The sequence below is a fragment of the Gluconacetobacter aggeris genome, assembly GCF_014174395.1.
Classification (GTDB): domain Bacteria; phylum Pseudomonadota; class Alphaproteobacteria; order Acetobacterales; family Acetobacteraceae; genus Gluconacetobacter; species Gluconacetobacter aggeris.
The window spans coordinates 1-51,761 of record NZ_JABEQD010000019.1 but is presented as its reverse complement, the minus strand read 5'-3'; the positions used below and the strand labels follow the sequence as shown (position 1 = coordinate 51,761).

Sequence of the window (51,761 nt, the reverse complement as noted above, 5' to 3'; positions counted from 1 at the left end):
CCCGATGACGCTGCCGGATCGCTTCATCGACCACAACACCCAGGACGCCCAGTATCGCGAGGCCGGGCTCGACGCCACCGCCATCGCAGCCACCGCCATGCACGCTCTGGGTGTGGCGTCGTCACAGCAGACGGCCTGATCCGGCGACAGGTCATGGCCAAGCAGCGCGCGGACCAGATGCTGGTCGACCGGGGCATGGTGGAAAGCCGTGCCCGCGCCCAGGCGCTGATCCTGGCCGGGGTGGTCTATTCGGGCGATCGGCGCGTGGCCAAGGCCGGCGAGCAATTGCCCGAGGACGCCCCGCTGCTGCTGAAGGGGCAGGATCATCCCTGGGTCTCGCGCGGCGGCGTCAAGCTGGCCCACGCGCTGGAGCATTTCGGCCTGGACCCGGCAGGCGCCGTGGCGCTGGATGTCGGGGCTTCGACCGGCGGCTTTACCGACGTGTTGCTGACGCACGGTGCCACACGGGTGTTCGCCGTCGATGTCGGGCATGGGCAACTGGCGTGGAAGCTGCGCAGCGACCCGCGCGTGGTGGTGCTGGAGAAATGCAACGCCCGCACGCTCGATGCCACGACCATCCCCGATCCGATCGATGTACTGGTCTGTGACGCCAGCTTCATCGGCCTGCGCACCGTCCTGCCCGCCGGGTTGGCATTGTGCCGGCCGGGTGCCTGGGCCGTTGCCCTGATCAAGCCGCAGTTCGAGGCCGGGCGCGAGGCCGTGGGCGCCAAAGGCGTGGTGCGCGACCCGGCGGTGCATGAGTCGGTCTGCGCCATGATCCGGGAATGGTGGTCCGCCCTGCCCGGCTGGACCGTACTCGGGGTCGAGCCCAGCCCGATCACCGGCCCCGAGGGCAACCGCGAATTCCTGATCGCCGCGCGGCGGGATGCAGAGTAATTCCCCTTTTTCCGTCTGGATGTGGTAGGCAGCGCGGATTCAGCCCATTCGCGCCGCGATAATACGTGGTGCCTGCCCGATGAGTAGCCGTTCATGACCGCCGTTTCCGCTCACGCGCCCCAGATCCCCGCAGAGACCGGCCTGGCCGCCTCGCTCACCGAGGTCGAGCGCCAGCGCATCCTGGCGAAATCGGCCCTGTTCGCCCCGCCGACCGGCATGCTGCCGGACGGGCGGCGTGACCTGGTCGGCCTGTCGCGCGAGGAACTGACCGAGGCGCTGGTGGAAATCGGCGAGAAGCCGTTCCGTACCAAGCAGCTCTGGCACTGGCTCTATCATCAGGGCGTGACCGATTTCTCGCGCATGAGTTCGATCGCCAAGCCGTTGCAGGCGAAGCTGGCCGAACGCTTCGTCATCGGCCGGCCGGAAGCCACCACGGTCCAGACTTCGAACGACGAGACCCGCAAGTTCCTGTTCCGTTTCCGCGACGGGCAGGAGGCCGAGACCGTCTATATCCCCGACCGGCGTGAGGATCGCGGCGCGGTCTGCATCTCGTCGCAGGTCGGCTGCACGCTGTCCTGCACCTTCTGCCATACCGGTACGCAGAAGCTGGTGCGCAACCTGGGCGCGGCCGAGATCGTCGGCCAGTTCATGGCGGCGCGCGACAGCTATGGCGAATGGCCCAGCCCCAGGGGCGAGACCCCGCGCCTGCTGTCGACCATCGTGCTGATGGGCATGGGCGAGCCGCTGTATAATTACGAAAATGTCGCCAAGGCGATGAAGATCATCATGGATGGCGAGGGCATCGGCCTGTCGCGCCGCCGTATCACGCTCTCCACCTCGGGCGTGGTGCCGATGATGGACCAGTGCGGGTCGGAACTGGGGATCAACCTCGCGATCTCGCTGCATGCCGTGCGCAACGACCTGCGCGACGAGATCGTGCCGCTGAACCGCAAATATCCGATCGAGGAACTGATCGCCGCCTGCCGCCGCTACCCCGCGGCCAGCAACGCCCGGCGCATCACGTTTGAATACATCATGCTACGCGGCGTGAATGACAGCGAAGCCGACGCCCGCGAACTGGTGCGGCTGATCGCCGGCATTCCGGCCAAGGTCAACCTCATCCCGTTCAACCCCTGGCCCGGCAGCGACTACCGGCCGTCGACGCGCGAGCAACTGGCCAAATTCGCTCAGATCGTGATGGATGCCGGCTTCGCCTCGCCCATCCGCATGCCACGCGGGCGCGACATCCTGGCCGCATGCGGGCAGTTGCGTACCGAAAGCCAGCGCGAACGGCGCAGCCTGCCGGCCTGATATCCAGCCGGGCGTGCCCCTGCATTTCAGGCGGCCCCCGCTGGCACCATCTTCCATCCGATGCTAGGAGGCGGGGATCAGGCGCCCCGCCGCCGGCACTCTTTCACCCTTTCAGATTCGACGACAGGAGATCCCGTTCCATGGCCGCAAAGGACGTCAAGAAGGTCGTGCTCGCCTATTCCGGCGGTCTCGATACGTCCGTCATTCTGCGCTGGCTGCAGACCACCTATGGCTGCGAGGTCGTGACCTTCACCGCCGACCTGGGCCAGGGCGAAGAGCTGGAGCCGGCGCGCAAGAAGGCCGAGATGTTCGGCGTGAAGGAGATCTTCGTCGAGGATCTGCGCGAGACCTTCGTGAAGGATTTCGTCTTTCCGATGTTCCGCGCCAACACGCTGTACGAGGGCCAGTATCTGCTGGGCACCTCGATCGCCCGCCCGCTGATCGCCCAGCGCCAGATCGAGATCGCCGAGGCGGTCGGCGCCGACGCCGTCGCCCATGGCGCGACCGGCAAGGGCAACGACCAGGTGCGCTTCGAGCTGGCCTATTACGCGCTGAAGCCCGACGTGACGGTGATCGCGCCCTGGCGCGAATGGGACCTGACCTCGCGCACCCGCCTGCTGGCCTTCGCCGAGGAACATCAGATCCCCATCGCCAAGGACAAGCGCGGCGAGGCCCCTTTCTCGGTCGATGCCAACCTCCTGCACTCCTCGTCGGAAGGCAAGCTGCTGGAAGACCCGGCCGAAGCGCCGGACGAGATCGTGTTCCAGCGCACCATCTCGCCTGAGGCCGCCCCGGATGTGGCGACCGAGATCGCGATCGATTTCGTCTCTGGCGATCCGGTGGCGCTGAACGGCGTGACCCTGTCGCCGGCCACGCTGCTGACGCGGCTGAACGAGCTGGGCAAGGCGAACGGTATCGGCCGCCTGGACCTGGTGGAGAACCGCTTCGTCGGCATGAAGTCGCGCGGCATCTACGAGACGCCGGGCGGCACCATCCTGCTGGCGGCGCATCGCAGCATGGAATCCATCACGCTGGACCGCGAGGCCGGGCACCTGAAGGACAGCCTGATGCCGCGTTATGCCGAGATCATCTATAACGGCTTCTGGTTCTCGCCCGAGCGCCGGATGCTCCAGGCCCTGATCGACGAGAGCCAGCATTCGGTAACCGGCCGCGTGCGGCTGAAGCTCTACAAGGGCAATGTGATCTGTGTGGGTCGCGAAAGCCCCAACAGCCTGTACGATACCCGCGTCGTCACCTTCGAGGATGACGAGGGCGCGTACAACCAGGCCGATGCCCAGGGCTTCATCAAGCTGAACGCGCTGCGCCTGCGCCTGGGGGCGCAGATCGGACGCCGGGGCGGCGCGCTGTAAGCGCGACGCCTCCTTCCCGCCCTTCCATTTCCGCCAAACCGAGGTGTCATGAAACGTCTGTCCCGCGTCACTTCCCTCCTCCTGGCTTCCGCGACCGCCCTGTCGCTGGCGGCGTGCGGCGCACGCCCCGAGGAATCCAAGCCGGACATGACGCCCGAGCAGTTCATGGCCAAGATCCGGGCCGAGCCCGGCGTGCAGAGCCTGCCCGACGGGCTGGCCTACAAGGTGCTGGAGAGCGGCCCCAAGGACGGACAGAGCCCCGCCCCCGGCGACGTGATGATGGTGATCTACGAAGGCCGCCTGCCCGAGGGCGGCATCTTCGACAGTTCCGACCAGCACGGCAAAGGCTCCTACATGCAGATGCCGCTGGATGGCGTCATCCAGGGCTGGATGGAGGCCCTGCCCAAGATGCATGTCGGCGATACCTGGATGCTGTATGTGCCGCCCGCGCTGGGCTACGGCCATCGGTCGATGGGCATCATCCCCGCCGACAGCCCGCTGATCTTCAAGATCCAGCTTCTGGGCGTCTCGAAGCAGTAAGCGTGGGAGCCGCGCTGGTGCGCAAAATCGCATGATATGGCGCGCGCGGTATTTCGCCCCCTTCGTCGCGGGCCTTCTGGGCCTGCTGGCGGTGGGGGGCTGTTCGCCGCATCGCAATCTCGGCCAGGCGCGCTACCGGACCAATTGCGGGATCTGCCATCACGGCGGCGAAGGCATGCTGGGGGAAATCCCGCCGCTGACCGGTCGCATCGACCAGATCGCCCGTACCCCGGAAGGGCGGCATTATCTGGTCGATGTGCTGCTGGGCGGACTGAATGGCCCGCTGGTCGCCAATGGCGGCCGGTATAATTTTTCCATGCCGTCGTTTCGCCGCCTTTCGGATATCGAGATCGCGGCAATCCTGACCTATCTGTCCGCCAGTGGCGGCCGGGCCGATCCGCCATCCTTCGCCGCGGGCGATGTCGCGGCACAGCGGGCCGCGTCTCTCGGTCCTTCCCGCGTGGCGGACGAACGGCAGGCGCTGGACCGCCTGCATCCCCTGCCCTGAAACCCGGATGTCGTGATCGACGACCGGCTTGACCGGATCGGGTCCGACGCCTGAAAAGAACCCTCATGCAACGCATATTCTCCGGCATTCAGCCGACCGGTATTCCGCAGTTGGGCAATTATCTGGGCGCGATCCGCAACTGGGTCGCGTTGCAGGCCGATCACGAGTGCATTTTCTGCCTCGTGGACCTGCATGCCATCACGGTGTGGCAGGAGCCGGAAGTCCTGCGCCAGCAGACTCTGGCCCAGACCGCCGTCCTGCTGGCTGCCGGCATCGACCCGAAGGCCCATATCCTGTTCAACCAGTCCGCCGTCAGCGCCCATGCGCGGATGGGCTGGATCTTCAACTGCGTGTCCCGCCTGGGTTGGCTGAACCGCATGACGCAGTTCAAGGACAAGGCGGGCAAGGACCGGGAGAACCATTCGGCGGGGCTGTACGTCTATCCCAACCTGATGGCCGCCGACATCCTGACATACAAGGCAACGCGGGTTCCGGTCGGTGACGACCAGCGCCAGCATCTGGAGCTGGCCAACGACATCGCCCAGAAATTCAACCATGATTACGGCGTCGAATTCTTCCCGGCGATCGAGGCGCTGATCCCGCCCGCCGCCGCGCGCATCATGAGCCTGCGCGACGGCACGAAGAAGATGTCCAAATCCGATCCCTCGGCCCAGAGCCGGATCGAGATGACCGACGACGCCGACACGATCGCGCTCAAGATCCGCCGCGCCAAGACCGACCCCGAGCCCCTGCCCACCGAACCGGCCGGCCTGCTGGACCGACCCGAGGCGCGCAATCTGGTCGATATCTATGCGGTACTGGCCGGCATTACGGCCGGCGAGGTGCTGGCACGCCATGGCGGCGAAGGGTTCGGACCGTTCAAGGCGGCGCTGACCGAGGTGCTGGTGCAGACGGTGGTCCCGATCGCCGACGAGACCAGGCGCCTGCTGAAAGCGCCGGACCATCTGCGCGCGGTGCTGCGTGACGGCGCCGGGCGGGCGGCGGAGATCGCCGAACCGATCGTCAGCGAGGCCGAACGCCTCGTCGGCTTTCTGAAATAGGAAAGGCGGCACCATGCGCCAGGCCCTGCATCGTCTCGACATCCCGACCCATGGCAAGGGGCTGGTGATATTTACCGATGCTGTCCGGCAATGGGTCGCGGATACCGGGATCGACACCGGGCTGCTGACGATCTGGTGCCGACATACCTCGGCATCGCTGACGGTGCAGGAGAACGCCGACCCGACGGTGCGTGAGGACATCAAACGCTTCTTCGAGGCACTGGTCCCCGAGGCGCCGGGCCGTTACGTCCATGACGATGAAGGGCCCGACGACATGCCCGCCCATCTGCGGAGCATGCTGACCCAGACCCAGCTTTCGATCCCGGTCGCCGACGGGCAACCGGTGCTGGGTATGTGGCAGGGGCTCTATCTGTTCGAGCACCGCCGCCAGCCCCACCGCCGGCAGCTTATCCTGCACCTGATCGGCGAATAATCCTCACCACGTCGGAACGAGGAAGCGCGCTGGGCAATTATCCTGCGCCTCTGGCGCGCGCATGAAGGCGCTGGCTCGTGGGAAGTCCGCCACCCGCTCGCGCCTCAGGGTGAACCATAGCTGGGTCAGCACGTCGTGGCCCGCATGGTCGTGCTCGCAGCGAAGCTGAAGCGCACGATCCGTTTCGGTATGGAACGCGACGTGGAACGCCTTCATCACCGCGTCTCTGGTGACGACCTGCCCCTGCCATGCCTGTAGGACGGTACCGAAATCGGACTGCGCGACCACGGTGCGCATTTCCAGCGCGGTATGGAAGAACGTCTCGGCCGGGATGCCGAAACATTGGACATGCTTGTGATATTCATGGTCGGGCAGGCTGTGCGTCAGATGCACCACGCTCTGGTCCAGAGCCAGCTTCGTCTCGGTGCTCACGGCCAGGGGGGCGGCAGGCTCCTGCCCGGGATAGATGTCGCACCCGGCAGCCCACCAGCGCTGCGGCGGCACACCTTCGGCAATGAGCGGCTGGGGCCGTGATGCCCACAGCCCATGCAGGCCGATCAGCGGCGCTTTAGGCTGGTCGGGCTGGCAGCCCGGCCCGCTCGCGCAGAAACCGGGTTGCCAGGTGAGCGCCAGCGTATAATGGCCGAAATCGCCATGCGCGGGCGGGCTGGTCACGCTGCCTGCAACCTGCATGGGCGGCGGCGAAACGGTGGTCGGCGCACAGGCGGCCATTCCGGCCGCCAATACAAGGCCCCCGAGCGCAAGGCGCGCGTGGCTTGCCACACGATAGGCCATCGTCATTCTATTCTTTTGCTTTATCGACACAGGATGGCCGCGTGGTGGGTCAGATGATCCTGGATGAAGGACTGGATGAACCAGTAGGAATGATCATAGCCGGGGTGACGGCGCAGGATCAGCTTCTGGCCGGCCGCCCTGGCGGCCTCTTCCAGATGCCAGGGCTGTAACTGCGCATCGAGGAACTGGTCCGCGTCGCCCTGGTCCACGAGGATGGTCGTCGGGTGGGTGTGGCCCGCGCGCAGCAGCAGGGTGGCATCATGGGCCGCCCATGTGGCGCGATCCGGCCCCAGATAGCCGGTAAAGGCCTTCTCTCCCCACGGCACCGCCGCCGGATGGACGATCGGCGCGAAGGCCGAGACCGATTTCCAGCGATCGGGTGCGCGCAGCGCATGCACCAGCGCGCCGTGGCCGCCCATCGAGTGCCCCATGATGCCACGCCGTGCGCCATCCACGGGAAAATGGGCCTCGGTCAGGGCGGGCAGTTCCTCGGCGATATAGGTGCCCATCCGGTAATGGGTGGACCATGGTGCCTGGGTTGCGTCCAGATAGAACCCGGCGCCGCTGCCGAAATCGTAGCTGTCATCCTCACCGGCCACGCCCGCCCCCCGGGGCGAGGTGTCCGTTGCGACCAGCGCAATCCGGTATTCAGCCGCAAAGCGCAGCGCATTGGCCTTGATCAGGAAGGTTTCCTCGGTGCAGGTCAGGCCGGCCAGCAGGTGGATGACCGGCACCGGCGCACCGGCCGAGGCGCCATCGGGCATGAAGACCGCGAAGCGCGCTTCCAACCCCAGGCTGTCGGACGGATGGCTGTAGAAACCCAGCGTGCCGCCGCAACAGGCATGGGTGGCGCGGGTGGTGATCGCCACGCTCAGAACTCGACGACCGTGCGGATGCTTTCACCTCGCGTCATCATGTCGAATCCCTCGTTGATCTTCTCCAGCGGCAGCGTGTGGGTGATCAGGCTATCGATGTCGATCTTGCCGTCCATGTACCAGTCGACGATCTTCGGCACGTCGGTCCGCCCGCGCGCTCCGCCGAAGGCCGAGCCGATCCAGCGGCGGCCGGTGACGAGCTGGAACGGGCGGGTGCTGATCTCCTGCCCCGCGCTGGCCACACCGATGATGGTCGAAACACCCCAACCGCGATGCGAACATTCCAGCGCCTGGCGCATCAGCGTCGGATTGCCCACGCATTCGAAGGAATAATCGGCGCCGCCCCCGGTCAGTTCGACCAGGTGGCCGACCACGTCGCCATCGGGGCCCAGATCCTTCGGGTTGACGAAATGGGTCATGCCGAACCTGCGCGCCATTTCCTCGCGGCCTGGGTTGATGTCCACCCCGACGATCATGTCGGCGCCCACCATCCGTGCCCCCTGGATGACGTTCAGCCCGATCCCGCCCAGGCCGAACACCACCACCGTCGATCCGGTCTCGACCTTGGCGGTGAACAGCACCGCGCCGATGCCTGTGGTGACGCCGCAGCCGATATAGCAGACCTTGTCGAACGGGGCGTCGGGGCGGATCTTCGCCAGCGCGATCTCGGGCAGCACCGTGTAGTTCGCGAAGGTGGAGCAGCCCATGTAATGATGGATCGGCCGCCCCTTGTAGGAGAAGCGGCTGGTCCCGTCCGGCATCAATCCCTTGCCCTGCGTCGCGCGGATGGCAGTGCAGAGGTTGGTCTTGCGCGACAGGCAGGATTTACATTCCCGGCATTCGGGCGTGTAGAGCGGGATCACATGGTCGCCGGGCTTCAGATGCTTCACGTCTGGCCCCACCTCGACGACCACGCCGGCGCCTTCATGCCCCAGGATGGCCGGAAACAGTCCCTCGGGATCGGCGCCGGAAAGCGTGTATTTGTCGGTATGGCACAATCCGGTGGCCTTGATCTCGACCAGCACCTCGCCCGCCTTCGGGCCTTCAAGCTGTACCGTCTCGATCTCGAGTGGCTTGCCAGCCTCGAACGCGACTGCCGCCCTTACGTCCATGATCGTGCCTCTCCAGAGTCGTGGATCGAAATTAACGGCATCATAAAGGGAGGCATCTCGGGAAGGGTCAATGCCGCCCGACGGATTTGCAACAGAGAATGTCGCGACTGTCACAAAATCCGTCTTTCCGTTCAGCCTGTTGTCTTTCCCCGGAGCGTTGTCAGTATGGCCGTCGGCTGCCCGGCGTCGCAGGCCCGCGACCGCATCCAGTCCAGATGGAGAAAGCATAGATGATCGTCGACCGGCGGATCGGATTATTCATCCTGATGCGCGAAAGCCTGCTGACATTGGCGCTCCTGGGAGCGTGGGACGTCTTTGTCGTCGTCATGTTCCAGGTCTTCCATCAGGACTGGATGGAGCAGCCGACCCTGCCGGTGTCCCTGCTGGGCTCGGCCGTCGCGCTGTTTCTGGGGGTGCGCAACAACGCCGCTTACGGGCGGTGGTGGGAAGCGCGGACGCTGTGGGGCGCGATCACGAACAATTGCCGTTCGTTCGGGCGGCAGGCCGGGTCGCTGCTGGGGGGGCGGCCGGACCTGGCCTATGCCATGGCAGCCTATCCTTACGCGCTGCGCGCCGCTTTGGGGCGGCTGGACGGTTCGGCCGATATCGCCCGGCTGCTGCCGCCCGAGATGCAGAGCGCGATCGCCGGCTGGAACAATCAGCCCAACGCCATCCTGTATCAGATCGGACTGGCGGTGAACGAGGAAGTGGCGCGGCAGCGGATCGACGGGGCCGTCCACGGCCAGATCGACCGCATCCTGTCTGACCTGGCCAATGCCCAAGGCGGGCTGGAGCGTATTCGCAATACGCCGCTGGCCATCCAGTTCTCGCTGATTCCCAGGCTCGTGGCCAATATGTTCTGCGTCGTCCTGCCGCTGTCGATGGTCCAGACGCTGGGGTGGATCACCCCGCTCGGGTCATCTCTGGTCGGGCTGCTGTTCGTCGCCCTGGACAAGATCGGCAGCGACCTGCAGAACCCGTTCGATAATTCCCCCCATGCCATGCCGATGCTGACCATGGCTCGGACGATCGAGATCGACCTGCTGCAGCCCGTCCGTATCCCGGTCGGCGGCCCGATCGCGGCGGTGCGCGGCGTGCAGTCCTGAGCGTTTCACGGGGCGGACACGATCCGACGATCGAGACAGAATAGGAAAAATGTGATATAACTACACAAATGAGCATGTTCAGAACGACCCCCAAGGGCGGTGTGACCGACGCAATGGCGCGCACTGCCGCTGCCACAACTGCCGCGCAGGCCAAGACCAAGGTCAAGGACGAAGATCCCTTTCGCGAGGGCGACGCCATCGTCTACGCCGCCCATGGTGTCGGACGGGTGGATCGCATCGGGATCGATGAGATCGCGGGCACCAAGCTGGAAATGATCCAGATCTCGTTCCCCGGCAACCAGATGACGCTGCGCATCCCGCTGGCCAAGGCGCGCAAGGCCGGCCTGCGCAAGATCGTCTCGCGCGAGATCGTGGACAAGGCCATGGCCATCATCAAGGGCAAGCCGCATGTCAGCCGTGGCATGTGGGCCCGCCGTGCCGTCGCCTATCAGGAAAAGATCAATTCCGGCGATCTGGTCCAGATCGCCGAAGTGCTGCGCGACCTGCGCCGCAATGTCGACAGCCTGGACGGCAGCTTCAGCGAGCGCAAGCTGTTCGAAGCCGCGCAGGAACGCTTCGTGGCTGAAGTCGCGGTGCTGGAAGGCAAGGAGCCGGCCGCAGTGCTGGAAGCCCTGACGGCGGCGATGAAAGCCGCCTGATTCCGCCCGGCCCTGCCTCGCAAGCATCCGGGGCCGGAGAGATCAGATGTTCATGCTCCGCCTGGCCCCGTGGCCGCCGGCGACCGGGTTTCGGCCCGCCGCCAGCGACGGGTCGCCAGGCGCCATGACAGACGCAGCCCCGCTGCCTGCTGTGCCAGCCATCCGCCGCTGACCAGCGCCGGCTCGGCCTTCGGGTCCCCGGTCTCCACGACATTGTGCGAGAAATTCGCCGTCCCCAGTATCATGTCCCACCAGGGAAAGACCGCGCCGTAATTGCACGAGCGCCGCCCGGCCGCGCGCAGGCCGTGATGCACGCGGTGGAAATGCGGCGAGACCAGAATACGCTCGCCCAACCAGCCGAACCCGACCCGCGTATTGGCATGCGACAGGCTTTCGACCAGCCGCAGGAACAGGATCAGCAGCGGGAATTGCAGCGGCGGCACGCCAATCAGCAACCCGACGACGATGGCCCAGACATAGGATGTGACATCGTCCAGCAGGTGGTTACGGTCATCTGACCAGAACGTCATCTGCGTCTGTGCATGGTGCAGGGCATGCAGCCCATACCACCAGCCGAACAGGTGCGACAGGCGATGCCGGACATATTCGGCGAAATCCAGGATCACGGCATACAGGAAGAATGTGGCGACCGGCCAATCCATCAGGGTGGGAAACACGCTCTCCAGCGTCGGCGGAATATAGCCATGGTCGGTCAGCACGCCGTTCAGCCAGGTCTGGATTTCGTAGAAACCGAAGAACGTCACGAGGGGAAACAGGCCGATGCGCGCGATCAGGGTATAGACAATGTCCATACTCACATTATCGCGGTTTTCCCACCGGCGCAGGGGCCAGAACCGCTCCAGCGGCATGCAGATCGCGAGGTTCAATACGACCTGCAACACGCCATAAATCGCGAACATCGCCCACAGGAAGGATGTGTCTTCCCACTCCATCCACCCGAAGCGGTAGAGGATCGGGATCAGCCAGTTTTCCTGAATCCACCCGGCAAGCCATGAAAATGGATCGATCATTCCTGCCATCCTGCTGTCATGCGCGCGGCGGCGCGCGAAGGCCCGTCACTCTTTTACGGGTTTAAGGGGAGAAACCCGCTTCCATCAAGACATCGCCGATCTTCTAGTAGTTGAACTGGTAGGAGAGGCCGATGCTGCTGCCCGGGTCGTTCTCGGGCGTGGTGAAGCCGGTGACGTTGCCGCCCGTCCCGACGGTGGTGTTCAGTTTCAGCCGGCGCGTCAGGTCGACCTGGACCTGCGCCTGCGTGCCTGATCCGCTGGTGGCCTGCTTTGCGCCGACATACACGCCGCGCATCACGTATTTGCCAGCCTCGACGCTGGTACCATTTCCTTTCCCCACCCCCGAGCCGCCTGTCAGTTGCAGCCGGTCCAGCCCCAGCGTGCTGCGCACCTTGCCCAGCGGGTCGAAGGCCGAGCCGCCGGTCAGGGTCGCCACCGCTGCCGCAATTTCGGCCATCTGGGTGGTCGACAGCGATTGGGCGTCGGTGCCGAACAGCAGCATCGCCATGATCTGGTCCTGCGACAGCGGCGGCGTGGACGAGAAGGTGATCTTGGGCGCGCTGGCATAACCGCCCACCAGCAGCCGCGCGGTGCCGGCACTGGTCGCGCGCTCGGCCTCGAAATCCAGCGTCGGGTCGATTGCCTGGGTCACGCCCGACCCGTTGAAGGCTACCTGACCCTTCGTGAATTCCAACGAAATGCCGGCCATGTTGAAATTGCCCCGCCGCATCGCGAACCCACCGGCGATGGCAGGGGCCTCGGCCGTTCCCCCGACATGCAGGCGGCCGCGCATTTCCGCGTCTAGCCCGTGTCCGCGGACAAACATCTGGCCCGGCGAAGACGCGGTGACATCCAGCCCGACCACGAATTTGCCCGCCCCGTCAGCGTCGGCTGCCGGGGGCTTGTCGCCCGGACGGATCACATCCAGGGTTGCGATCGACGGCGGCAGCGAGCTGGGAATATTGATCTCGGCATGCGGAATGACCACCTGCCCCGCCACGTCGATACGCGACGCAAGCGCGCCTCGCACGGTCATGTCGGCATTGATCTGCGCCGTCACCAGGTCGCTGGCCAGGGGACGGGCGTTCCTGGCCGTGATCCGCAGATCGATGGGCAGGCCCGGCTGAAAGGCCCCCAGCATACCGCTGACGGCAATACTGCCCGGCCCGGCCGTGGCCGACAGATTGTCGACCGTCAGCCGATCATCCTGCGCGATGATCGTGCCACGCATGTTCGAAAGCTGGATCCCCTGCGCATAATCATGCACCTGCCCCCCGGTCAGGGTTATGGTTCCCGAGGCTTTCGGCGCCGATAATGCGCCACGGAGCGCCAGCGACAGGCGGGCCAGCCCCTCGACCTGCCGCCCCTGGGCACCGAGATAGGCATTGGCCGCCGAGAGATCGACATGGCCGTCAGCCTGCAACCCCATGGAACCGGCCGAACCGGTCGGCACCGTGCCCCGCACCACAAGGTCGAGCAGCGATCCCGCATGGGCCGTTGCATCGACACGCGCCTGGGTGCCCGACAATTGGGCGGTCGCATCCATGTCCAGCGGCGGCAGCGCACCGCTGAAATCGCTGTGATAGGCCAGTCCCCTGGCCGTCACGGTCACCGTGCCCTGGGGATTGGCCGTCGTGCCGCGCAGGCTGGCCCGGGCACTGATCGTCCCGTCGGCCCGCAGCGACGGCATGAAGGGGCGGGCAATGGCGGGCGTCAGGTTGTCAACCGTCGCTGTCAGGCCCAGCGCGGGCTTGACCGTGCCGGCCACGTCGATCCTGGCTGGCGCCACGCCGGGGGGTGCCAGCGTCAGGCGCAGATGATCGACGCCGAGCGTCTTGCCGAAGCCGATACGGGCCGGCTCCGCCAGGCGGATCGTCTCGCCCCGCGCATTGGCCTCCAGAGACCGGATCGCCACCGACTGCGCCGGCGTATCGACGACCAGCGTGGTGGCCAGCGCCGCCGGAGCCCCGGCCAGCGCCTGGAATGCCGCATTGGCGCCAATCGCCATCGCGTCGCGCGGCCCACGCGCCGTCACGCGGATATCGCCTGCCACGCCGGGCGCCGACACGCCATCCAGGCGCAATGTCATGTCGGTCCGCGTGGTTCCCAGCGGATCGGTGACGGTGCCGGCCAGGGACAGGCTGCGCAGCCGCGCCCGCGCACTGGCCAGATTGCCGTCGACAGCCACCGTCACGATTGGCGGCTGGGCCGCCTGCCCCGCATCGGCGGCAGGGTCGGAGGTGGGATTGGCGGTGCGGATCGACGCCTTCAGCGAACCGGATATCGGCTGCCCCACAAGGCGCGACAGATCACCCAGCCGCTCCATCTGCACATCCAGCGTGCCCAGCGGGGTGACCCGATGCGGGTTCAGCACCAGATGCCCGCTGCCCGACAGGCTTTTCCAGTCCAGATGCGCCAGATCGATGGTCCGCCGCCCCTGCGGGTCCTGCTCCAGATCGGCGGCGATCGACAGGGGCGCCTCGTCCACCGTTCCCCTGGCCATGAGTGTGCCCTGAGGATGGCTGGGCAGGTGATGGAAGACGGCATCCAGCATGACCGGGCCGACCGGCATCTCCTTGGTACCCAATTGCCCGTCGAGATGCGCGGTGGCGGAGAAATCGGTCAGTGGCCCGTCAACCGCCAGCATCAGCCCCGCCTGCCCGCGTACGGCCGGCGAGGTCCGCTGCAGGTCGTCGAACGCCAGATGCGCGGTCGCATTCACTGCCGGGCCCGCCTTTCCCCCCGTCACGGGATCGGCAGCGGGGGCGCTCGTCCGAGTGCCCGATACCGCCAGATGCATGGCCTGCCCATCCAGCGCCAGCCGGTCGATGCGCAGGAGAGCGGGATGATCGCCCACTGCCTGCTGCATGGCCATCCGCAGCGCCAGCTTGCCGTCCGGACCGATCAGGGACACGGCCTGGCGCTGGCCGCCGGTAATCGACAGCGGGCCATCCAGCGCCAGCGTCGTCGCGTCACCGGGCCGCGCCGGCATCGCGAAGGCCCCGTGCAGGGCCAGCCGGCCCGTCAGGGCGGTCCCGCCCGCCTCTGCCAGCGGCGCGAGCGCCGGCACATCGAGGTCGAATGTTCCATGCGCCGGCGTGGCGGTCATCGCCTGCCCTGCGAGGTGCAGAAGCGTATGGTCCAGCCGGACATCCAGGGGCCAGCCCGCATCATCAGGATGCAGGAACAGATCCAGCGTCAGTGGCGCGGCGGCGAACAGGCCGGGATGGCTGCCGGGGATCGACAGCGCATCGATGGCGGCATGCAGGCGGGCGCCCGACGGCTGGCCGCCCGTAGCCTCGTGCCCCTCGAAATCGACCGCGATCCGGCCGGCGGCCACGCCCGCCCCCATCGGCTGGTCCAGCGTCAGGTGCCCCTCTCCGACCGGATGATGCACATCGCCCGACAGATGCGCATCCAGGATGAGATTCTGCCAGCCGATCCCGTCACGCACTGCCATATGGGGCGCGCGGGCCATGATGGACAATTGAGATTTTACATTGATAAAATCAACTATTCCGCTGATTTTGGAAGATATGTCTCCCGAATTCAATGTGAAGGCCAGATGGTTCGCATTCCGGGGGCCATCCAGGTCCAGCGCCAGATGCAACGGGTCCAGCGGTTCAAGCCCGGATGTACTGGCAAAGCCGCCCGGCCCTTCGTCGGCTATCAGGTGCAGCCCCAGGCGTCCCGGCACGATCTGCGTCCGCAGGTTCAGCGCCCCGACGCGATCCAGGCGCTTCAGGTTCAGGTCGATCGCAGCCGTGGGCAATGTCGCCACGCTGAGCCCGTCCAGCACCGGTGCGAGATGAGCAAGCCGCGCGCTGCCGTCGAGCGAGAACGCGGCCTCGGTGCCCGCAATTCCCGCACCGACTTCGATCCACCCTATATGGACGGCACGAAGGTCGATCCCCAGGTCGAAACTGCCGCCGTTCCTGTTGCTGGTGGAGGGTTTCGCACCGCTTTCCGCCTGCAGGCGCGGAATGGCGAGGCGGGTGATCGACAGCCGGTCGATGCGCGCCTGGCGGGCCAGCAGATGGGTCGGCCGCCAGTCCAGTTCCAGCCCGTCGATCGACAGCCACATCCCCTGGCGGTCATTGAGGCGAATATGGGCGATGCGCAATGCGTCGGGGAAACGGCCCGAAATCCCGTCCAGTGTGACCGCGCCGCCTGTCAGCTCGGCTGTCTGGCGTGCAATCGAATGGCGACCCCAGCCCGTATTGGCCACGATCAGGATCGCCACCACGCCCAGCACGACCACCGCCAGCGGCACGCCGGCCAGCAGGCCCACGGTCCAGGCGACAATCCGAGGCCAGCGCCGTGGGCGCCCGGCGGATGGGGGCGGAGTGTCCGGCGCCATCAGAAGGTTTCCCCCAGACCGAGATAGAGTTCCCACGTATCGCCGCGTTTCGGCCGGTTGAGCGGCACGGCGATATCCACGCGCACCGGGCCGATCGGCGTATAATACCGTACCCCGGCGCCTGCCCCGACCCGGAGCGTGCCCTGGAACGGCCGACTGCCGGTGCCCACCTGGCCGGCATCGGCAAACAGCGCCCCGCCGAAGCTGCGGAACAGCCTCTGGCGGAATTCGACCGATCCCGCATCCATCGAAGTCCCGCCGATGGCGTATTTGCTGCCGTCGAATTGCGGCCCCACCCCCTGGTAGCGGAAGCCGCGCACGGTCGCGCTGCCGCCGGCATACAGGCGCTGGTCGGGCGGGATATCGAAGGTCGAGGCCCCCTGCACGCTGCCCACGATGCCCCGCACCGCGATGACGCTGCGGCCGGGCCGCGAAATGCCGAGATGCGTCAGGTCGAAATAAGTCGAGGCGTTCGCCTGCATGATGGTGAAGAACGACATGCCGTTGATCAGCGATGCCGATGGCGTCACGCTGGCTGCCACGCGGACGCCATGGGTGGCCGGGTCGATCGGGTTGTCCAGGCCGGTGCTGTCATAGGTCGCCCCCAGGGGCAGCGAGACGATGGTATAATCCTTCGCCATCCCCATCTGGTCGATATGTTCCTGTTCGGCCTGCCCTTCGAACGAGGCGGTCCAGCGCTGTCCCAGCTTGCGCACCACGCCTGCCCGCACCAGCAGCGCCGTCTGCCGGTAGGAATAGAGAAGCTGGCGGATGCCTTCGACCCGCACACTGAGATTCTGGTCGCGGGACCCGAAATCCGGCTTCATCAGGTCGGCATACACATCATAGCCCAGCCCCTGCTGGGCCGACCCGCCAAGCCCGGTCACCAGGGCCGTCAGGCGCAGGCGTTCCGCATTGCCGAAGATGTTGCGATGGGTCCAGCTGACACCGGCCCGCCCGCCCAGGTCGGTCGAATACCCGCCCTGCACGGCCACCATCCGGACCTTGCCTTCCTTGAATGCCATCGACAGCGGCATCTGCCTGCCCGCCGTAAGGGGCGGCGCATCATTGACCTGCACATCGGAAAACACGCCCAGCCCGGCCAGATCCTGCCGGGCGGATTCGATCCGCGACGGCTGATACAGATCATTGGGGTGGATGGTCATCCGCCGGGCGATATAGGCGGGGTGGGTGCGCGTCATGCCGGACAGGCTGATCGCACCGATGGTCACCACCGGGCCGCTGCGCACCGTATATTCGACGTCGAGCGTATGGGTCGCCGGCCGCAGCCAGGCTTTCGGCGTACCGACCTGTGCCAGCGCGTGCCCTTCTTCCTTCAATTCGCTCTGCAGGTTCGCCCCCGCCGACAGTACGTCGGACGCGACGGCCGGCTGGCCAACCTTAACCCCCAGGGCCTTGCTTTCGAGCGCATTCAGGACCACCGGCCCGGTTCCGTCGCCCGATGCGCGCACCAATGTCACGCGGCCAAGCCGGAAGATCTCGCCCCGGGTCGGCGTGATCGTTACCTGCACGGCCTGTCCCTTGGGAATTGCCAGCAGCCACTCCGGCAGCCGGGGATCGGTCCCGTCCATCGAGGCGGCTAGCGCATTCTTCGCGCCCCGTAGCCGCACCGTGATGCGGATCGTCGGGGCATAATAGCCATAGCTTTCGAGCGCGGTCCGCAGCCGGTCGTAATCGTTGCGAATCCGGCCGGCCAGGGCGAATGGACTGACGGCATGGGTCTTCTGTAGGGACAGCAGGCTGGATGACGCACTGATCGCGGCATCCAGTTCGGCCTGGCCCGTCGGCGTGATGGTGGTGGTGTAGGTCTGGGGATCGGCGCCGAGAACCGTATCGGCCGGCCAGCACAGCGCGACCGCAAGAACGCCCCCGAGAACGGCAAGACCGCTCCGGCGCGCGGGGTCTCCATTCCATGCGGCCCAACCAGGACGGTCCGGCCGATCTCTCCTGTCCGCTCTTCGCCCCGAAAACACGCGACGTCGCCGCACCGCTGTCAATGTATCCCTGTCCCGTTCCTGTGCTTCATCCCGCTCACCGGTCCGGCCGGTCCATCGTTCACATGTCCGCTCGCCCGCACGCGCACATCCAACCCGTTTATAAGGCAATCGTTTGATGAGACGACAAAAAACAATCTCACCACGCCTGAAAGGGTTTTTACCGGGGACTCGGAAACTTGCCTTGACAAAAGGGTCCGTATTTTTACCTGATTAGGCAGGTAACGACGCCCGCCGCGTCCCGCCCTGCATGAGGGAGGTTTGCCGCACGATGACGCTGTCACGCCCCGAGCGCTTCGACTCGTGCCCTTGACCGGGCGCCCCGCGCATATGATGTGTTCCCGCGACCGCGCGGGATGGTCCGGCGGCGCGCCCAGGAAGTTTCAATCGTGACCCAGCATTCCGTCTGCCCCCCCATGGAGTCCGGCCGGGAGGTAAAGGGCCTCCATGTCATCACATGGGGCTGCCAGATGAATGTCTATGACAGCGCCCGCATGACCGACGTGCTGCGCCCCCTGGGCTATAAATCGGTCGAAACCCCCGACGCAGCCGACATGGTGATCCTGAACACCTGCCACATCCGCGACCGTGCGGCGGAAAAGGTCTTCTCGGAACTCGGCCGCCTGCGCCTGGTGAAGGATGCCCGTGCCGCCGAAGGGCAGCGCACCATCCTGGCCGTCGCCGGATGCGTGGCCCAGGCCGAGGGGGCGGAGATCCTGGCCCGTGCGCCTTACGTGGATATCGTGCTCGGCCCGCAGACCTATCACCGGCTGCCGGAGATGGTCGCCCGGGCGGCACGGGCGGGCGGCGCCGTCATCGACACGGATTTCCCCGCCGAGCAGAAATTCGATTTCCTGCCCGACGCCCAGGCCCCGCAGACGCCCGGCGGGATCACGGCCTTCCTGACCATTCAGGAAGGCTGCGACAAATTCTGCTCGTTCTGCGTGGTACCCTACACGCGGGGCGCCGAATCCAGCCGCCCGGTCGATTCGGTGCTGCGCGAGGCCCGCCGCCTGGTCGAATCGGGCGCGCGCGAAATCACGCTGCTGGGCCAGAACGTGAACGCCTATCACGGCGAAGGGCCGGACGGCCGCGTCTGGGGGCTGGCCCGGCTGGCCGAATCCCTGGCGGCGATCCCGGGGCTGGCACGCATCCGCTATACCACGTCGCATCCCCGCGACATGGAGGACGCGCTGATCGCCGGGCATCGCGACCTGCCGGCGCTGATGCCCTTCCTGCACCTGCCGGTGCAGTCGGGCTCGGATCGGGTCCTGGCGGCGATGAACCGGGGGCACACCGCCGCCGAATATCGCGACCTTGTCCTGCGCCTGCGCGACGCGCGGCCGGACATCGCGCTGTCATCGGATTTCATCGTCGGCCATCCCGGTGAAAGCGATGCGGATTTCGAGGCGACGATGCAGCTGATCCGCGATGTCGGGTTCGCGCAGGCGTTCTCGTTCAAATATTCCCCCCGTCCGGGCACCCCGGCCGCCGGCGCGCCGATGCAGGTGCCCGAGGACGTGAAGGACGCACGGCTCCAGGCATTGCAGGCGCTGCTGCGCACGCAGCAGGATGCGTTCAATGCCGCGACGGTGGGGCGCGTGGTACCCGTGCTGTTTACCGGGCACGGGCGCAAGCCGGGGCAGTTGTCCGGCCGGTCACCCTATCTGCAACCCGTGCATGTCGATGGGCCCGACACGTTGATCGGGCAGATCGCACAGGTCGAGATCCGGGAGCGTTACACCAACTCACTGAGTGGAACCCTCATACAGGAGAGAGCCTTCGCTTGAGAGAACAGACGGTATCAGCGATCCTGCCCGGCCGGCGCCCCGCCCGGACGCGCGATCATCAAGCCCCGTCCGACATCGCCGCGATGCGGACGGTCACGCTGCAATTCGACGACAATGCCCTGCTGGCACAGCTCGTCGGTGATCACGACCGTCACCTGCTTCATCTCGAACGTGGATTCGGCATCCGCCTGTCCTGCCGCGGCAACCGCGTCGCCCTCAACGGCAACCACGACCGCGTGGAAATCGCCCAGGCGGCGCTGGCCAGCCTTTATCAGCGCCTGCAGGGCGGCGGTGGCGAGCTGGACAGCGCCGATATCGACGCGGCGATCCGCATGGCCGCCGCCCACCACACCATGCCCCGCCCGGCATCCGAAGGACGGACCAGGATGACCCACGCCGCAGCGCCCATCTCCGATACTCCGCGCGTGCCGCTGGCGGAATTGCCCGCCATCCGCACCAAGCGCGGTGCCATTGCCCCCCGTTCGACCGGACAGGCGAGCTATATGGAGATGCTGGCGCAGACCGAAATGGTCTTCGGCATCGGGCCGGCCGGCACCGGCAAGACCTATCTGGCGGTCGCCCAGGCCGTGGCGATGCTCCAGGCCGGCCAGGTCGACCGGATCGTGCTGTCGCGCCCCGCCGTCGAGGCGGGCGAGCGGCTGGGCTTCCTGCCCGGCGACCTGAAGGAGAAGATCGACCCGTATCTGCGCCCGCTCTACGACGCGCTACACGACATGATGCCCGGCGACCAGGTGGTGCGACGCATGGGCACGGGCGAGATCGAGGTCGCCCCCCTGGCCTTCATGCGCGGCCGCACGCTGGCCCACAGCTTCGTCATTCTCGACGAGGCGCAGAACACGACGGCCGCGCAGATGAAGATGTTCCTGACCCGCATGGGCAGCGGCACCCGCATGGTGGTGACGGGCGATCTGAGCCAGGTCGACCTGCCCAATGGCGTCACGTCCGGCCTGCGCGACGCGGTGGATACGCTGGAAGGATTGCCGGGAATCGGTATCATGCGCTTCGAATCCCACGACGTCGTGCGACACCCGCTGGTCGCGCGCATCGTGGACGCCTATGATCAGCGAGCGGCGGCCGAACGGGACATGTCCCGCAGCAGGGCGCGCCGGGAGAACAATGGAACCGCGAAGTAGCAAACGCCCCGCCGAAACGGACGGGGACGTTATAAGACCGCCGGCGGCCGGAATGGCCGCCGGCCCTCACTCCACCATGACGCAGGACGACCCGGAGTGCGACGTGATCGTCGCCGACGCGCGCTGGCACGGCGCCGTTCCGGGCCTCGCGGCCCTGGTGCGCCGCACCGCGCGTGCCGCCTGGGCCGACGAGGACCCCGCGCCGGTCACGATCGCGCTGGACAATGACCGCACGATCCGCCGGCTGAATGCGCGCCACCGCGACCGCAACAAGCCCACGAATGTCCTGACCTTCGATTATCCCGACGGCATGCCGGGCGGCGATATCATGATCGCGCTGGAGACCGTCCGGCGCGAGGCGCAGGCGGCGGGGCGGCCGGTCCGGCATCACCTGATGCACCTGATCGTCCATGGCATCCTGCATCTGCGCGGCTATGACCATCACCAGGCCGGCGAGGCACGGCGGATGGAAATGGAGGAAGCCCGCATCCTGGGGCGCCTGTCCGTCCCCAATCCATGGAAATTCCGCCCCGGCTCGCCGTCGGGACGCATGGAGGACGCGCAGTGAACCGCCCCCTGCCCGATTCCGCGCCGCCCGAGAGCGCGCCGGGACGGGTTGACGACGCCCATGCGCCGCGCCCGCGCGGCCGGGGCCTGCTCTCTTTGTTCGGCCGCCGGCGCGGCGAACAGGGATTGCGCCATTCCATCGCCGCCCTGGTGCAGGAGGCCAACGAGGCCGAGGGCGACGGTACGGACGCCAATTCGGAACTGGACCGACAGGAACGCGCGCTGATCGCGAACGTCCTGCGGCTGCGCGGCATCACCGCCGACGACGTGATGATCCCGCGCGCCGATATCGTCGCCATGTCCGTGTCGCTGAGCCATGAGGAAGCCCTGGCCCTGATGCGGCGCGAGAATCATTCGCGCATGCCGGTCTATCGCGAGCAGTTGGACGATATCGTGGGCATGATCCACGTGAAGGACCTGATCGCCTATGCCGGCACCAGCGAGGCCTTCAACGTCGAATCGCTGCTGCGCCAGCCCCTGATGGTGGCGCCGCAGATGCCGGTGCTGGACCTGCTGCTGCAGATGCGCCAGCGCCACCTGCATCTGGCGCTGGTCATCGACGAATATGGCGGCGTCGACGGGCTGGTGACGATCGAGGATCTGGTGGAAACCATCGTCGGCGACATTTCCGACGAACATGACGAACCGACGGCGGTCCTGATCCAGGAACGGCCGGACGGCACGTTCGATGTCGATGCCCGCCTGCCGGTCGAGGAATTCGAAGCCCGGCTGGGTCCGTTGCTGACCGAGGCCGAGCGCGAAGCCGAGATCGAGACCGTGGGGGGCCTGGTCTTCCGCCTGGCGGGGCATGTGCCCGCGCGGGGCGAGGTCCTGACCCATGAAAGCGGCCTGGTCTTCCGCGTGCTGGACGCCGATGCCCTGCATATCCGCAAGGTGCGCGTCAGGCCGCCCCCGCCGGCCCCCTCGCCCGCCGCCTGATTTGTCTTGTCCATCCTGACCCGCCTCTTCCCGCTATGGGCCATCCTGGTCTCGGCCGCCGCCATCGGCCGGCCGGGCGCCTTCCTGGTCCTGGCGCCGGCGACCACTCCGCTGCTGGCGCTGGTGATGTTCACCATGGGCGTGACGCTGACGGTGGGGGATTTCCGCCGCATCGCCCGCCGGCCGGCCCCGGTCGTGGCGGGCATCGTGCTGCATTACGCGATCATGCCGCTGGCGGCGTGGCTGATCGGGCGGCTGCTGGGCATGCCGCCGGCGCTGCAGGTGGGCATGATCCTGGTCGGCAGCGTGTCCAGCGGCACGGCGTCGAACGTCATGATCTATCTGGCGCGGGGCGACGTGGCGCTGTCGGTCAGCATCAGCACGCTCTCCACATTGGTGGGCATCGTCGCCACGCCGCTGCTGACGCGGCTCTATGTGGCGGCGGACGTGCAGGTCGACGTGCTGGCCCTGCTGCGCAGCATCGTCATGCTGGTCGCCCTGCCGGTCGCCGCGGGGCTGGCCGTCAACATGCTGGCGCCGCGCCTGGTGCGCCGGGTGGAACCGGTCCTGCCGCTGGTGGCCATGATCGCCATCATGACGATCATCGGTTCCATCGTCGCCTCGGTCCGGCCGTCGCTGGCGGCGGCGGGCCCGCTGGTCCTGCTGGGCGTGGTCCTGCATAACGGGATCGGCCTGGTAGGGGGCTATTGGGGCGGCAGGCTGCTGGGGCTGGAAGAAAGCGCCTGCCGGACACTGGCGATCGAGGTCGGAATGCAGAATTCCGGACTCGCCGCCACGCTGGGGCGGCTTTATTTCGGGCCGCTGGCGGCCCTGCCGGGGGCGTTGTTCTCGATCTGGCACAATATCTCGGGCTCGGCCCTGTCGGCCTGGTGGTCGACCCGGCCGGTACCCGCGCCTTCACCCGCCCCGCCGCGGACATCTTGACGCCTGCCCGCTTTGCGGGCTCTGTCCCCGCTTTACCATTCGTCTGCAGCCTGTCGGAGACCGTTCAGTCATGCCCGTTACCCGCCGCACCCTGATCGCGACCGCGACCCCCGCCCTCCTGTTCGGACAGGCCCTGTCCGTCCGCGCCGCGCGGGCCGCCGCCGACCCGCGTATGGCGCCGCGCGCGGCCGGCAATCCGGCGGCCAAGGTCCATGTCGAGGAATGGTTCTCGCTGACCTGCACCCATTGCGCGCGATTCGCGGCCGAGGTCTTCCCCGAGATCCGCAGCAAGCTGATCGACACCGGCAAGGTCTATTACATCTTCCGCGATTTTCCTCTGGACCAGATCGCGCTGGCGGCGGCGATGATCGCCCGCACCCTGCCGCCGGAGCGCTACGAGCCCTTCGTGCTGTCGCTGCTGGCCAGCCAGGATCGCTGGGCCTTCAACCGCGAGGTCAACCCGCAGGACGAATTGCAGAAGATGGCGGCGCTGGCCGGCATGCCCGCCGACCTGTTCCAGCGTACGCTGGCCGACGACACGCTGCGCCAGGCCATCATGGACGAGGAAAACCGCGCCCAGGCCCAGTACAAGATCGAAGGCACGCCGACCTTCCGCTTCAACGACAAGGAGCAGGTGGGTCAGGAGATGAATTACGAGGATTTCGCCAAGAAAGTGGCCTCGCTGAGCTGATTCGGTCCCTGCTCCTATGGCTGCCCGTTTTGTCCGTCTGCGTATCGGCGGATTCAAGAGCTTCGCCGACCCGGTTTCGGTCGATATCCTGCCCGGCCTGACCGGGATCGTCGGGCCGAATGGCTGCGGCAAGTCCAATGTGGTCGAGGCCCTGCGCTGGGCGATGGGCGAAAGCTCCGCCCGCTCCCTGCGCGGCGGCGAGATGGACGATCTGATCTTCGCGGGGACCACCGCCCGCCCGGCGCGCAACCTGGCCGAGGTGACGCTGACGCTGGAAGGCACGGAGGGCATCGCCGCCCCTCCGCTGCAAGATCAGGACGAATTGCAGATCACAAGGCGCGCCGAACGCGGCGCCGGCAGCGATTACCGCGTCAACGGCAAGCAGATCCGCGCCCGTGACGTGCAGACCCTGTTCGCCGACCTCGCCTCGGGCGCGCGCTCGTCGGCCATGGTCAGCCAGGGGCGCGTCTCGGCGCTGGTCAATGCCCGCCCCGAGGAACGACGCAGCATCCTGGAGGAAGCCGCCGGCATCACCGGCCTGCATGCCAGACGGCATGAGGCCGAACTGAAGCTGCGCGCCACCGAGGCCAATCTGGCGCGTGCCGACGATCTGCGTATCCAGTTGGAGGGCCATCTGGGCAATCTGCGCGACCAGTCGCAGCAGGCCAGGCGCTATCGCGAGATTTCCACGGCCCTGCGCGAGTCCGAGACCACCCTCCTGGCCCTGCTGCACGCAAGGGCACGGCTGGCGGTAGAGCGGGCCGGCCAGACGGCGCGCCAGGCAAGGCAGGCCCTGACCCAGGCCGAAGAGGCGGCCGAGACCAGCGTGATCGCGGAATTCGAGGCCAATCGCGACCTGCCCGCGCTGCGCGCGCGCACCGATGAAAGCCGCACGCTGCTGGAACGCCAGAAGATCTTGGCCGAAGGCATGGCGCGCGAGGAACAGCGCGCGACCGAGGCCGCGCAGGCCGCGACCGAACGGCTGCGCCAGGCCGAAAGCGACCATCAGGCAGCCCTGGCCCGCGAGACCGATGCAGGCGAGAACGTCGCCCGCCTGCAAGCCGAACAGGCCGGCCTGTCCACGCGTCTGTCCGCGCTGCCGGACGACATGGCCCGGGCCGCCCAGGCCCAGACCGACGCCGCCGGCATGGTGCAGATCCGTGAGCAGGCGCTGGAACAGGCCAGCACCGAGGCCACAGCCGCGCAGGCCCGCGCCACCCAGGTTGCGGCCGCCCTGACGGATGCCCAGGCCCGGCACGCGCGCCTCGAAGCCCAGCATGCCGCCCTGGCCGCCGAACTGGAGGGCCTGCGGACCACCCTGCCCGCCTCTGAGGCTCTGGAGGCCCAGGCCGCCGGACTGGCGGCCGCGACCACGCGCCTTGCTGAGTCCCGCGCCGCGCTGGAACGGGCGGCGCAGGAACAGTCCGACGCCACGCTGGCGGCCAGCCTGGCGCGCGGCCAGGCGGACGAGGCAAGGCGTCGCCATGACGAAGCGCGCCGGGTCCTGGCGCAGGCCACCGAGCGTGCCGCCGGGTTGCGCGCCGAACAGCAGGGCTTGCAGCGCCGGCATGACGAGGCGCACGCCCAACTGGTCGCCGCCGAACGCCGCGACGCGCTGCGGGCCGGCCTGGCCGGCGCACAATCCACCCTCGATGCCGCCCGCGCCGCGCTGGAACAGGCGGAACTGGACCGTCAGGCCGCCTCCGCCGCGCGAATCGACGCCTATGCGCGCCTGCAGGAAGGCACGAATCGGCGCACCACGACCAATGCCGCCCTGCAATCGGCGGACACGGCCCACCAGCGCGCCGTCGCACGACTGCGTGCCTTGGCCGAGGATCTGGCCCGTGCCCAGGCCACTGCCATTGCCCCGGAACGGCTGGCCGCCGCCCGCACGGCCCGCGAGGACGCCGAACGCCAGTTGGCCGAGGCCGGTAATGCATTGGAAGGCGCGGAGGCTGCCCTGGCTACCGCCGCCACCGACCGCGACGCGGCGACACAGCGGCTAAGCGACCTCAAGGCCGATCTCTCCCGCCTGGCCGCACAGGCGGAGGGCCTGACCCAGGCGCTGAAGACCGGACAGGAGGAGACGGATTTCCGCCCGGTCGTCGACGACATCACGGTGCCGGACGGGCTGGAGGCCGCCCTGGCTGCCGCCCTGACCGACGGGCTGGATGCGTCCGTCGCACAGGGCGCGCCGCGCCTGTGGCACGCCCTGCCATCCCTCGACGCGGCCCCGCTGCCTGGCACGGGTACCGTCGCCCTGGCCACGCTGGTCAGCGCCCCGGCCGCCCTGGCCCGTGCCCTGGCGGCGATCGGCCTGCTGGATGACGGTGCCGACGGCGCGGCCTTGCAGGCGGCACTTGTACCTGGCCAGAGCCTGGTGGGGCGAGATGGCGCCCTGTGGCGCTGGGATGGATATCGCGTGGCGGCCGGCCAGCCCAGCCGGGCGGCGCTGCTGCTACAGCAGCGCAACCACCTGCGCGAGACCGAGGCCGCACGCCGGGCCCGTCTGGCCGACCTGCCGATCGCCGAAGCCGTCCTGGCGGCCGCCGAGCAGGCACGGGCCATGGCGACTGAATCCGTCGGAACCGCCCGCGCCGCCCGCGCGGCGATCGAGGCCACGCTGCGTCAGGCCCGCACCGACGAAGCCGAGATCAGCCGGCTGGACGCCACCGCCCGCGCGCGGCTGGAGACTGTCCAGCCCCAGCATGATCAGGCAACACAGACGCTGGCGGAAACCGAAGCCGCGCTGAGCGCAGCCCGGCAGGCGGCAGCGGACCTGCCGGACGCTACCCAACTGGCCCAGCGCCATGAAGCCGCCCGCCAGCAGGAACAGACGGCGCAGACGGCCGAAACCGCTGCCCGGGAGGCCCGCAAGCGCGCCGAAACCGCGCTGGAAGCCGCAAGGCGCGAGGATGAGGCCACCACCGCCCGCCATAGCGAGGCCGAATCCCGCCTGGCGACGATCATCCCGGAGTTGCAGCGCATCGCCCGCGAGGCCGAACAGGCCGAAACAGGCCGGCAGGAAGCCGAGGCGACCCTCGCGGCCCTGCCCCCGGGCGCCGACACCGATTCCGCCCTGGCAACCGCCGAAGCCCGCGCCCGCAATGCCGCGACGGTCCAGGAGACGGCGCGGCAGGCTCAGCAGGACGCGGAACGGGCGCTGGAGCAGGCCCAGGCCGCCCATGCGGCCCAGCAGGCCACGCTGATCGAGACCCGCAGCGTACTGGACGCCCAGGCGCCGCGCCTGGAGGCCCTGCGTCAGGAGCGGGACGACGCCGCGGACCTGCTGGCCCGCGTGAAGGCGGAGCACCAGGCCCTGCCGGACCAGGAGGCGATCGCGGCACTGGTCCACGAGGCGCGCGAGGCTCTGGCGCTCGCCCGCCAGGCCGAGGACGAAGCCCGCCAGCGCCGCGCGGCCCTGGCCGGCGAGGAGCAGACCATCCAGGCCCGCCTCACCGGCGTCGTGGCCACCCTGGCCGACTGGACCGGCCGCCAGGCCGCCGCCACCACCGAATTGCAGGGTGCTACGGCACGCCTGGATGCAGCAAAGTCGGAGCATGCCCGGCTGACATCGATGCCCGACGAGGTGATTCGCAGCCGCGAAACCGCCCGTGAGGCGATGGACCAGGCCGAAGCCGGCCATGCCGAGGCGGCCCGCAAGCTGGCCGAAGCCGAAGACGCGCTGGTGCGCGCCCAGACAGCCCGGCGCGATGCCGAGGCCGCCCTGGCGGCGGGGCGCGAAGCCGTCCTGCGCGCCGAGGGCCGGCACGAGCAGGCCGAAGCCATCCTGGCCCAGTTGCTGGCCGAAACACCGGAACCGCCGGGCATCGTCCCGCCCGACCTGACCGAAGCGGCGGAGACCAGCCTGCGCCGCAAGATCGCCCGCCTGATCCGCGAACGCGAGGAGATGGGGCCGGTCAACCTGCGGGCCGAACTGGAAGCCGACGAGGCAGAGACGCGGATCACGACCATCCAGCGGGAAAAGGAAGAGCTGGATTCGGCCATCGCGCGACTGCGCGGCTCGATCGGCGCGCTGAACCGCGAGGGGCGCGAGCGCCTGCTGGCGGTGTTCACCGAGGTCGACAGGCATTTCCAGTCGCTGTTCGCCCGCATGTTCAATGGCGGCCGGGCGCATCTGGGCATGGTGGGCAATGACGACCCGTTGCAGGCCGGGCTGGAGATCTATGCCCAGCCGCCGGGCAAGAAGCTGGCCACGCTGTCGCTGCTATCGGGCGGCGAGCAGGCGCTGACGGCGCTGTCGCTGATCTTCGCGGTGTTCCGCTGCAATCCCGCGCCGATCTGCGTGCTGGACGAAGTCGATGCGCCGCTGGACGACGCCAATGTCGGGCGCTTCTGCGCCCTGCTGGCCGACATGGTGGCGGAAGCCGGCACGCGCTTCCTGGTCGTGACCCATCATCAACTGACGATGGCGCACATGGACCGCCTCTACGGCGTGACGATGCAGGAACGCGGGGTCAGCCGGGTGCTGTCGGTCGATCTGGAACGCGCCGCGGCGATTACGGCGGCGGCGCAGTCCCAAGTCTCGTAAAGATACATTCCGGGATGCCTGGCCGGTAACCCGGCCAGGCATCCCGGTTTTCGTCACTTCGGCATCATGTTGCCGGTTTCGATGTAACGCTGGTGCCAGGACAGGGCCTCGGGCAGCAGATGCGGCGTATGCTTGCCGTAGGACTCCTTCTTCGCCCGGGCCAGGTAATCTTCCAGTCCGGCACGATAATCCGGATGGCTGCAATTGCGGATGATCGCTTCCGCGCGCTTGACCGGCGACAGGCCGCGCAGATCGGCGATGCCCTGCTCCGTCACGAAGATCTGCGTGTCCTGCATGATGTGATCGACATGCGCCGCCATCGGCACGATGGCGGAAATCTTTCCGCCCTTCGCGGTGGAAGGCGATAGGAAGATCGACAGATAGGCATTGCGGGCAAAATCGCCCGATCCGCCGATGCCGTTCATCATGCGCGAGCCCATGACGCGGGTCGAATTGACGTTGCCGTAAATGTCGGCCTCGATCATCCCGTTCATGGCGATGATGCCCAGGCGGCGGATGACATCCGGATTGTTGCTGAGGTCCTGCTGGCGCAGGATGAGCTTGTCGCGGAAGAACGACATGCGGTTGTTGATGTCTTCCGCCGCCTCGGGGCTGAGCGAGAAGGCGGTGGCCGAGGCGACCTTCATGCGCCCGTTTTCCAGCATGGCCAGCATGCCGTCCTGGATGACTTCGCTGAAGCCGGTCAGGTTCTCGAACGGCCCTTCATTCAACCCGCTGAGCACGGCATTCGTCACGTTGCCCACGCCCGATTGCAGCGGCAGCAACGAGGGCGGCAGACGCCCGACCTTGACCTCGTGCGAGAAGAAATCGAGCAGATAACCCGCGATCGACTTGGCCGTCGCGTCCGGATGGGCAAAGGGGGCATTCCGGTCCGCGTCATGGCTCAGAACCACACTCACGACCTTCGCGGGATCGACGGCGAGGCCGGTGCGTCCGATACGGCCGCCAGGGGAGTTCAGCGGGATCGAATCGCGCGGCGGCGCGCCCGTCGCGTTCCCGTACCAGATGTCATGCACGCCTTCGAGTTCGGCGGGCTGCCAGCTATTGACCTCGATGATGACCTTGTCGGCCTGCTCGATCCAGGTCTTGGAATTGCCGACCGACGAGGACGGGACGATCGTCCCGTCCTCGGTGATGGCGGTGGCCTCGATCACGGCCGTATTCATGTGCCCGAAATAGCCCTGGGCGACCTGCGGGGCCAGCGCGCCGAGATGGGTGTCGAAATAGGCCGTCTCGTCGGAATTGATCCGGTTGCGCATCTCGGCGTCGGTATTGAAAGGCCCGCGGAACGACACGCCGTTCACTTTGGCCAGCGCGCCGTCAAGCTGCGGGCCGGTCGACGCGCCGGTCAGCAGGCCGATCCGGAATTCGTCGCCACGGGCATGCGCGGCCCCGATCTGTGCCGCCAGTGCCTCGGGCACGGCCTTCGGATAGCCCGAACCGGTAAATCCGCTCATGCCGACCAGTTCACCGGGGCGGATATGTGTCGCCGCCTCGTCGGCAGTGGTCACTTTGGCCCGGAATGCGGCGTTCCGGATTCGACTTTGATCGGCCATGGAACCTTTCCCCTTGTTTTCTCGTTGTCTCAAATCGCGACAGACCAGCGCGCGCGTTTCGTTATCCGGACAGGACATCGTCTGTATCCCGCACCCGGCCCGCTGTGCCATCTGTTCTCTTTCCTGGCAGACCCGTCACAACAAAAGAGTGTTATCCGCACGCATGCCCGACGTGAGCGATCCGAGAAACGAGCATGACCGCCTGGTGAGGATGGCACTGGGCCGCGTGCCGCAGCGCCTGCGCGGCGCGATCGACTGGCTGCGCGTGCCGTCCCGCCGGCCGGCGCGGATTCTGTCCGGCTTCCTGCTGATCGTGGGGGGATTGCTGTCCTTTTTGCCGATCCTGGGCGTATGGATGCTGCCGCTGGGGTTGATCCTGCTGGCCGAGGACGTGGCACTGATACGCTGCGGCCTGGATCGTCTCATCATCCACGTCGCCCGCCGGCATCCCGGCTGGCTGACACCATCCGAATAAAAAACGACTAGCAGCCATGCGCTGGCCATGCATTTTCGAAGCGCCGAGGGCGGAGACATGGCGAAACCCGGTCCGCCCCCCCATATCCAACGAAAGGCCTGCTGCCCCCTCACCGTGACCGAAGCCCCATGACGCCGAATCACACCCAGTCCGCCGACGACACAGTCTGGAAACCGCCTCACCTTCCCGCGCCGGACGCGCTGCCGGCCGAGGGCGCGGAGCTGTGGCGCGACCTGGCCGCGCTGGAAGCCCTGATCGCCGGACGCCCGATTCGGGTGGTCGGCGACGTGCATGGCGATCTGCGGGCCTTCGAACACGCGGTGGCGACCGAGCGATTCGTCATCCAGCTCGGCGACCTTGTCGATCACGGTCCCGACAGCGTCGGTACTTTCCGGTTGATGCAGCGGCTGCTGGATGACGGTCGCGGGCTGTTCATCCTGGGCAATCACGATCGCAAGCTGGCGCGCGCGCTGGCCGGCTACAAGCTGCGATTCGACGCCGCGCTGAACGAGACCGTCCGTCAGTTCCAGGCGCCCGAGAACGACGATGTCTGTCACCGGGCGGTGCAGGATATCGCGCACGCGCCCCCGTGGATCGTGCTGGGACGGCGGATCTTCGTGCATGGCGGCTTCCATTCGCGGATGCTCGACGAATCTCCGCCGCCGGGCCTGGGGGAGGTCACGCCCCTGCTGTCGCGCGCGCTGTTCGGCGAAACCACGGGCCGCACGCGCAAGGACGGCTATCCGGAACGCAGGCTGAACTGGGTCGATCATATTCCGCCCGGCTATACCGTCTATTGCGGGCATGATCGCCGTTCGACCGACGGCCGGCCCTGGGTGCGGGCCGGCCGCGCCGGGGGGCGATCGGTCTTTACCGACACCGGTGCCGGAAAAGGCGGCCATCTGGCATGGATCGATCTGCCCGCCGAGGACTGAAACACGGTATAATGTCCCGATCGACAGAGAGGAGCATGTTGACGTGAACGATACCGTGGCCATCGACCAGACGATCAAGGCGCCGGGCGCCCAGGAGATGCTGCTGGGGCTCCGCCAGAGCATCGACAATATCGATGCCGCGCTGATCTACATGCTGGCCGAACGTTTCCGCCACACCCAGGCCGTGGGCGAACTGAAGGCGCGGCACAACATGCCCCCCGCCGACCCGACCCGCGAGGCCCAGCAGGTCGCGCGGCTGCGCGAACTGGCCGAAGCGGCGCGGCTGGACCCGGACTTCGCCGAGAAGTTCCTGGCCTTCATCATCAAGGAGGTCATCCGCCACCACGAAGCCATCGCGCGCAAATCCGCCGCGCCCGGCGCCGTCTGATGGCTGCGGCGTCAGATCCCGCGGCCGCGGCCGCCGTCCCACGGACGTTGGTGCTGATGCGCCATGCGGAAGCCTTTCCCGGACCGTATGGCGATCCCAGCCCCTCCAGCGACCTCGGGCGCCCCCTGACCCCCGTCGGGCGCCGCCAGGCGCACGAACGCGGAACACAACTGCGCGAGATCGGCTTCATCCCGGAGCTGGTCCTGATCAGCCCGGCGATGCGTTCGGGCGAAACCTATGCCGCATTCGGGCCGTTTTCCACCACCGCCGTACCGCAGGTGCGCCAGGACGGAAGGCTGTATGAATGCGGCAGCGAGAGCATTCTGGAAGTCCTTCAGGAGACGCCTGAAAACTTCAACAATATCATTGTGATAGGTCACAATCCGGATCTGTACCAACTGGTGATGGACCTGGCCGGGCATGCCATCGACGACCCGGACAAGAGCATCCTGATCCGGGGCTTTCCTGTCGCCTCTCTGGCCTGTTTCACGGTGCATGGCCCCTGGCATGCCCTGGCCCGCAAACAGGCCGTTCTGACCCGTGCGCTATGCAATTGAGGGGGTAAGCGCCCCCTCGCACGCAGAGTTGCCACGCTAGCCGTTTCGTCCTTATCTCGGCGCATGCCTGCATCGGGACATGGCGCCGGACCAATACGTCGCAAACTGTCACGCAGAGGACAGGTGTCCGCAGGTTGGGGATGAGAATGGCCGCTCGCACGGCGGCGAACGACCAAGAGGAGAGTTTGATGACCGAGTCAGGAAAAGTGGCCACCGTCTCGCTAGAAGGTAAAACAGCCAGTCTGCCGGTCCATTCCGGAACGCTGGGCCCCGACGTGCTGGACATCCGCAAGATCACCGCCGGTCTGGGCGTCTTCACGTTCGATCCCGGCTATGGCGAGACGGCGTCCTGCACCAGCAAGATCACCTTCATCGACGGCGACAAGGGCGTCCTGCTGCACCGTGGCTATCCGATCGCGCAACTGGCCGAGCAGGCCACGTTCACCGAGGTCGCCTACCTGCTGCTGAACGGCGAACTGCCGACCGGCACGGAGCATGACGGTTTCGTCGAGACCCTGAAGTCGCACACGCTGCTGCACGAACAGATCCGCAATTTCTTCAACGGGTTCCGTCGTGACGCGCATCCGATGGCGATCCTGTGTGGCACGGTCGGCGCTCTGTCGGCCTTCTATAGCGACGCCAACGACATCTCGAACGCGGCCAGCCGCAACCTTTCGGCGATGCGCCTGATCGCCAAGCTGCCGACGATCGCGGCCTGGGCATATAAATACACGCAGGGCGAGGCCTTCATTTATCCGCGCAACGACCTGACCTACGCGGAAAACTTCCTGTCGATGATGTTCGCGCATCCGTCGGAGCCGTACAAGATCAATCCGATCCTAGCGCGGGCGATGGATCGCATCCTGATCCTGCATGCGGACCACGAGCAGAACGCATCGACCTCGACGGTGCGCATGGCCGGCTCGACGGGCGCCAATCCGTTCGCCTGCGTCGCCGCAGGCATCGCCGCCCTGTGGGGACCCGCCCATGGTGGTGCGAACGAAGCCGTGCTGAAGATGCTGGCCAAGATCGGCAGCAAGGAAAACATCCCCGAGTTCATCGCCCAGGTGAAGGACAAGAACAGCGGCGTGCGGCTGATGGGCTTCGGCCATCGCGTCTACAAGAACTTCGACCCGCGGGCGAAGATCATGCAGGCGACCTGCCACGAGGTTCTGGGCGAGCTGGGGATCAAGGACGATCCGCTGCTGGACCTGGCGGTGGAACTGGAGAAGATCGCGATCCACGACGAATATTTCGTCAAGCGCAGCCTGTATCCGAACGTCGATTTCTATTCGGGCATCATCCTGAAGGCGATGGGCATCCCGACCAGCATGTTCACCGTGCTGTTCGCCCTCGCCCGCACCACCGGCTGGATCAGCCAGTGGAAGGAAATGATCGAGGAGCCCGGCCAGCGCATCAGCCGCCCGCGCCAGCTCTACACCGGCTCGCCGGAGCGCGACTTCGTGCCGCTCGCCAAGCGCGGCTGAGGCTTGAAGCCGATCTGTCCCGGATTGCACTCGGACAGATCGGAAACCTCGGGCAAGCTTGTCAGGACCGGGCAGACACGCCCGTCCGTCTCATGAAAAAGCCCGGCGGCCAATGGGCCGCCGGGCTTTTTCATTGTCCGCTCTCAGCGTGGGAACCGCTTCAGGGACAGTCGCACCCTGCCGTCGGCCCATTGTCCGCGCGCACCACATGATGGTCGATCCATTCGGAAACCAGGCGCCGGGCTTCGTTCAACGACGCTTCGGGATGATGGATGCGATACAGGGTGGTGCAGGCGTGGAACGCCGAAACATCGCCCGTCCCGACTTCCCGCAATTCCCGGTACGCGGTAACCACCGCCCGTTCGCAGTTTCGTGTGATCCGGCCGTTTTCTGGCGCCACGGTTTTAAATCCTTATTGCGAACGATTTGCAATTACAATTATATTAGCGAGTATATCCGCCTCCGGCAAGAGAAACCGCCCTTCGGCCGCACGCGATCCAGCCCCTCGCCTGGTGCGTTACAGGTGGGATTCGAATGGAATGATGGCTACCGCGCGATAGATTTTCCCGATCGATCCCGCTAAGGCTCTTCCACCTCGTTTTCCTACGATATCGGACCGGAAAGACACACCAGATGAACGATTCGACAGGGTACGGCACGGGCGTCCCGTCAGGCTCCTCTGCCTGGGACCGCGACGCCGCGCTGACCACCGCCAAGCTGCTGCTGGAAATCAAGGCGGTCAATTTCCGTCCCGAAGACCCCTATACGCTGACATCGGGCTGGAAATCGCCTGTCTATATCGACTGCCGCCGCATCATCTTCTTCCCGCGTGCCCGGGCCAAGATCGTCGAGTTGGGCGTGGAGAAGATCGGCCGGCATATCGGCTATGAAAGCATCGACGCCGTCGTGGGCGGCGAGACCGCGGGCATCCCCTTCGCCGCCTGGATCGCCGACCGGATGATGGCCCCCATGGCCTATGTTCGCAAGAAGCCCAAGGGTTTCGGCCGCAACGCCCAGATCGAGGGCGATGTGCCCGAAGGCATGCGGACCCTGCTGGTCGAGGACCTGACGACCGATGGCTCGTCCAAGATCCGGTTCGCGCGCGCCCTGCGCGACGCGGGAGCGATTGTCGACCATACGTTCGTCGTCTTCTTCTATGGCGTCTTCCCCGGATCGCTGCGGACACTGGCGGACATGAACATCTCGCTGCACGCGCTGTGCACCTGGTGGGATGTGCTGGAAGCCTGCGCCGGGCAGCCTTATTTCTCGGAGAAGGACGCGTCCGAGGTTCGGCGCTTCCTCGAGGACCCGTGCGGCTGGTCCGGCCGGCATGGCGGCGTCTCCAGCCTGGAAGAGGCCCTGGCCTTCAAGAGCGCACAGGGTCAGGGCTGATCCCATTGCCATGATGCAGCGGATTCTCGCGTTCGATTCGGGGATCGGCGGCTTCGGGATCGTTCGGGCGCTTCGCGCCCGGCTCCCCGGCATGCCGGTCGATTACCTGGCCGACACGGCGATCTATCCGTACGGCGAGCAGGACGATGCCGCCCTGATCGATCGCGTGGTCACCCTGATGGGAGAGGCCATTGCCCGCCTTTCGCCCGATCTGATCGTCATCGCCTGCAATACCGCCAGCACGCTGGCACTGGGCGCGCTGCGCGAACGCTATGACATTCCGTTTGTCGGCTGCGTCCCCCCCATCAAATGGGCCGCCGCGCTGAGCCAGAGCCGCACAATCGGGCTGCTGGCCACACGGGCGACCGTCAGGCGGCCCTATCTGCGCGACCTGCAACAGCGTTATGCCCCCGATTGCACCCTGCTGGCATATGGTGCCCGGGGACTCGCCGATCTGGCGGAACGCGCATTTCGCGGCCATCCGATCCCGGCCGACATCGTCCAGCAGGAACTGGCGGCCCTGTTCGGGCAGCCCGGCGGCGACCGGATCGACGTGGTCGGCATCGGCTGCACCCATTACACGTTCCTGATGGACGCCTTCCGCGCGGCCTCCCCCCCGGGGATGATCTGGCTGGACCCGGCGGATGCGGTGGCGCGCCGGACCGCAACGGTGCTGGGGGCGCTCCCGCGTCGGCCCGAGGGCACGTCTCGCCCCGACCTAGCCTTCTTCACCGCCATGCCGGCGGAACCCGCGCGCATGACGACCGCCATGGCCGCGCTGGGTTATGGGTCGCCAGCCCTGTTCGCCCAGGAACAGGCCGCGATCTGACCGATCGCGCCTGCCTGGACGCCATGATCGCGTGCAATCCGATGAGGCGAGATAGCTGAGCTGCCCGCCCTCTATGGCCGTCCTCCTGAGCCCGGGGAACGCGCGCCGGACCACCGCCAGCGCGCCGTTCCAGTCAGGCCCTTAGCGGGCGCGGCTGACGGTGTAGGACGCCGTATCCTGCAACAGGCGCCGCAGACGGGTATCGGGGAAGATATCCAGCGCCTCACGCGCCGCACGGGCATAGGCGGCAGCACGATCCAGTGTGACGCCGATGGCGTCGGTCTGGGCGATCAGGGCCAGGGCGCGGTCGAGATCCTCGGGCGCCTGTTCGCTCTCCTCGATGACCCGCCGCCAGAACTGGCGATCCTCCTCGCTGCCGGCGGCATAGGCTGCCAGCACCGGGAGCGTGATCTTGCCCTCGCGGAAATCGTCGCCCACTGTCTTGCCCAGCACGGCCTGATCCGCCGCGTAATCCAGCGCGTCATCGACCAACTGGAACGCCATGCCCAGATTGGTGCCGAAGGCTTCCAGCGCCAGTTCCTCGGCTTCCGGCCGTTTGGCCACCACCGCACCCACGCGACACGCGGCGGCGAACAGGGCGGCCGTCTTGCCGTGAATGACCGTCAGATACTGGTCGACCGAGGTGGACAGGTCGTTCTGCGTCGACATCTGCAGAACCTCGCCCTCGGCGATCGTGGCCGATGCCGAGGACAGGATGGCCATCACCTTCAGAGAGCCGTCATCCGTCATCAGTTGGAACGACCGGGCGAACAGGAAATCACCCACCAGCACCGACGCCTTGTTGCCGAACACGGCGTTGGCGCTGGCCAACCCGCGGCGGAGTTGGCTCTCATCCACCACGTCGTCATGCAGCAGCGTCGCGGTGTGGATGAATTCCACACACGCCGCCAGCGCGACATGGCGTTGATGCTCGGGGCCGGCCGGATAGTCGCACAGGCGCGCCGACGCCAGCGTCAGCAGCGGGCGCAGCCGTTTGCCGCCGGCCGCCACCAGATGGGCCGCCAACTGGGGAATCAGGGCAACCGGGCTATCCATCCGCTCGATGATCGCGCGATTGCACGCAGCCATGTCGTCGGCCAGATAGCTCGACAACGCGCGCAGGGCAGCTTCGGCCCCCTCCTGCGCCGAAGCGCCGGGGCCGGAATGCTTCGCGGTTGCCGTTTTCTCGGATTCCGGCAGGGTGACTGTAACGCCCAAAAGGTTAAACTCCCCGGCTCCGTTGGATTGGTCTGTAGAACATATGAGCGGCGTGAGAATGACGGTCAAGCCGAAGGACATCATACATGAACCGACGCTGGATCTAGCATGTCCTGCGGACGACGCACCCATCGAAGCCCTGAGCCATGGAACGCTGCTGGATGGCCGGCTCCGCTACCGGCAGTTTCGCCATGGCTACCGAACCGGACTGGAGCCCGTCCTGATGGCGGCCTCCATCCCTGCCCGCCCCGGTCAGCGCATCCTGGAAGGCGGATGCGGCGCGGGTGCCGGGCTGATGTGCCTGGCGTGGCGCGTAGCCGACATGACCGGCGTGGGCGTGGAGCGCGATACCCGCACCGCCATGCTGGCCCAGGCCAATTTTAACGAGAACGGTTTCGATCGGTTGCGCGCGCTCTGCGCGACATTGCCCGACCTGCCCCTGCCCGAATGCCCTGCGCCGGGTGGCGGGTTCGACCACGCCTTCGCCAACCCACCCTGGCATCGCGCTGACGCCAGCGCGTCACCCGATCCGCGCCGCGACATCGCGCGACGTGTCGGGACGGGCGACATGCTGAATGTCTGGGTCCGCAGCCTGGGGCGACAGGTGCGCCATCACGGCACGCTGACCCTCGCTTTGCCCGCCGCCTCGCTCGACACCGCAATCGCGGCCATGCGCGCACACGGGATCGGGTCGATCCGGCTGATCCCCTTCTGGCCCAAGGCCGGGCGTCCGGCCCGAATCGTGCTGGTCCAGGGACGGGTCGGCGGCCGGGGCGACGCTGCCCTCCTGCCCGGCATGACGCTGCATCGGGCAGACGGCCATTTCACGCCGGAAGCGGAGGCCATCCTGCGCGACGGGGCACCGCTGGATGGCATCCCGTCGTGACTGGCGTCTTCTTTTTCTGAGGGAAAAGAAGCAAAAAGACCTTTATCCGTTCAGGGACATTATTCAGGGGCATTGTAATGTCCCAGCACAAAGCTCCCGGTAGCCCGCCTCACCCTTATGCAGGTCATCATGCTCGATCATGTTTCGATCACAGTGTCGAACCTGGCCATGGCCGAACCGTTTTATGACGCTGTTTTCGCGGTGCTGGGCGTGCCGAAAGTCGGCGCCGATCATGCGAATGGCTGGATCGGCTATGGGGAGCGGTGCGATTCTGGACATCCCGACAGGATTTATCTCTCGATCCGCCTCGGGCCGGCCCTGGATGACGCGCCGCGCCGGCACTGGTGCTTCAAGGCCCCCACCCGCGCCGTGGTCGACGCAGAACAGGACTGACATTCGGACGCGGGGAAGCCCCTCCCCGCGTCCGGTCCTGCTAGCCGTCGGACTGGAAGATGCTCTCCTCGAACGCCTCTTCCCAAGTGCCGGAGGTCGAGGCGCGGCTGTATTCCGTCGCCCGGTTTTCGAAGAAATTCGTATGCTCGACGGCGTTCAGCATGTCATCCAGCCATGGCAGCGGATTGGCGGGAATATTGTACATCCCATCCAGCCCCAGCAGGCTCAGGCGGCGATCGGCAACGAAGCGAATATAGGTCTTGACCAGATCGGCATCCAGGCCCTCGACCGGGCCCATCTCGAAGCACAGATCGATGAACGCATCCTCATGGTCGACAATGTCGCGGCAGACCTGGCGAATGTCCTCGCGCAGCTTCTCGGTCCAGATTTCCGGATTTTCATGGATGAAGGTGCGGAACAGCCGGGCCATGGACAGGCAGTGCAGGGTCTCGTCACGCACCGACCACGAGACGATCTGCCCCATTCCCTTCAGCTTGTTGAAGCGCGGGAAATTCAGCAGGATGGCGAACGACGCGAAGAGCTGAAGCCCCTCGGTAAAGGCGCCGAAAGCCGCGAGCGTCCGGGCGATCTCATATTTGCTGTCGACCGAGAAGCCCTGCATATAGTCATATTTATCCTTCATTTCCTTATATTTAAGGAAAGCGGAATACTCGGATTCGGGCATGCCGATCGTATCGAGCAGATGACTATAAGCCGCGATATGAATCGTCTCGATATTCGAGAAGGCAGACAGCATCATCAGCACCTCAGTCGGTTTGAATACCCGGCTGTAATGCTTCATGTAGCAATTGTTCACCTCCACGTCCGACTGCGTGAAGAAGCGGAAGATCTGGGTGACCAGATGCCGCTCGCTCTCGGTCAGGGTGCGGTGCCAGTCCTTCACGTCGTCGGCCAGCGGCACTTCTTCCGGCAGCCAGTGCACGCGCTGCTGCGTCAGCCACGCGTCATACGCCCACGGGTAGCGGAACGGCTTGTAGACCGGATTGGCCGTCAGCAGATCAAAATGGGTCTCGCCCTCCGGCTGGGGCGCGTTGAGGGGTTCGGTCATGTCGTCTTCTCCGCGACAGCAATGCGGCAACCGGTCGTAGGCGATAGGCGGCTCGCGCCGCCTTATCGGGTTACTGGCAGGCCAGGCACTCGTCGTAATTGGTGGATGACGTCGGCGTGGCCGACGCGGCCGGTGCCGGCTCGGGCACCAGGACGTCGCTCTTGTCCAGGACGTTGCTGACGGTGTCCGCCCGCTGGATCGACAGCGAACGGCAATAGTACAGCGACTTCACGCCCCGCTTCCACGCCAGATAATGGATCTGGTGCAGGTCGCGCTTATGCACGTTCGCCGGCAGGAACAGGTTGATGGACTGCGCCTGGCAGATAAAGCCGGCGCGGTCGGCCGCATGCTCCACCACCCAGCGCTGATCCAGTTCGAAGGCGGTCTTGAAGACGTCCTTCTCCTGCTGGGTCAGGAAATCCAGATGCTGGACACTCCCCTGGCTCAGGGTGATCGACGACCAGACCTCGTCCGTATTCTGCCCCTTGTCGATCAGCAGCTTGGTCAGGTGCCGGTTGCGCACGGTGAACGAGCCGGACAGCGTCTTCTGCAGGAAGACGTTCGCGGCGATCGGCTCGATCCCGGGGCTGGAATTGCCCGCGATGATGGAAATCGATGCCGTCGGCGCGATCGCCAGCTTGTTCGAAAAGCGCTCCATCACGCCATATTCCGCCGCGTCCGGGCACGGGCCGCGCAGTTCCGCCAGCTTGCGCGACGCCGCGTCGGCCTTCTCGCGAATATGCTTGAAAATCCGCTTGTTCCAGACCTTCGCGATCACGCTTTCGAACGGCACGTTGTTGGCCTGCAGGAAGGAATGGAAACCCATCACCCCCAGCCCGACCGACCGCTCGCGCGAGGCCGCGTATTTCGCGCGCGCCATGTCGTCGGGCGCCCGGTCGATGAAATCCTGCAATACATTGTCGAGGAACAGCATCACGTCCTCGATGAATTGCGGGTCGTCCTTCCACTCGTCCCAGGTTTCCAGGTTCAGGGAGGACAGGCAGCACACGGCCGTCCGTTCCTGGCCGTGATGGTCGATGCCGGTCGGCAGCGTGATCTCGGCGCACAGGTTCGAGGTCTTGACCTCCAGCCCCGCCAGCTTGTGATGCTCGGGCCGCGCATTGTTCACATGGTCGGAATAGATGATGTAGGGCTCGCCCTGCTCCATCCGCGCCGTCAGGATACGAATCCACAGCGACCGCGCGGACACATGGCGAATATGCGCGCCATCCTTGGGCGACAGCAGCGCCCATTCCGCGTCCTCGGCCACGGCGCGCATGAAGGCGTCCGAGACCAGCACCCCGTGATGCAGGTTCAGCGCCTTGCGATTCGGGTCGCCACCGGTCGGCCGGCGGATTTCGATGAATTCCTCGATCTCGGGATGCCAGACCGGCAGGTAGACGGCGGCGGAACCCCGGCGGAGCGACCCCTGGCTGATCGCCAGCGTCAGGCTGTCCATCACGCGGATGAAGGGGATCACCCCTGAGGTCTTGCCGTTGCGGCCGACATTCTCGCCGATCGAGCGCAGATTGCCCCAGTAGGAGCCGATGCCGCCGCCCTTGCTGGCCAGCCAGACATTCTCGTTCCACAGATCGACGATGCCGCGCAGGCTGTCATTCGCCTCGTTCAGGAAGCAGGAGATCGGCAGGCCGCGCGTCGTCCCGCCATTGGACAGCACCGGGGTGGCCGGCATGAACCAATGGCGCGAGATATAGTCGTACAGCCGCTGCGCATGCCCCGGATCGGCGCCGTAATAGGATGCCACCCGCCCGAACAGGTCCTGGTAGCTCTCGCCGTCCAGCAGGTAGCGATTATCCAGCGTCGCCTTGCCGAACGGCGTCAGCAGCGCATCGCGCGATCGATTGACCCGCACCGGGTGATGACCGGGCAACTGGACGACATCATCGAACATGTCGGGCGTCTGGCCGGTTTCGTGGTCCTGAAACAGGCCACGTTCCTCGGCCGGACGATCAGACACAGTTCCGGATACGTCATCCAGGCTCATCCATCATCTCCGTGAAAATCGCCGGGACACGGCGTCTATGCCTAGTGTCCAGGGCAGCATTATGACGCTACATATCGCGTCAGGGCAACCAAGAACGCACTAGATATATGAAGATGATGGGACGGCAAGGGCCCGTTTCGGGTCGAGGCGAGGACTTTCCGCGTCAAGCAAAAAGTTTTTTTTCTTCGCCTTCCGGTATCGGCACCCCACGGTAGCTGGCGGTCGACACCATCACGCTTCCGCCGGCCCGCCCGCGTCCCATCGGGCGGCGGCGGCCTCGTCGCTTTCCCGCGCCGCGACCCATCTCGCCTCCCCGTTCGGATATTCCTCGCGTTTCCAAAAGGGAGCCTGCGTCTTCAGCCAGTCGATCACGAATCCCGTCGCGTCCAGCGCGGCCCCGCGATGCGCTGCCGCGCACAATACCAGCACGATCGGCGCCCCGACGGGCAGCCGCCCGACGCGATGGATAACCGTGCAGGCCAGCAGGCCGAATCGGGTGCCGGCCTGCGCCACGATTCGCCCGATCATCGATTCGGTCATGCCCGGATAATGTTCCAGAGCCAGCGCCGCCAGCCCCATATCGCCCCGCACCACCCCCATGAAGAGGCCGATTCCGCCAACATCGAGTCCCGCTCCGGCCAGCCGCGCGATCTCGGCATCCACCGAGAACGCCTCTTCCTGGATCCGGATGTCGACCTGCATCGGCTATCCCCCCGTCACGGGCGGGAAGAAGGCCAGTTCATCCCCTGCGCGCACGGGCGAATCGAGAGCTGCGAATTCCTGATTGACGGCACAGCGGACCGGCCCGGCCCCTTCGCCGAATATCTCTTCATAGGCCGCTCCGCGCCGGCGCAGCCCGTCCATGATGGCACGGACCGAAGATACCTCGTCGCCGGACAACAAAAGACTCTCCCCCGACCGGCCCAGCCGATCCCGAAGCCAGGCGAAATACAGGATCTCCACCATGCGCGCTGCCCCTCCTGTCATCGCCCCTGCCTTGCGGTCCAGTCGCCCCCATCTCCTATCGGGAAACGCCCGGCGTGTCCCGCACCGTCTTCACGGTCCCATCCGGAGTGATGACGGTACTGGTGCCGTCGCCATTGGGAATGACGATGGTCGAGGCCGTCTGGCCAGGCCGGGCCGGCGCGGCATCCTCGTGCCCCGCCGAAGGGCTTGCCCCCCGCCCCGAGAAATCCTGCACGCCACCGTGGATCTCAGCCTGCTCGCCCGCACTCAGCGTACCGCCTTCAGGCAGGTTCGGGCCGGTCGCCGCATCGGCGGGCAGCCCGTCATCCGCTCCATGATGTTCGCGCGTCGCATCGCCCAGGGTTGGCAACGGCGCGGGCGGGCCGGGCCACATATTGCCGCCCTGGGGCAGGATCGGCCGCTCCGCCACCTCTTCTCCCCGGGCGCGGCGCAGATTCTCCGCATCCCCCGCCGGCAGGTTGGGATTGGCCCCCGGAAACGTTGCGTCATCGGCCATCAGCTTGCCGAAACCGGCACAGCCCGTCTGCAATACCAGCAGTGAAAGCACCGCCGCCCTGCGCATCATCATTCCCCTCCGCCGCGCCCTGTTCCGCCAGCGACTGGAAGTCTGCCCATTCGTCTCCACAACCACAAGTGGCATGAAATATGATGATACAATCAAGACGCGATTTTCGACGCACCATCATGCCGGCTGATATGCCGCATGGCGGTCACCAGATATCCCCACCCGGTCACGACCGTCAGCACCGCCGCAATCCACAGCAGGATCGACCCGATCAGGCCGACCGGCAGCCATGGCATATGCAGCAGCCGCCCTGTCCCGTCTCCCGCCAGCAGGAAGCCGATCGCCGTCATCTGGATGCCGGTTTTCCACTTCGCCAGCCGCGTCACCGGCAGGCTGACTCGTGTCGAGGCCAGGAATTCGCGCATCCCGCTGATCAGGATTTCCCGTGCCAGGATAATGATGGCGGGATACAGCCCGCCGAACGGCAGATGGCCGGTGCCAGCCAGCATCATCAGCGACGCACCGACCAGCAGCTTGTCGGCGATAGGGTCGAGCATCCGCCCGAGCTCCGAATATTGCTTGCGCGCGCGCGCAAGCCGTCCGTCCAGATAGTCGGTGATCGCAGCCGCGATAAACAGCAGGCACGCCGCGAAATCGGTCATCGCGCTGCCCATCGCCACAAGGGCGACCAGGACGGGAATCGCCCCAATCCGCGACAGGGTCAGGATATTGGGCAGGTCGGTCAACATCGGGAGGTAGCGTACAGCAAGACACGGCGAACAGGAACGGTACTTCACGCCGGTCTGATGAAGAAATCGCTCACATCTCGCCGTCCATCACCCCGGGGCTATGCTATGCGCCGCTCCAACCAGGATGGAAATGCCCGTAGACGACGCGCGCGGTCTCGCGGTTGATCCCCGGCGTCGCCTCCAACTCGGCCAATCCCGCCTGGCGCACGCCCCGCGCCGAGCCGAACTGGTTGAGCAGCGCACGCTTGCGCGCCGCGCCGACGCCGGGGATTTCGTCCAGTTCCGACTTCACCAGCGCCTTCGATCGCCCTGCGCGATGGGTGGAAATGGCGAAACGGTGCGATTCGTCACGCAGCCGCTGCAGATAGTACAGCACCGGGTCGCGCGGCGGCAGCTGGAAGGCCGGGCGGTCCGCCACATGAAACCATTCCCGCCCCGCATCCCGGTCGGGCCCCTTGGCGATCGCTACCAGCGTTACATCCGACACGCCAAGCTCGTCCAGGATCGCCCGCACCGCCGAATACTGGCCTGCCCCGCCATCGATCAGGACGATATCCGGCCAGTCGGCCGAGCCACCCTCCGCCTCGCGCTCACGCAGGGCCCGGCTGAAGCGCCGTTCCAGCACCTCGCGCATCATCGCAAAATCGTCCCCCGGCGTGATCGGCCCGCGAATCGCGAATTTGCGATAGCTCCGCCGGTCGAACCCTTCCGGCCCCGCCACCACCATCACGCCATAGGCGTTGGCACCCATGATATGGCTGTTATCGTAGATCTCGATCCGTCGCGGCGCGGCATCCAGCCCGAAGAGTTCGGCCACCCCGTCCAGCAGCTTCGCCTGGGCCGTGCTTTCGGCCATCTTGCGTTCCATCGCCTCGCGGGCGTTCGTCTCTGCGTGCTCCACGACCGCGCGCTTCTCGCCTCGCTGCGGCACCAGGATCTCGACCTTCCGGCCGCGCTTGATGCCCAGCGCGTCGGCCATCAGGTCATGTTCCGCGATCTCACAATTCAGCAGGATCTGCGCCGGCGGCGGCTTGTCATCATAGAATTGCGACAGGAACGCGCCCAGCACCTCGCCCGGCGCCTCGTCGCGCGCATGGAGGGGATAGAAGGCGCGATTGCCGTTGTTGCGGCCGCCACGGATGAAGAAGACCTGGATGCAGGACTGACCCGCCACCTGGGCGATGGCCACGATGTCCGCATCCTCCAGCGACGCAGGGTTGATCACCGACGAATCCTGCATCGCCGCAAAGCCCCGGATACGGTCGCGGATGGTCGCAGCCCGCTCGAACGCCAGGCTGGCCGCCGCCTCCTCCATCTCGCGCACCAGTTCATCGCGCAGGCCGTTGCGCTGGCCGGACAGAAAGGCCCGCGCCTGCTCCACCAGATGGGCATAGTCCGCCTGGTCGATGCGTCCGACGCACGGCGCCGAACAGCGCTTGATCTGAAAGAGCAGGCATGGCCGGGTCCGCGCGTTGAACACCGCATCCGAGCACGACCGCAGCAGAAACACCCGCTGAAGCAGGTTGAGCGTCTGATTGACCGCCCAGGCCGAGGCGAACGGCCCCCAGTAGGACGCCCCCTTGACCAGCTTGCCGCGATGCTTCGCGATCTGCGGGAATGCGTCTCCGTCGCTCATCATGATCCACGGATAGCTCTTGTCGTCGCGCAGCAGGATATTGAAGCGCGGCTTCATGCGCTTGATATAGTTGGCTTCCAGCAGCAGCGCCTCGGCCTCGGTATGCGTGGTGACGATCTCCATCGCCACCGTCTCGGACACCATGCGCCGCAGCCGCTCGGGCAATTTGCCCAGTTGGGTGTAGGACGTCACCCGCCGCTTCAGAATCCGCGCCTTGCCGACGTACAGCACCTCCCCCTTCTCGCCGATCATGCGATAGACGCCGGACGAGAGCGGCATGGTCTGAAGGGCCTGCTGAATCGCCTCGACACCCCGGAGGCGCGGGGTGGCGGTCACGTCGCCGTCCATCAGGCCGCCCCCTCATTCATCCACCGATCATGTGGATAAGTCTGTGGAGCAGGCACGGGCAGAATCGTGGGGCGGGCAGTTTTCCTGACCCCGGCTTGGATTGCATAAAAAAACAGCACAGAAAAATAACCCACTGATAATGATAAAAATTATCCCAACACGACCTTGATGTTCGATGAACTCCAGGCAATCCGCCGAAAAAACCGAGGATCGCTTCCGCCCACCACACGGCGCCTGCAACATCTACCCGATCACCCGCGATTCGATCCCGTTTTGTTCGTGATGGCGGGAATCGCTCTTGCCAGCCGGCGCATGATGGGCAATGCCACTGATATGCGCATCGTGACGTGGAATATCAATTCGCTCCGCCTTCGGCTGCCCCTGCTTGCCCGATTGGGCGAGGATCTTCGACCGGACATCATCTGCCTGCAGGAAACCAAGGTCCCGGACGACCTGTTCCCTGCCGATGCGATCCGCGAACTGGGGTACACCCACACGCTCTATCGCGGCATGAAAGCCTATAACGGCGTCGCGATCTTGTCGCGCGTGGCGCTGACCTCGCTCGATGACACGCCGGACTGGTGCGGGCGCGGCGATTGCCGCCACATCGCGGCGTCGTTCTACCTCGACGGCGAAGCGGTCGAACTGCATAATTTCTACATCCCCGCCGGCGGCGACATTCCCGACCCCGAGGCCAATCCCAAATTCGCGCACAAACTGGCATTCGTGGACGAAGCCACCGCCTGGTTCGCCGGCCGCACCAACCGCCGCACCATCCTGGTCGGCGACCTGAACATCGCGCCGCTGGAACAGGATGTCTGGAGCCACAAACAATTGCTGACCGTCGTCAGCCACACACCACCCGAAACCACACGGCTACTGGCCTGGCAGGAAAACGGCTTCGTCGACGCCATGCGGCATTTCGTGCCGGCGGATGAAAAGCTGTACACATGGTGGTCCTACCGCAACCGCGACTGGAAGGCCTCCAACCGTGGACGCCGCCTGGACCATGTCTGGATCACAGCCGATCTGACGGATCATCTGGCCGGCATGACAGTACTGCGTGACGCACGCGACTGGCCCACCACGTCCGATCACGTCCCGGTCGCTGTGGATTTCCGGGATTGAGAGCGCGGGATCGGGGCCCTGCCCTAGCCCCCGACTGGCCTGCGGCAGCAGCGATGGGTGGCCGGGCGTTTTCTTGTCAATCTGTCCAACCTTTGACATAGAGCGTTGGCAATCTGACCAGAGACGGATTTTTCTTGGTGGTATGTCGCGTGGTTCATATGATTCCCCAACACTCTCGCTTACGCACTGGCACCGCCAAATACCGTATGGCAGCGCAGATGTCCGGCGTGCTGGTGAGCGGCCTGCTCTTCTTGTCAGGCTGTAGTTCCCTGCCCAGCAGCGGCCCCACGGAATCACAGTTTATTAGCGCACAAAAAGACCCGAAGAAAAACACGCTGGGGTTCGGCCTCGTACAGATCAGCTCCGACCTCCTGACAATTCTTGCCGGTGATTCGCCAACCCCGCTCTCCACTCTCGACAAGGTGACCGACCGGCCGACGACCAACGACATGATCGGTCCAGGCGATACGATCCAGGTTTCGATTTACGAGATCGGCAACGGCGTGTTCGGCGGCGGAGGCGGCAACGCCAGCGGCACGTCGATGGCCGCCGCCATGGCGGGCGGCTCTGCAACCACCCAGAGCACGGGCAGCATTCTGTCGTCCGGCGGCGCCGGGCAGGACCCTCAGGGCGCCAAGGCCATGCTCAGCAATCTGCCGCCGCTGAACGTCAGTGCTGACGGGACGGTCGTCGTCCCCTACGCAGGCACGCTTCATGTAGCCGGGCGAACGGTGGATCAGGCCGCCGCGATGGTACGCCAGGCCCTGGCACGGAAATCGCAGGCGCCGCAGGTCATCGTGCGTGTCGTCCAGAGCGTAACCAACTCCGCGATCGTCTATGGTAACGTCACACGTCCTGGGCGCGTACTCCTCACCCCCACGCGCGAGCGCCTTATGGATGTCATCGCCCTGGCACAGGGTAGCCCCCATCCGCCGGAGGATTCAGTCATTCAACTGACGCGCGGCAACCATGTGGCGCGCGTGGCGATGAGCGTTCCGGAAAACGACCCGTCGCAGAATATTGCCGTTCATCCCGGCGACCGGATCGAAGTCATTTACAAACCCAGAACCTTCACCGTCTTCGGTGCCACTGGCAAGGTGTCGGAGGTTCCGTTTACGGTACCGGAACTCTCCTTGTCCGAAGCCATCGCCAGGACGGGAGGCCCGCTGGACCAACAATCCGATCCCAATGGCATTTTTCTTTTGCGCTACGAAGATAACAACGTTGTTCGGCGGCTGGGCCTACCCGTGGCCGAAGGCAAGCCGGTCACGCCGATCGTGTATCAGATCGACATGATGAATCCCGGCAACTATTTCCTGGGGCAGCATTTCGCCATGAGAGACAAGGACATGCTGTACTACTCCAACGCCAAGGCGAATAATTTCTACAAGCTATTCGCCCTTATCAGCACAATCGTCCAACCGGGCATTACGGCGGGCTATATGGTGGCACGTTAACGCATAAGCCAAGATGCCCGCAACCAAACGGGATACGTGCAGTTTTTCGATTGAGGTTGGAGCAGGAAAGTCTTTCGATGTCAGATGAGTTTCAGGAACACCCTTCATTAGTGTTGGCACGCAGACCCCAGTCGGCCAACGCAACCACGCCGTTTGCGGTCAGCGTGGCTTTTGTAAGAAACAAGATCGGATTAGGGCTTTTCTTCACAGTTATCGTGCCCAATATTTTACTGCTTGTCTATCTGACCCTTATCGCCACCCCGCAATATATTTCCGAAGCCCATTTCATGGTGCGCGGCGAGCATAGTGCGGGCAGTATGCCCTTGACGATGATGATGCAGGGCGGTGCAGGCGGCGCAGGCGAATCCGTCGCTAGCGACGATACCTTCGCTGTGCAAGATTACTTGGTCTCGCGCGATGCGATGCTGCTCCTGCTCCACAATGACAATCTTGCCCAAGTCTTCTCGAGGCCGGGCGCAGATTTCCTGTCCCGTTTCCCCAACTGGTATTCACGAAAGAATTTGGAAAGTTTCTATAAATATTACAAGAATCACGTTAAGGCGCAGATCGACTCAGACACATCTTTGTCTGTTCTCACGGTCCGGACCTTCGACGCGGGCGATTCACAACGAATCGCAAAGTCACTCATCGTCGCCGCAGAACAACTTATAAACGACATCAACCGTCGACAGCGTGCAAACTTGGTTGACGCAGCTCAGAAGGAAGTGAACGAAACTCTGAGCCAGATCCGCGACCTGCAAACTCGCCTCGCCTCGTTTCGCAATACAAGTGCGATGATCGACCCGGAAAGACAGAGTTTACCGCTTGTTTCCACGCAATACGCGCTGCAATCGCTGCTCACCGCCACGCAGATGCGCTTGGACCAGACTCTCGAGACTTCGCCGGACAGTCCGTCTATCGCGGTGTATCAGAAGCAGATCGAGAATCTGCGTAAGGAGTTGGTCGCCGCCTCCGCTCGCCTGACCGGTGATACACGTTCGCTGGTACCGCAACTGACCGAGTTCGATAGTCTGACCATCCAGCGACAGATTCTCCAGCAAGTTTTAGCCTCCGAAGTTGCAGCGCTACAGAGCGCCAAAGCCCGGGCGGATCATCAGATGGTATTCCTTGAGGAGGTGACGCAACCCAACAGGCCCGATTATCCCGCCTATCCGGTTACGATCAAGATGATGGCGATTTCTATCCTCTGTTTCTATGGTGTTTATGTCATGGGGCGGCTTCTCATCGCAGGAGCAAGGGAGCACCGAATCACATGACGCGACAAATAAAGCGACATGATACGCTCTTTTCCAATTTTTTTCTTCAGTACAAGGTCATCCACGCACTTATCCTTCGGGAACTTCACACCCGCTATGGGCGCGACAATTTAGGTTTTCTTTGGGTAATCGGTGAGCCTATCCTTTTCTGCGCAGGTGTCGCGATCGTATGGACAGCCATCCGACCTGCTCGGGAACATGGCCTGGCCATGACGGCGATGGTCGTAACGGGATATGTTCCCCTGACCATGTGGCGCCATTGTATGGCACGGGCCATCAAGGCGTATGAAGCCAACGGCAGCCTACTCTTTCACCGGCAAGTAACACCTTTTGACATCATCACCGCTCGTTCATTCCTTGAAATCATAGGAACAGTCATGGCGGGCCTACTTGTGATGTTCGGCGCTATTATTCTCGGTTACATGCAGCCGCCACAGGACTGGAGTCTTATTGTATTGGCATTGATCTATCAGTGTTTTTTCTCCTTTGCTACCGCTTTGCTAGCAGCCTCCCTCAGCGAGATGTCCGATCTTGTCGAAAAATTTGTATCCGTCATTTCCTATCTGTCGCTCCCGTTTTCGGGCGCATTCATCATGGTGACTTGGCTTCCTCTCCGATATCAATGGATACTGATGCTTTCCCCTATGGCCAACAACATGGAGATGATGCGGGGGGGGCAATTCGGTCTAGAGGCCAGCGTTCGTTACGATCTTTTCTATGATACGTGGATGACCGGTCTATTACTGCTCGTCGGTATTATTCTAACAGCCGACGTTAGAAAACATCTAGAAATCACGGGATAGAATTAAAAAGGCATGATAAAGTGTGCTGATATCGTCAAGGAGTTCCATACACCCTCGGGCGTACGGCGTGTCCTGAACGGTGTAAACTGTGAAGTTCAGCGCGGCGAGAAATGGGGTGTACTCGGGCATAATGGCGCGGGCAAATCGACGCTGCTTCGCATCATTGGTGGTGTCGACCTACCCACATCGGGGCAGGTCGAACGGGACATGTCCATCTCCTGGCCCATTGGATTTTCTGGGGCGTTCCAGGGCAGTCTTAGCGGATTGGATAACTTGCGCTTCATCGCGCGCATCTACAGTCGCAATTATGAGGAGATGCGCCGCTTCGTAGACGATTTCGCGGAACTGGGTCACCAACTCCGAGAGCCGGTCAAGAACTACTCGTCAGGCATGCGCGCTCGTCTTGCATTCGCCCTGTCCATCGCGATCGAGTTCGAATGCTATCTCATTGACGAAGTCGTTATGGTCGGGGACGCTCGTTTTGCGCAACGGTGCCGGCATGAACTTTTTGAAAAGCGCTCGGATCGCTCGCTCGTGATTGTTTCCCATAGCATGGATTTTATAAAGGAAACCTGCGACCACAGCATGGTTTTGCGGGATGGCAAGATGACCATCTGCGCGAGTGTGCAGGAAGGCATTGATATGTATAATAACTTCTAGTGTCCTGGCCGAGAAATAACTAGTCACTTGGATGTGACTGTGATTCACTGGGTTCCTCATGGCGCAGGAGGCGGGGACGTGGCGACACCAAGGGCGGTTGCAATCGATGTGTCGGAAGCTGAGGCGGCCGAGCTTGCGTCGCGGCTGCGGCGACGCAAGGTGTCCCGCGCTGATGCCATGCGGGCCGAGATCGTGTTGTTGGCGGCCCAAGGCATCAGCAACCTGGCGATCGCAAAGCGGCTCGGCGTCACCCGCGTGACGGTCACGACCTGGCGGCGACGCTTCGCCG

General features: G+C 65.5%; 47 protein-coding genes. 31 read left to right on the top strand and 16 right to left on the bottom strand.

Annotation, left to right across the window (positions count from 1 at the left end):
* Nucleotides 1-153 precede the first annotated feature (153 nt).
* From HLH36_RS18115 to HLH36_RS18085, 7 genes are all read left to right on the top strand, one after another.
* The gene (locus HLH36_RS18115) at nt 154-897 is read left to right on the top strand and encodes a TlyA family RNA methyltransferase (protein ID WP_182987682.1); all 744 of its coding nucleotides are present in this window, start codon (nt 154-156) and stop codon (nt 895-897) included.
* 93 nt (nt 898-990) lie between these two features.
* Complete coding sequence (gene rlmN / locus HLH36_RS18110; protein WP_182987681.1) at nt 991-2,208, top strand: 23S rRNA (adenine(2503)-C(2))-methyltransferase RlmN; 1,218 nt, start codon at nt 991-993, stop codon at nt 2,206-2,208.
* Between the two features lie 140 nt (nt 2,209-2,348).
* On the top strand, nt 2,349-3,578 hold the full coding sequence (locus HLH36_RS18105; RefSeq protein ID WP_182968448.1) for an argininosuccinate synthase: 1,230 nt from the start codon (nt 2,349-2,351) through the stop codon (nt 3,576-3,578).
* Between the two features lie 48 nt (nt 3,579-3,626).
* On the top strand, nt 3,627-4,118 hold the full coding sequence (locus HLH36_RS18100; RefSeq protein ID WP_182987680.1) for an FKBP-type peptidyl-prolyl cis-trans isomerase: 492 nt from the start codon (nt 3,627-3,629) through the stop codon (nt 4,116-4,118).
* Nucleotides 4,119-4,149: 31 nt separating this feature from the next.
* On the top strand, nt 4,150-4,626 hold the full coding sequence (locus HLH36_RS18095) for a c-type cytochrome (protein ID WP_182987679.1): 477 nt from the start codon (nt 4,150-4,152) through the stop codon (nt 4,624-4,626).
* 65 nt (nt 4,627-4,691) lie between these two features.
* Nucleotides 4,692-5,687: a tryptophan--tRNA ligase gene (gene trpS / locus HLH36_RS18090; RefSeq protein WP_182987678.1), complete on the top strand. Its 996-nt coding sequence runs from the start codon at nt 4,692-4,694 to the stop codon at nt 5,685-5,687.
* Nucleotides 5,688-5,700: 13 nt separating this feature from the next.
* Nucleotides 5,701-6,120 carry a secondary thiamine-phosphate synthase enzyme YjbQ gene (locus tag HLH36_RS18085; RefSeq protein WP_182987677.1) on the top strand — a complete coding sequence of 140 codons (420 nt, stop codon included), beginning with the start codon at nt 5,701-5,703 and terminating at the stop codon, nt 6,118-6,120.
* A 3-nt stretch (nt 6,121-6,123) separates the two neighbouring features.
* On the opposite strand, the gene HLH36_RS18080 is transcribed toward HLH36_RS18085, so the two are convergent.
* From HLH36_RS18080 to HLH36_RS18070, 3 genes are read right to left on the bottom strand one after another with little or no spacing between them, the layout of a single operon-like run.
* Nucleotides 6,124-6,915: a ribonuclease T2 family protein gene (locus HLH36_RS18080; protein WP_182987676.1), complete on the bottom strand. Its 792-nt coding sequence runs from the start codon at nt 6,913-6,915 to the stop codon at nt 6,124-6,126.
* 20 nt (nt 6,916-6,935) lie between these two features.
* On the bottom strand, nt 6,936-7,784 hold the full coding sequence (gene fghA / locus HLH36_RS18075) for an S-formylglutathione hydrolase (RefSeq protein ID WP_182987675.1): 849 nt from the start codon (nt 7,782-7,784) through the stop codon (nt 6,936-6,938).
* 2 nt (nt 7,785-7,786) lie between these two features.
* Nucleotides 7,787-8,902 (bottom strand): S-(hydroxymethyl)glutathione dehydrogenase/class III alcohol dehydrogenase, encoded by a 1,116-nt coding sequence (locus HLH36_RS18070; RefSeq protein WP_182987674.1) that lies wholly within the window; start codon nt 8,900-8,902, stop codon nt 7,787-7,789.
* Between the two features lie 230 nt (nt 8,903-9,132).
* Here HLH36_RS18070 and HLH36_RS18065 point away from each other — a divergent pair, with 230 nt between their 5' ends.
* Nucleotides 9,133-10,008, top strand: a complete 876-nt coding sequence (locus tag HLH36_RS18065) for a bestrophin family protein (RefSeq protein WP_182987673.1) — start codon at nt 9,133-9,135, stop codon at nt 10,006-10,008.
* A 68-nt stretch (nt 10,009-10,076) separates the two neighbouring features.
* Nucleotides 10,077-10,667, top strand: a complete 591-nt coding sequence (locus HLH36_RS18060) for a CarD family transcriptional regulator (protein WP_182987672.1) — start codon at nt 10,077-10,079, stop codon at nt 10,665-10,667.
* 50 nt (nt 10,668-10,717) lie between these two features.
* On the opposite strand, the gene HLH36_RS18055 is transcribed toward HLH36_RS18060, so the two are convergent.
* From HLH36_RS18055 to HLH36_RS18045, 3 genes are all read right to left on the bottom strand, one after another.
* Nucleotides 10,718-11,698 carry a sterol desaturase family protein gene (locus HLH36_RS18055; protein WP_182968457.1) on the bottom strand — a complete coding sequence of 327 codons (981 nt, stop codon included), beginning with the start codon at nt 11,696-11,698 and terminating at the stop codon, nt 10,718-10,720.
* A 103-nt stretch (nt 11,699-11,801) separates the two neighbouring features.
* On the bottom strand, nt 11,802-16,058 hold the full coding sequence (locus HLH36_RS18050; protein WP_182987671.1) for a translocation/assembly module TamB domain-containing protein: 4,257 nt from the start codon (nt 16,056-16,058) through the stop codon (nt 11,802-11,804).
* Complete coding sequence (locus HLH36_RS18045) at nt 16,058-17,929, bottom strand: autotransporter assembly complex protein TamA (protein WP_182987691.1); 1,872 nt, start codon at nt 17,927-17,929, stop codon at nt 16,058-16,060. The genes HLH36_RS18050 and HLH36_RS18045 overlap by 1 nt, the downstream gene beginning before the upstream one ends.
* Nucleotides 17,930-18,489: 560 nt before the next feature.
* On the opposite strand from HLH36_RS18045, the gene miaB reads away from it, so the two are divergent.
* From miaB to HLH36_RS18010, 7 genes are all read left to right on the top strand, one after another.
* Nucleotides 18,490-19,863 (top strand): tRNA (N6-isopentenyl adenosine(37)-C2)-methylthiotransferase MiaB, encoded by a 1,374-nt coding sequence (gene miaB, locus HLH36_RS18040; RefSeq protein ID WP_182987690.1) that lies wholly within the window; start codon nt 18,490-18,492, stop codon nt 19,861-19,863.
* 83 nt (nt 19,864-19,946) lie between these two features.
* Entirely contained in the window at nt 19,947-21,017 is a 1,071-nt protein-coding gene (locus HLH36_RS18035; protein WP_182979211.1) for a PhoH family protein, read from the top strand.
* Between the two features lie 52 nt (nt 21,018-21,069).
* The gene (gene ybeY / locus HLH36_RS18030) at nt 21,070-21,585 is read left to right on the top strand and encodes an rRNA maturation RNase YbeY (protein WP_246377027.1); all 516 of its coding nucleotides are present in this window, start codon (nt 21,070-21,072) and stop codon (nt 21,583-21,585) included.
* Nucleotides 21,582-22,523 (top strand): hemolysin family protein, encoded by a 942-nt coding sequence (locus HLH36_RS18025; protein WP_408871914.1) that lies wholly within the window; start codon nt 21,582-21,584, stop codon nt 22,521-22,523. The genes ybeY and HLH36_RS18025 overlap by 4 nt, the downstream gene beginning before the upstream one ends.
* 12 nt (nt 22,524-22,535) lie before the next feature.
* The gene (gene panS / locus HLH36_RS18020; RefSeq protein WP_408871915.1) at nt 22,536-23,468 is read left to right on the top strand and encodes a ketopantoate/pantoate/pantothenate transporter PanS; all 933 of its coding nucleotides are present in this window, start codon (nt 22,536-22,538) and stop codon (nt 23,466-23,468) included.
* Between the two features lie 70 nt (nt 23,469-23,538).
* Entirely contained in the window at nt 23,539-24,159 is a 621-nt protein-coding gene (locus HLH36_RS18015) for a thioredoxin domain-containing protein (RefSeq protein WP_182987667.1), read from the top strand.
* 16 nt (nt 24,160-24,175) lie between these two features.
* Nucleotides 24,176-28,711 carry an AAA family ATPase gene (locus HLH36_RS18010; RefSeq protein ID WP_182987666.1) on the top strand — a complete coding sequence of 1,512 codons (4,536 nt, stop codon included), beginning with the start codon at nt 24,176-24,178 and terminating at the stop codon, nt 28,709-28,711.
* A 53-nt stretch (nt 28,712-28,764) separates the two neighbouring features.
* On the opposite strand, the gene HLH36_RS18005 is transcribed toward HLH36_RS18010, so the two are convergent.
* Nucleotides 28,765-30,288 carry a succinate CoA transferase gene (locus tag HLH36_RS18005; protein WP_182987665.1) on the bottom strand — a complete coding sequence of 508 codons (1,524 nt, stop codon included), beginning with the start codon at nt 30,286-30,288 and terminating at the stop codon, nt 28,765-28,767.
* A gap of 163 nt (nt 30,289-30,451) precedes the next feature.
* Between HLH36_RS18005 and HLH36_RS18000 the strand changes: the two genes are divergently transcribed.
* From HLH36_RS18000 to gltA, 5 genes are all read left to right on the top strand, one after another.
* Entirely contained in the window at nt 30,452-30,763 is a 312-nt protein-coding gene (locus HLH36_RS18000) for a UbiA prenyltransferase family protein (protein WP_182987664.1), read from the top strand.
* Between the two features lie 128 nt (nt 30,764-30,891).
* Nucleotides 30,892-31,698 (top strand): metallophosphoesterase, encoded by an 807-nt coding sequence (locus HLH36_RS17995; protein WP_182987663.1) that lies wholly within the window; start codon nt 30,892-30,894, stop codon nt 31,696-31,698.
* 97 nt (nt 31,699-31,795) lie between these two features.
* On the top strand, nt 31,796-32,086 hold the full coding sequence (locus HLH36_RS17990; RefSeq protein WP_182968487.1) for a chorismate mutase: 291 nt from the start codon (nt 31,796-31,798) through the stop codon (nt 32,084-32,086).
* A gap of 56 nt (nt 32,087-32,142) precedes the next feature.
* Nucleotides 32,143-32,643: a SixA phosphatase family protein gene (locus HLH36_RS17985; protein ID WP_246377026.1), complete on the top strand. Its 501-nt coding sequence runs from the start codon at nt 32,143-32,145 to the stop codon at nt 32,641-32,643.
* Nucleotides 32,644-32,831: 188 nt separating this feature from the next.
* Entirely contained in the window at nt 32,832-34,130 is a 1,299-nt protein-coding gene (gene gltA / locus HLH36_RS17980) for a citrate synthase (RefSeq protein WP_182987661.1), read from the top strand.
* Between the two features lie 160 nt (nt 34,131-34,290).
* Here the strand turns inward: gltA and HLH36_RS17975 are convergent, their stop codons facing one another.
* Nucleotides 34,291-34,530, bottom strand: coding sequence for a hypothetical protein (locus HLH36_RS17975; protein ID WP_182987660.1), 240 nt, complete (start codon nt 34,528-34,530; stop codon nt 34,291-34,293).
* Between the two features lie 233 nt (nt 34,531-34,763).
* Between HLH36_RS17975 and HLH36_RS17970 the strand changes: the two genes are divergently transcribed.
* Nucleotides 34,764-35,522 (top strand): orotate phosphoribosyltransferase, encoded by a 759-nt coding sequence (locus tag HLH36_RS17970; RefSeq protein ID WP_182987659.1) that lies wholly within the window; start codon nt 34,764-34,766, stop codon nt 35,520-35,522.
* A 13-nt stretch (nt 35,523-35,535) separates the two neighbouring features.
* Nucleotides 35,536-36,351: a glutamate racemase gene (locus HLH36_RS17965; protein WP_182987689.1), complete on the top strand. Its 816-nt coding sequence runs from the start codon at nt 35,536-35,538 to the stop codon at nt 36,349-36,351.
* Nucleotides 36,352-36,492: 141 nt separating this feature from the next.
* Here HLH36_RS17965 and HLH36_RS17960 read toward each other — a convergent pair whose 3' ends face one another.
* Nucleotides 36,493-37,569 carry a polyprenyl synthetase family protein gene (locus tag HLH36_RS17960; RefSeq protein WP_246377025.1) on the bottom strand — a complete coding sequence of 359 codons (1,077 nt, stop codon included), beginning with the start codon at nt 37,567-37,569 and terminating at the stop codon, nt 36,493-36,495.
* Nucleotides 37,570-37,627: 58 nt separating this feature from the next.
* On the opposite strand from HLH36_RS17960, the gene HLH36_RS17955 reads away from it, so the two are divergent.
* Together HLH36_RS17955 and HLH36_RS17950 are read left to right on the top strand one after the other, a co-directional pair.
* Nucleotides 37,628-38,455 (top strand): tRNA1(Val) (adenine(37)-N6)-methyltransferase, encoded by an 828-nt coding sequence (locus tag HLH36_RS17955; protein WP_246377024.1) that lies wholly within the window; start codon nt 37,628-37,630, stop codon nt 38,453-38,455.
* Between the two features lie 129 nt (nt 38,456-38,584).
* Nucleotides 38,585-38,848, top strand: a complete 264-nt coding sequence (locus HLH36_RS17950) for a VOC family protein (protein WP_182987658.1) — start codon at nt 38,585-38,587, stop codon at nt 38,846-38,848.
* A gap of 40 nt (nt 38,849-38,888) precedes the next feature.
* Here HLH36_RS17950 and HLH36_RS17945 read toward each other — a convergent pair whose 3' ends face one another.
* From HLH36_RS17945 to uvrC, 7 genes are all read right to left on the bottom strand, one after another.
* Nucleotides 38,889-39,917 (bottom strand): ribonucleotide-diphosphate reductase subunit beta, encoded by a 1,029-nt coding sequence (locus HLH36_RS17945; protein WP_182987657.1) that lies wholly within the window; start codon nt 39,915-39,917, stop codon nt 38,889-38,891.
* A gap of 70 nt (nt 39,918-39,987) precedes the next feature.
* Nucleotides 39,988-41,922 (bottom strand): ribonucleoside-diphosphate reductase subunit alpha, encoded by a 1,935-nt coding sequence (locus HLH36_RS17940; RefSeq protein ID WP_182987656.1) that lies wholly within the window; start codon nt 41,920-41,922, stop codon nt 39,988-39,990.
* Nucleotides 41,923-42,153: 231 nt separating this feature from the next.
* Nucleotides 42,154-42,624: a molybdenum cofactor biosynthesis protein MoaE gene (locus HLH36_RS17935; protein ID WP_182987655.1), complete on the bottom strand. Its 471-nt coding sequence runs from the start codon at nt 42,622-42,624 to the stop codon at nt 42,154-42,156.
* Nucleotides 42,625-42,627: 3 nt separating this feature from the next.
* The gene (locus HLH36_RS17930; RefSeq protein ID WP_182987654.1) at nt 42,628-42,888 is read right to left on the bottom strand and encodes a MoaD/ThiS family protein; all 261 of its coding nucleotides are present in this window, start codon (nt 42,886-42,888) and stop codon (nt 42,628-42,630) included.
* Nucleotides 42,889-42,943: 55 nt separating this feature from the next.
* Nucleotides 42,944-43,477, bottom strand: coding sequence for a hypothetical protein (locus HLH36_RS17925; RefSeq protein ID WP_246377023.1), 534 nt, complete (start codon nt 43,475-43,477; stop codon nt 42,944-42,946).
* An 89-nt stretch (nt 43,478-43,566) separates the two neighbouring features.
* Nucleotides 43,567-44,163, bottom strand: a complete 597-nt coding sequence (gene pgsA, locus HLH36_RS17920; protein ID WP_182987653.1) for a CDP-diacylglycerol--glycerol-3-phosphate 3-phosphatidyltransferase — start codon at nt 44,161-44,163, stop codon at nt 43,567-43,569.
* A 103-nt stretch (nt 44,164-44,266) separates the two neighbouring features.
* Nucleotides 44,267-46,147, bottom strand: coding sequence for an excinuclease ABC subunit UvrC (gene uvrC, locus HLH36_RS17915; RefSeq protein WP_182987652.1), 1,881 nt, complete (start codon nt 46,145-46,147; stop codon nt 44,267-44,269).
* A 333-nt stretch (nt 46,148-46,480) separates the two neighbouring features.
* Between uvrC and HLH36_RS17910 the strand changes: the two genes are divergently transcribed.
* From HLH36_RS17910 to HLH36_RS20205, 6 genes are all read left to right on the top strand, one after another.
* Complete coding sequence (locus tag HLH36_RS17910; protein ID WP_182987685.1) at nt 46,481-47,275, top strand: exodeoxyribonuclease III; 795 nt, start codon at nt 46,481-46,483, stop codon at nt 47,273-47,275.
* Nucleotides 47,276-47,493: 218 nt separating this feature from the next.
* Nucleotides 47,494-48,732 carry a polysaccharide biosynthesis/export family protein gene (locus HLH36_RS17905; RefSeq protein WP_246377022.1) on the top strand — a complete coding sequence of 413 codons (1,239 nt, stop codon included), beginning with the start codon at nt 47,494-47,496 and terminating at the stop codon, nt 48,730-48,732.
* A 77-nt stretch (nt 48,733-48,809) separates the two neighbouring features.
* Entirely contained in the window at nt 48,810-50,009 is a 1,200-nt protein-coding gene (locus tag HLH36_RS17900) for a capsule biosynthesis protein (protein WP_182987651.1), read from the top strand.
* A complete protein-coding gene (locus HLH36_RS17895) occupies nt 50,006-50,812 on the top strand; it encodes an ABC transporter permease (protein ID WP_182987650.1) in 807 nt (268 codons plus the stop codon). Before HLH36_RS17900 ends, HLH36_RS17895 begins: the two co-directional genes overlap by 4 nt.
* 12 nt (nt 50,813-50,824) lie before the next feature.
* On the top strand, nt 50,825-51,472 hold the full coding sequence (locus HLH36_RS17890) for an ABC transporter ATP-binding protein (RefSeq protein WP_182987649.1): 648 nt from the start codon (nt 50,825-50,827) through the stop codon (nt 51,470-51,472).
* A 78-nt stretch (nt 51,473-51,550) separates the two neighbouring features.
* Nucleotides 51,551-51,761: helix-turn-helix domain-containing protein (locus HLH36_RS20205; RefSeq protein WP_182987648.1), on the top strand; the 211-nt coding region annotated here is incomplete at its 3' end.

Excerpts from the sequence above, each read along its gene's own strand:
- HLH36_RS17925 (WP_246377023.1), bottom strand. The coding sequence starts at position 43,477 with ATGATGATGCGCAGGGCGGCGGTGCTTTCACTGCTGGTATTGCAGACG.
- trpS (WP_182987678.1), top strand. The coding sequence starts at position 4,692 with ATGCAACGCATATTCTCCGGCATTCAGCCGACCGGTATTCCGCAGTTG.
- HLH36_RS17985 (WP_246377026.1), top strand. The coding sequence starts at position 32,143 with ATGCGCCATGCGGAAGCCTTTCCCGGACCGTATGGCGATCCCAGCCCC.
- HLH36_RS18005 (WP_182987665.1), bottom strand. The coding sequence starts at position 30,288 with ATGGCCGATCAAAGTCGAATCCGGAACGCCGCATTCCGGGCCAAAGTG.
- HLH36_RS17900 (WP_182987651.1), top strand. The coding sequence starts at position 48,810 with ATGTCAGATGAGTTTCAGGAACACCCTTCATTAGTGTTGGCACGCAGA.
- HLH36_RS18115 (WP_182987682.1), top strand. The coding sequence starts at position 154 with ATGGCCAAGCAGCGCGCGGACCAGATGCTGGTCGACCGGGGCATGGTG.
- uvrC (WP_182987652.1), bottom strand. The coding sequence starts at position 46,147 with ATGGACGGCGACGTGACCGCCACCCCGCGCCTCCGGGGTGTCGAGGCG.
- HLH36_RS17990 (WP_182968487.1), top strand. The coding sequence starts at position 31,796 with ATGCTGCTGGGGCTCCGCCAGAGCATCGACAATATCGATGCCGCGCTG.
- HLH36_RS18010 (WP_182987666.1), top strand. The coding sequence starts at position 24,176 with ATGGCTGCCCGTTTTGTCCGTCTGCGTATCGGCGGATTCAAGAGCTTC.
- HLH36_RS17950 (WP_182987658.1), top strand. The coding sequence starts at position 38,585 with ATGCTCGATCATGTTTCGATCACAGTGTCGAACCTGGCCATGGCCGAA.
- HLH36_RS17940 (WP_182987656.1), bottom strand. The coding sequence starts at position 41,922 with ATGAGCCTGGATGACGTATCCGGAACTGTGTCTGATCGTCCGGCCGAG.
- HLH36_RS17935 (WP_182987655.1), bottom strand. The coding sequence starts at position 42,624 with ATGCAGGTCGACATCCGGATCCAGGAAGAGGCGTTCTCGGTGGATGCC.
- HLH36_RS18060 (WP_182987672.1), top strand. The coding sequence starts at position 10,077 with ATGAGCATGTTCAGAACGACCCCCAAGGGCGGTGTGACCGACGCAATG.
- HLH36_RS17995 (WP_182987663.1), top strand. The coding sequence starts at position 30,892 with ATGACGCCGAATCACACCCAGTCCGCCGACGACACAGTCTGGAAACCG.
- HLH36_RS17965 (WP_182987689.1), top strand. The coding sequence starts at position 35,536 with ATGCAGCGGATTCTCGCGTTCGATTCGGGGATCGGCGGCTTCGGGATC.
- HLH36_RS17910 (WP_182987685.1), top strand. The coding sequence starts at position 46,481 with ATGCGCATCGTGACGTGGAATATCAATTCGCTCCGCCTTCGGCTGCCC.
- HLH36_RS18015 (WP_182987667.1), top strand. The coding sequence starts at position 23,539 with ATGCCCGTTACCCGCCGCACCCTGATCGCGACCGCGACCCCCGCCCTC.
- miaB (WP_182987690.1), top strand. The coding sequence starts at position 18,490 with ATGGAGTCCGGCCGGGAGGTAAAGGGCCTCCATGTCATCACATGGGGC.
- HLH36_RS18080 (WP_182987676.1), bottom strand. The coding sequence starts at position 6,915 with ATGGCCTATCGTGTGGCAAGCCACGCGCGCCTTGCGCTCGGGGGCCTT.
- HLH36_RS18070 (WP_182987674.1), bottom strand. The coding sequence starts at position 8,902 with ATGGACGTAAGGGCGGCAGTCGCGTTCGAGGCTGGCAAGCCACTCGAG.
- HLH36_RS17905 (WP_246377022.1), top strand. The coding sequence starts at position 47,494 with ATGTCCGGCGTGCTGGTGAGCGGCCTGCTCTTCTTGTCAGGCTGTAGT.
- HLH36_RS18100 (WP_182987680.1), top strand. The coding sequence starts at position 3,627 with ATGAAACGTCTGTCCCGCGTCACTTCCCTCCTCCTGGCTTCCGCGACC.
- HLH36_RS18085 (WP_182987677.1), top strand. The coding sequence starts at position 5,701 with ATGCGCCAGGCCCTGCATCGTCTCGACATCCCGACCCATGGCAAGGGG.
- HLH36_RS17930 (WP_182987654.1), bottom strand. The coding sequence starts at position 42,888 with ATGGTGGAGATCCTGTATTTCGCCTGGCTTCGGGATCGGCTGGGCCGG.
- HLH36_RS17970 (WP_182987659.1), top strand. The coding sequence starts at position 34,764 with ATGAACGATTCGACAGGGTACGGCACGGGCGTCCCGTCAGGCTCCTCT.
- HLH36_RS18105 (WP_182968448.1), top strand. The coding sequence starts at position 2,349 with ATGGCCGCAAAGGACGTCAAGAAGGTCGTGCTCGCCTATTCCGGCGGT.
- HLH36_RS18055 (WP_182968457.1), bottom strand. The coding sequence starts at position 11,698 with ATGATCGATCCATTTTCATGGCTTGCCGGGTGGATTCAGGAAAACTGG.
- HLH36_RS18050 (WP_182987671.1), bottom strand. The coding sequence starts at position 16,058 with ATGGCGCCGGACACTCCGCCCCCATCCGCCGGGCGCCCACGGCGCTGG.
- ybeY (WP_246377027.1), top strand. The coding sequence starts at position 21,070 with ATGGCCGCCGGCCCTCACTCCACCATGACGCAGGACGACCCGGAGTGC.
- HLH36_RS18065 (WP_182987673.1), top strand. The coding sequence starts at position 9,133 with ATGATCGTCGACCGGCGGATCGGATTATTCATCCTGATGCGCGAAAGC.
- HLH36_RS18095 (WP_182987679.1), top strand. The coding sequence starts at position 4,150 with ATGATATGGCGCGCGCGGTATTTCGCCCCCTTCGTCGCGGGCCTTCTG.
- HLH36_RS18000 (WP_182987664.1), top strand. The coding sequence starts at position 30,452 with ATGCCCGACGTGAGCGATCCGAGAAACGAGCATGACCGCCTGGTGAGG.
- HLH36_RS17955 (WP_246377024.1), top strand. The coding sequence starts at position 37,628 with ATGACGGTCAAGCCGAAGGACATCATACATGAACCGACGCTGGATCTA.
- HLH36_RS17890 (WP_182987649.1), top strand. The coding sequence starts at position 50,825 with ATGATAAAGTGTGCTGATATCGTCAAGGAGTTCCATACACCCTCGGGC.
- pgsA (WP_182987653.1), bottom strand. The coding sequence starts at position 44,163 with ATGTTGACCGACCTGCCCAATATCCTGACCCTGTCGCGGATTGGGGCG.
- rlmN (WP_182987681.1), top strand. The coding sequence starts at position 991 with ATGACCGCCGTTTCCGCTCACGCGCCCCAGATCCCCGCAGAGACCGGC.
- gltA (WP_182987661.1), top strand. The coding sequence starts at position 32,832 with ATGACCGAGTCAGGAAAAGTGGCCACCGTCTCGCTAGAAGGTAAAACA.
- HLH36_RS17895 (WP_182987650.1), top strand. The coding sequence starts at position 50,006 with ATGACGCGACAAATAAAGCGACATGATACGCTCTTTTCCAATTTTTTT.
- HLH36_RS17945 (WP_182987657.1), bottom strand. The coding sequence starts at position 39,917 with ATGACCGAACCCCTCAACGCGCCCCAGCCGGAGGGCGAGACCCATTTT.
- HLH36_RS18035 (WP_182979211.1), top strand. The coding sequence starts at position 19,947 with ATGCGGACGGTCACGCTGCAATTCGACGACAATGCCCTGCTGGCACAG.